The 40849-nt window shown below is 73.2% G+C and carries 33 protein-coding genes and 3 pseudogenes; 19 read left to right on the forward strand and 17 right to left on the reverse strand.

The features are described 5' to 3' along the window. Positions 1-978, forward strand: a 978-nt coding sequence (locus EAO76_RS06660) for a beta-galactosidase (protein ID WP_187438479.1), incomplete at its 5' end; no start/stop codon positions are given. Positions 979-1167: 189 nt separating this feature from the next. On the opposite strand, the gene EAO76_RS06665 is transcribed toward EAO76_RS06660, so the two are convergent. Next, on the reverse strand, positions 1168-1944 hold the full coding sequence (locus EAO76_RS06665; RefSeq protein WP_148834268.1) for a trypsin-like serine protease: 777 nt from the start codon (positions 1942-1944) through the stop codon (positions 1168-1170). Positions 1945-2249: 305 nt separating this feature from the next. Here EAO76_RS06665 and EAO76_RS06670 point away from each other — a divergent pair, with 305 nt between their 5' ends. Further along, a complete protein-coding gene (locus EAO76_RS06670) occupies positions 2250-3167 on the forward strand; it encodes a hypothetical protein (protein ID WP_148834270.1) in 918 nt (305 codons plus the stop codon). 29 nt (positions 3168-3196) lie between these two features. Beyond that, on the forward strand, positions 3197-4444 hold the full coding sequence (locus tag EAO76_RS06675; RefSeq protein ID WP_148834272.1) for a hypothetical protein: 1248 nt from the start codon (positions 3197-3199) through the stop codon (positions 4442-4444). A gap of 23 nt (positions 4445-4467) precedes the next feature. On the opposite strand, the gene EAO76_RS06680 is transcribed toward EAO76_RS06675, so the two are convergent. Beyond that, on the reverse strand, positions 4468-5727 hold the full coding sequence (locus EAO76_RS06680) for an NADH:flavin oxidoreductase (RefSeq protein WP_148835605.1): 1260 nt from the start codon (positions 5725-5727) through the stop codon (positions 4468-4470). Between the two features lie 400 nt (positions 5728-6127). Beyond that, on the reverse strand, positions 6128-7099 hold the full coding sequence (locus EAO76_RS06685; protein ID WP_148834274.1) for an SDR family oxidoreductase: 972 nt from the start codon (positions 7097-7099) through the stop codon (positions 6128-6130). Between the two features lie 86 nt (positions 7100-7185). Here EAO76_RS06685 and EAO76_RS06690 point away from each other — a divergent pair, with 86 nt between their 5' ends. From EAO76_RS06690 to EAO76_RS06705, 4 genes are read left to right on the forward strand one after another with little or no spacing between them, the layout of a single operon-like run. Beyond that, positions 7186-7935 carry an enoyl-CoA hydratase family protein gene (locus EAO76_RS06690; RefSeq protein ID WP_148834276.1) on the forward strand — a complete coding sequence of 250 codons (750 nt, stop codon included), beginning with the start codon at positions 7186-7188 and terminating at the stop codon, positions 7933-7935. Further along, the gene (locus EAO76_RS06695) at positions 7932-8849 is read left to right on the forward strand and encodes a CoA transferase subunit A (RefSeq protein WP_148834278.1); all 918 of its coding nucleotides are present in this window, start codon (positions 7932-7934) and stop codon (positions 8847-8849) included. Before EAO76_RS06690 ends, EAO76_RS06695 begins: the two co-directional genes overlap by 4 nt. After that, positions 8846-9628 carry a CoA-transferase gene (locus EAO76_RS06700; protein ID WP_262375294.1) on the forward strand — a complete coding sequence of 261 codons (783 nt, stop codon included), beginning with the start codon at positions 8846-8848 and terminating at the stop codon, positions 9626-9628. The genes EAO76_RS06695 and EAO76_RS06700 overlap by 4 nt, the downstream gene beginning before the upstream one ends. Further along, positions 9628-10689 (forward strand): nitronate monooxygenase family protein, encoded by a 1062-nt coding sequence (locus tag EAO76_RS06705; protein ID WP_148834280.1) that lies wholly within the window; start codon positions 9628-9630, stop codon positions 10687-10689. Before EAO76_RS06700 ends, EAO76_RS06705 begins: the two co-directional genes overlap by 1 nt. A 45-nt stretch (positions 10690-10734) precedes the next feature. On the opposite strand, the gene EAO76_RS06710 is transcribed toward EAO76_RS06705, so the two are convergent. The 5 genes from EAO76_RS06710 to EAO76_RS06730 form a co-directional block, all read right to left on the reverse strand. Next, positions 10735-12411: a DEAD/DEAH box helicase gene (locus EAO76_RS06710; protein WP_148834282.1), complete on the reverse strand. Its 1677-nt coding sequence runs from the start codon at positions 12409-12411 to the stop codon at positions 10735-10737. 163 nt (positions 12412-12574) lie between these two features. Continuing rightward, entirely contained in the window at positions 12575-12778 is a 204-nt protein-coding gene (locus EAO76_RS06715; protein WP_148834284.1) for a cold-shock protein, read from the reverse strand. Positions 12779-13125: 347 nt separating this feature from the next. Next, a complete protein-coding gene (locus EAO76_RS06720; protein ID WP_148834286.1) occupies positions 13126-14283 on the reverse strand; it encodes an acetyl-CoA C-acetyltransferase in 1158 nt (385 codons plus the stop codon). A 33-nt stretch (positions 14284-14316) separates the two neighbouring features. Next, positions 14317-14928 carry a TetR/AcrR family transcriptional regulator gene (locus EAO76_RS06725; protein WP_148834288.1) on the reverse strand — a complete coding sequence of 204 codons (612 nt, stop codon included), beginning with the start codon at positions 14926-14928 and terminating at the stop codon, positions 14317-14319. A 73-nt stretch (positions 14929-15001) separates the two neighbouring features. Further along, positions 15002-15784, reverse strand: coding sequence for an SDR family oxidoreductase (locus tag EAO76_RS06730; protein WP_148834290.1), 783 nt, complete (start codon positions 15782-15784; stop codon positions 15002-15004). Positions 15785-15877: 93 nt separating this feature from the next. On the opposite strand from EAO76_RS06730, the gene EAO76_RS06735 reads away from it, so the two are divergent. From EAO76_RS06735 to EAO76_RS06745, 3 genes and pseudogenes are all read left to right on the forward strand, one after another. After that, positions 15878-16750, forward strand: a complete 873-nt coding sequence (locus EAO76_RS06735; RefSeq protein WP_148834292.1) for an enoyl-CoA hydratase — start codon at positions 15878-15880, stop codon at positions 16748-16750. Beyond that, a complete protein-coding gene (locus EAO76_RS06740; RefSeq protein ID WP_148834294.1) occupies positions 16750-17895 on the forward strand; it encodes an acyl-CoA dehydrogenase family protein in 1146 nt (381 codons plus the stop codon). The genes EAO76_RS06735 and EAO76_RS06740 overlap by 1 nt, the downstream gene beginning before the upstream one ends. Next, positions 17895-18200 (forward strand): annotated as a pseudogene (locus tag EAO76_RS06745) (acyl-CoA dehydrogenase family protein); the annotation flags it as partial. The gene EAO76_RS06740 and the pseudogene EAO76_RS06745, both read left to right, overlap by 1 nt. A 40-nt stretch (positions 18201-18240) precedes the next feature. Here EAO76_RS06745 and EAO76_RS06750 read toward each other — a convergent pair. After that, positions 18241-18750 carry a pyridoxamine 5'-phosphate oxidase family protein gene (locus EAO76_RS06750; protein WP_187438480.1) on the reverse strand — a complete coding sequence of 170 codons (510 nt, stop codon included), beginning with the start codon at positions 18748-18750 and terminating at the stop codon, positions 18241-18243. 88 nt (positions 18751-18838) lie between these two features. Further along, positions 18839-19582, reverse strand: coding sequence for a VWA domain-containing protein (locus tag EAO76_RS06755; protein ID WP_148834299.1), 744 nt, complete (start codon positions 19580-19582; stop codon positions 18839-18841). A gap of 140 nt (positions 19583-19722) precedes the next feature. Here EAO76_RS06755 and EAO76_RS06760 point away from each other — a divergent pair, with 140 nt between their 5' ends. Further along, complete coding sequence (locus EAO76_RS06760; RefSeq protein WP_148834301.1) at positions 19723-20646, forward strand: rhomboid family intramembrane serine protease; 924 nt, start codon at positions 19723-19725, stop codon at positions 20644-20646. 133 nt (positions 20647-20779) lie between these two features. Here the strand turns inward: EAO76_RS06760 and EAO76_RS06765 are convergent, their stop codons facing one another. From EAO76_RS06765 to EAO76_RS06775, 3 genes are all read right to left on the reverse strand, one after another. Further along, positions 20780-22240 carry a glutamate synthase subunit beta gene (locus tag EAO76_RS06765; protein ID WP_148834303.1) on the reverse strand — a complete coding sequence of 487 codons (1461 nt, stop codon included), beginning with the start codon at positions 22238-22240 and terminating at the stop codon, positions 20780-20782. Continuing rightward, positions 22233-26816, reverse strand: coding sequence for a glutamate synthase large subunit (gltB, locus tag EAO76_RS06770; RefSeq protein ID WP_148834305.1), 4584 nt, complete (start codon positions 26814-26816; stop codon positions 22233-22235). Before gltB ends, EAO76_RS06765 begins: the two co-directional genes overlap by 8 nt. A gap of 478 nt (positions 26817-27294) precedes the next feature. Next, positions 27295-28029 carry a VIT1/CCC1 transporter family protein gene (locus EAO76_RS06775; protein ID WP_148834307.1) on the reverse strand — a complete coding sequence of 245 codons (735 nt, stop codon included), beginning with the start codon at positions 28027-28029 and terminating at the stop codon, positions 27295-27297. Between the two features lie 277 nt (positions 28030-28306). Here EAO76_RS06775 and EAO76_RS45915 point away from each other — a divergent pair. From EAO76_RS45915 to EAO76_RS06805, 7 genes and pseudogenes are all read left to right on the forward strand, one after another. Beyond that, positions 28307-29498: pseudogene (locus tag EAO76_RS45915) on the forward strand (ADP-ribosylglycohydrolase family protein); the annotation flags it as partial. Continuing rightward, positions 29492-30889, forward strand: coding sequence for an ADP-ribosylglycohydrolase family protein (locus EAO76_RS45920; RefSeq protein WP_262375351.1), 1398 nt, complete (start codon positions 29492-29494; stop codon positions 30887-30889). The pseudogene EAO76_RS45915 and the gene EAO76_RS45920, both read left to right, overlap by 7 nt. Then, positions 30831-32018, forward strand: a complete 1188-nt coding sequence (locus tag EAO76_RS06785; protein WP_187438481.1) for an ADP-ribosylglycohydrolase family protein — start codon at positions 30831-30833, stop codon at positions 32016-32018. Before EAO76_RS45920 ends, EAO76_RS06785 begins: the two co-directional genes overlap by 59 nt. Then, positions 32015-33388: an ADP-ribosylglycohydrolase family protein gene (locus EAO76_RS06790; RefSeq protein WP_148834309.1), complete on the forward strand. Its 1374-nt coding sequence runs from the start codon at positions 32015-32017 to the stop codon at positions 33386-33388. Before EAO76_RS06785 ends, EAO76_RS06790 begins: the two co-directional genes overlap by 4 nt. Next, positions 33385-34269: a ribokinase gene (gene rbsK, locus EAO76_RS06795; protein WP_148834311.1), complete on the forward strand. Its 885-nt coding sequence runs from the start codon at positions 33385-33387 to the stop codon at positions 34267-34269. Before EAO76_RS06790 ends, rbsK begins: the two co-directional genes overlap by 4 nt. Continuing rightward, on the forward strand, positions 34266-35501 hold the full coding sequence (locus EAO76_RS06800; protein WP_148834313.1) for a CaiB/BaiF CoA-transferase family protein: 1236 nt from the start codon (positions 34266-34268) through the stop codon (positions 35499-35501). Before rbsK ends, EAO76_RS06800 begins: the two co-directional genes overlap by 4 nt. Further along, positions 35498-36310: a CoA ester lyase gene (locus EAO76_RS06805; RefSeq protein ID WP_148834315.1), complete on the forward strand. Its 813-nt coding sequence runs from the start codon at positions 35498-35500 to the stop codon at positions 36308-36310. Before EAO76_RS06800 ends, EAO76_RS06805 begins: the two co-directional genes overlap by 4 nt. Positions 36311-36399: 89 nt before the next feature. Here EAO76_RS06805 and lgt read toward each other — a convergent pair whose 3' ends face one another. The 4 genes from lgt to trpB all read right to left on the reverse strand — a co-directional run bounded on the left by lgt (position 36400) and on the right by trpB (position 40534). Further along, on the reverse strand, positions 36400-37431 hold the full coding sequence (lgt, locus tag EAO76_RS06810; RefSeq protein WP_148834316.1) for a prolipoprotein diacylglyceryl transferase: 1032 nt from the start codon (positions 37429-37431) through the stop codon (positions 36400-36402). Between the two features lie 111 nt (positions 37432-37542). After that, complete coding sequence (locus EAO76_RS06815) at positions 37543-38370, reverse strand: thioredoxin domain-containing protein (RefSeq protein ID WP_148834318.1); 828 nt, start codon at positions 38368-38370, stop codon at positions 37543-37545. A 74-nt stretch (positions 38371-38444) separates the two neighbouring features. After that, positions 38445-39257 carry a tryptophan synthase subunit alpha gene (trpA, locus tag EAO76_RS06820; protein ID WP_148834320.1) on the reverse strand — a complete coding sequence of 271 codons (813 nt, stop codon included), beginning with the start codon at positions 39255-39257 and terminating at the stop codon, positions 38445-38447. Next, positions 39254-40534 carry a tryptophan synthase subunit beta gene (gene trpB / locus EAO76_RS06825; protein WP_148834322.1) on the reverse strand — a complete coding sequence of 427 codons (1281 nt, stop codon included), beginning with the start codon at positions 40532-40534 and terminating at the stop codon, positions 39254-39256. The genes trpA and trpB overlap by 4 nt, the downstream gene beginning before the upstream one ends. A 41-nt stretch (positions 40535-40575) precedes the next feature. On the opposite strand from trpB, the pseudogene EAO76_RS47485 reads away from it, so the two are divergent. Further along, a pseudogene (locus tag EAO76_RS47485) lies at positions 40576-40849 on the forward strand (hypothetical protein); the annotation flags it as partial.

Consider the following 40849-nt stretch of genomic DNA (forward strand, 5'->3'; position numbering starts at 1 on the left):
AATTTCGCCGGGTGGGCGGGGGCCAACCGGTCGGGTCCGTATCAGGACCGGGATTTCGAGCCGACGGTGACGTCGTACGACTACGACGCGCCGATCGACGAGTACGGGCGTCCCACGGAGAAGTTCTGGCGGTTTCGCGAGGTGCTCGCCGAGTACGCGCAGGGTCCGGTTCCGGAGCTTCCGCCGGTGCCGGTCGGGCCGGCTTCGCCGGTGCGGGCGGAGCTGACGGGGCGGGCGTCGCTGGACGCGGTGCTGGAGGTGCTGGGCGACGAGGAGTCGGCGCCCTCGGGTGTTCCGCCGACCTTCGAGGAGCTGGGGGTCGACCGGGGTCTGGTGCGTTACCGGGTGGGTGTGCCGGGGCCGCGCAGGCCGTACGCCCTCGGTGTGTCGGGACTCCGGGACCGGGCCGTGGTGTACGTGGACGGGGTCCGGGCGGGTGTGCTGAGCGAGGGGAACGAGACGCTGGACGAGCCGGTGGCCGGTCCCGCGGAGGTCGAGCTGTGGGTGGAGTCGCTGGGCCGGGTCAATTACGGGCCGCGGCTGGGTGAGTCCAAGGGGATCACCGGCGGGGTGCTGCACGAGCGGCAGTATCTGCACGGGGTGCGGGCCCGTGCGCTGCGGCTGGCGGCGTTCGAGGAGCCGGACGCGGTGGCCGGGGTCCCCTTCGGGGACGTCGGGGAGGCCGGGGCGACCGGGTTGTTCCGGGGGACGTTCGAGTTCACCGGGGTGTCCGGAGTGGGGCACGCGGGGCTCGAACTGCCGGGCTGGACACGTGGGTTCGTGTGGGTGAACGGCTTCGGTCTGGGGCGCTACTGGTCGGTGGGCCCGCAGCGGACGCTGTACGTGCCGGGGCCGGTGCTGCGGGAGGGCGTCAACGAGGTGTGGGTGCTGGAGCTGGAGGGCTCGGGCGCGCCGTGCGTGGAGCTGGGGTCGGGGGTGCCCGTCCGGACGGACACCCCCGGGGGTGTTCAGGTGTGACGTGTGCACCGGTGCTGCGGCTGCCGGGGCCGGTGGGACTCGGGTACCGGCCCCGGGGTGGCCGGGTCCGGGCCGGAGCACGGCCGCTCGGGTCCTGGCATGGCCGTGGTCCGGGTGCCGGACACCGGCCGGCAGCCGCCCGGCCCCGGTCGGCTCACGGCCGCCGGTGCCGGGGTCGGGCCGCCGGGGTCAGAGCGTGGCCGCGGCGGACGCGATCTGGGAGGCGAACGTCGAGACCTCGGTGTACACACCGGGGTAGCCGGGCCTGGCGCAGCCCTGGCCCCAGCTGACGATGCCCACCTGGATCCAGGCTCCGGCGCTGTCCCTGCGGAACATGGGGCCGCCGGAGTCGCCCTGGCAGGTGTCCACGCCGCCGGTGTCGATCAGTCCGGCGCAGATCTCCTCGCCGGGGACGAGGTCGCCGCCGTACGCGTCCTGGCAGTCGGCGTCGGAGACGAACGGCACGGTGGCCTTGAGGAGGTAGCGCTGCTGGGCGCCGCCCTCGGTGGCCGCGCCCCAGCCGGCGACGGTGAAGGTGCCGTTGTTGTACGCGGTGCTGGTGGCGATCTTCAGGGTCGGCTGGTTGATGGGCTGGGCGAGCTTGATCAGTGCCCAGTCCTTGCCCTGGCCGTTGTAGCCGGGGGCCTGGAGGACCTTGGTGGAGCGGACCTTGACGGCGCTGGAGGACTGGAGGTCCACCACGCCCCCGGTGGCGGTGATGGAGGTGTCGTTGCCCGAGCCGTCCACGCAGTGCGCGGCGGTGAGGACGATGTCCTTGGCGTAGAGGGCGCCGCCGCAGCCCATCGACAGCCGGACCATGAACGGGAACTCGCCCTGTGCCGCGCGGGTTCCGCCGACGACCGGGTTGGGGGCCGCGGAGGCGCCGGCGGGCTGGAGGCTGACCGCCGCGAGGACCACGGCGGCTATGACGGAACATCTCTTCACGGCACGCAGAAGCTGCTTCAAGGGATTTCCTTCTTTCGTGGGGGGTGCTCGTGGGGGGTGCGTGTGGGGGTGCTGTGCCCGGCCGGGGACGCGACCGCGGGCGGCGCGGCACCACGACACGCCGTTGGTCATGCCCTCGACAAAGGCTGGTTCGGATTATCCGGAAATGATCACCTGGCCCACAAGGATCACTTTCCGGCCAATTCCCGGCCGGGGCTGTCCGCATGATCGCCCGCGGGGCGGCGGCGACGCCCCGCGGAGCGGACTTTCGGCGCTCCCGGGTCGTTACAGTGAGGGCCGGGGGCCGCGCGGACGGGGGTGGGGACGTGACGGACGGAGACGGGAACGGCGGCCGGGGCGGCGGCCCGGTGGTCCACGGCTTCCCGCACCTCGAAACCGTCCGGTCCGCGATCACCGCGCTGTACCGGCGGCTCTCGTACGACGGCGTCCACGCCTACGCCACCAGCCTCGTCCCGGCCGACGCGGCCTTCGACGACCGGGACGACCTGCATCTCGGCGCCCAGCGGGTGGCGCGGGCCGTGGTCCAGCACCTGCGGCTGCCGGACGCCCGCATGATCGTGGCCTTCCGGACGATGGAGCACGCCGCGGCCGTCGAACTCACGGCGGGGCCCGAGTACTTCGTCGAGCTGAACGACCGCTTCCGCACCCACCGCAGGGACATCGGCGCCGCGCTCGCGCACGAGGCCACGCACGTGCTGCTGCACCGCCTGGGCCTGGAGTTCCCCGGCACGCGCGACAACGAGATCCTCACCGACACCGTGACGACGTACCTGGGCGCGGGCTGGCTGCTGCTCGACGCCTTCCGCGAGGACGGGGTCTCCAGCCAGAAGCTCGGCTACCTCACGCCGGAGGAGTTCGGGTACGTCCTCGCCAAGCGGGCGCTCGCCCTCGACGAGGACCCGTCCCCGTGGTTCACCAGCCCGCAGGCCTACACCGCCTACGGGAAGGGGTACGCGCGGGCGCTCCAGGACCTCCGGCAACCGCCCCTCGCGGCGGCCGGGTGGGCGGCCCGCCGCCGCTACGCCAAGGACCGGCGGCACGCCCGCGGCCACCCGGACACGGCCCCGGCCCCCGATGTCCCGTACGCCTTCGGCAGTGGTCCGCAGGGGCTCCGGGTCTCCTTCGCCTGCCCCGTCTGCCACCAGCGCATCCGGGTGCCGGTGCGCGGCCGGGTGCGGGTCCGCTGCGGCCTGTGCCATACAGTCCTGGACTGCGACACCTGAACCGAACGAGAGGCCCGGGGGGGCGCGGCATGCAGATGTCGGATGCCGGACGGTCGTGGCTGCTGGATCGCGTGGTCGGCGTGGTCCTCGCGTGGGACGAGTCCCCCGCCCGGGCCGCCCGCCGGCTGGACGCCCTGCTGCGCGGGGCGACGCCGCACGAGGTGATGCGGCTGGAATCCGACTACCGGGGCCGGCGCCACAGCCTCGGAGTCCTCTGCCCCGACGTCCTGGACGACGACGGCATCACGGATGACGACGGCGTCACGGATGCCCCCGGGAAAGCGGACGCCCCCGCGGAAGCGGCCGACGGGGAGGAAGCGGGCGGCGGCACCGTGCCCGGCCGGTACGGTCCGGCCGTGGCGGCCCTGATGTCGTTCGACCGGTCCGGGCACATCCGGGAGACCGGCGTCGCCCGGCTCGCCGGGACCGGGGACCCCTTCGCGCTCCCCTTCCTCCTGCTGCGGCTGAACGACCCGGTCGAGCAGGTGCGGGACCTCGCCCGGGACGCGGTCACCACCCGCCTGGACCCCGGCCACGTGGACCTCCTGGTCCAGCTCCTGCCGCTCCTCGACGGGCTGCGCGGCCGGCGCCGGGCGGGGCGCCTGCTGACCTCGGTGGAGGACCTGCTCCACCGGCACGGCACGGTGGCGCTGTGGCGCGGGGCGCGATCGGACGATCCCCCGGTGCGTGCGAGCTGCCTGCGCCGACTGGCCCGGACCGAACCGGTCGCGGCCGTCGGGACGGCCTTCTCGTCCCGGGAGCCCTCGTTGTGGCAGTGGGGCGCCCGCGTCGCCACCTCCGCGCGCCTGGCACCGGCCGAACAGGACGCGCTGCTCCCGCATCTGGAGGCCAGCAGCAACCCCCGCATCCGGCTGCGGGCGCTGCGGGCCCGGGCCCGGCAGCCGCACGGCGAGGTCCATCTGCGCCGGGCCATGCTCGACCCGGACGCCAGGGTCCGCTACCACGCCCGCGCCACTCTGTACGCCCGCGGGCACACGGATCTCGCGCCCCGGGTGTACCGCGACGCCCTGGCACCGGCCCACGTGCCGGACGCGATCGCCGTGGGCGCGCTCGGCGGCCTGTCCGACCTGGGCGGCGCGTGCGACGTGCCGCGGATACTCGACTTCACGGCCCATCCCGGGGCCCGCGTACGCGCCGAGGCCTGGCGCGCCCTGAACATCCTGGCCCCGTCGGAAGTGGCCGCCAGGATCGACCGGTTGGCCGCCGACCCCAGTGGAAAGGTGCGGCGCCACCTCCCGCGGCGGCCCCCCGAGTAGGCCCTCCGCCGCGGAGGCGCGGGTCAGTCCGGGAAGGTGCGGGAGGGATCGTCGGCCGCAGTCCGCGAAGGACGCGAAGAACGCGAAGGGCGGGGCGGCGGGGGTCCGGCGATGGGGCAGTGGGTACCGCTGTAGATCGTCGGCATGCACTTGTTGCAGTGGATGCACAGGGAGCGCGTCCGCGGCCGCTCCCGCATCCGGTTCACCAGGTCCGGTTCGCGCAGGAGCGCGCGGGCCATGGCCACGTACTCGAAGCCCTCCGCCATGGCCTGTTCGACGGTCTCCCGGCGGGTGATGCCGCCGAGCAGGATCAGCGGGAGGCTCAGCTCGGCCCTGAACTGGCGGGCCGAGGGCAGCAGGAACGCCTCCTCGTACGGGTAGGAGCGCAGGAATCTGCCACCGGCCAGGCGGATGCCCAGCCGTGCGGGCCGGGGGAAGACCGCGGCGAACTCGGTGAGCGGGGCGTCGCCGCGGAACAGGTACATCGGGTTGAACAGGGAGCTCCCGGCGGTCAGTTCGAGGGCGTCGACCGTGCCGTCCTCCTGGAGCCGGCGGGCGACCCGGAGGCTTTCGTCGAGCCAGAAGCCTCCGGGCACCCCGTCGTCCATGTTGAGCTTGGCGATGATCGCGACGGTGTCGCCGACCTCGTCGCGCACGGCGCGGGCGATGCCGAGGGCGACCTTGGCGCGGTTGTCGAGGCTGCCCCCGTAGGCGTCGTCGCGGTGGTTGAGGCGGCGGCTGAGGAACGAGCTGGCCAGGTAGTTGTGGCCGAAGTGCAGTTCGACCGCGTCGAATCCGGACTCGACGGCCAGCCGGGCGGCCGTGGCGTGGGCGCGGACGACCCGGGCGATGTCCTCGGCGGTCGCCGCCCGTGTCATCCGCATGCCGAGCGGGCTGAGGAACCGTCCGGGGGCGAGCGCCGGGAGCCGGTTGGACCGCGCGTCGGCGACCGGGCCCGCGTGGCCGAGCTGGGCGCTGATCGCGGCGCCCTCGCGGTGCACGGCGTCGGTGAGCCGGCGCAGCCCCGGCACCGCTTCGGGGCGCATCCAGATCTGCCGGCGCTCGGTGCGGCCCTCGGGGGCGACGGCGCAGTACGCGACGGTGGTCATGCCCACTCCGCCGGCGGCGGGGCGGCGGTGGTACGCGATCAGTTCGTCGGTGACCAGGCCGTCGGGCGTCACGCCCTCGAAGGTGGCGGACCTGATGAAGCGGTTGCGCAGGGTGAGGGGGCCCAACCGGCTCCCGGCGCTCGCCCCCGGACGGTTCCTCAGCCCGCTCGGCATGCGGATGACACGGGCGGCGACCGCCGAGGACATCGCCCGGGTCGTCCGCGTACGGGGGCGGATGGCTGAGGGGGCATGCCGGTCTCCGATGCGTGTGGGTGACGACGATGAATGTGAACAGCGGTGCGAGACGGGGCCGACGGGCCGGACAGGGGGAACCGGCGGCCGGAGGCACGACGGCGCGTACCGCACGTACGACGGACGGACCGCCCCGCGCACGACCGCGCGCACGGCGGACGGAACTTCCGACGCACGACCGTGCGTAGGGCGAACGGAACTCCTGACGCACGACCGCGCGTACGACGGACAGAACTCCTGGCGCACGACCGCGCGTACGACGGACGGAACTGCCGACGCACGACCGCGCGCGACGCGGGAAGGGCCGCCCGGGGCCCGTCCCTCAGCCGCCGCCCCGCCCCGCCCCGTACACCGGCCGGGGCGGTTCCGCCTCGGCGAGGAGTTTGCGCACCGCCTCCCCCGCGTCCGCCGGGGCCCAGCGCGCGCCCCGGTCCGCGGTGGGGCCGGGGCGCCAGCCCTCCATGACCGTGAGCCGGCCGGCCTCCGCCTCGAAGACCCGCCCGGTGACCCCGTCGCTCGCGGCCGAGCCGAGCCACACCACCAGCGGGGACACGTTCTCCGGGGCCATCGCGTCGAAGCCGCCGTCCTCGGGGGCCGCCATCGTCCCGGCGAACGTCCGCTCGGTCATCCGGGTGCGGGCCGCCGGGGCGATGGCGTTGACCTGGATCCCGTACCGGCCCAGTTCCTCGGCGGCGACCAGGGTGAGGCCCACGACGCCCGCCTTCGCGGCGGAGTAGTTGCCCTGTCCGACGCTGCCGAGCAGTCCCGCGCCCGAGCTGGTGTTGACCACCCGGGCGACCGGCGCGCGGCCCGCCTTCGTCTCGGCCCGCCAGTGCTCTGCCGCGTACCGCAGCGGCAGGAAGTGGCCCTTGAGGTGGACCCGCATCACGGCGTCCCAGTCGTCCTCGGACAGGTTCACCAGCATCCGGTCGCGCAGGAATCCCGCGTTGTTGACCAGAGTGTCCAGCCGTCCGAAGTTCTCCAGCGCGGCCCGGACCAGGGACTCGGCCCCCTCGGCCGTGGTGATGTCGCCCCCGTGGGCCACCGCCTCGCCGCCCGCCGCCACGATCTCGTCGGCCACCTCCCGGGCCGGGCCGGCCGAGCCCCCGTCGCCGCCGGGGCCGACGCCCAGGTCGTTGACCACCACCCGGGCCCCCTCGGCGGCGAAGGCCAGCGCGTGGGCGCGACCGAGCCCCCGTCCGGCGCCGGTCACGATCACGACGCGCCCCTCGCACAGTCCCCCGGCGCCTTTCCGGTTCCCCGTACCGTCCCGTCCCTCACTGCTCGCGGTCATCACACATCTCCTTGTTGGCGATGCGGTGGCAGGCTGCTACCTTCCACACCTAACAAATGTTTGGTGGAAAGGTAGCTGATTCGCTCATGGGTGTCTCCACCACGAGCCCCGACAGGGGCGTCCGTCTCGTCACGGTCGACCACCCGCCCGTCAACGCCCTTCCCGTGCGGGGCTGGTACGAGCTCGCCGACGCGCTCCGGGCGGCGGGCCGCGATCCCGGGGTCCGCTGCGTCGTGCTGGCCGCCGCCGGGCGCGGGTTCAACGCGGGCGTCGACATCAAGGAGATCCAGCGCGACACCGGGCACGGGGCCCTGCTCGGTGCCAACCGGGGCTGCTACGAGGCGTTCGCCGCCGTGTACGAGTGCGAGGTCCCGGTCGTCGCCGCGGTGCACGGCTTCTGCCTCGGCGGCGGCATCGGCCTGGTCGGCAACGCGGACGCGATCGTGGCGAGCGACGACGCGACGTTCGGCCTGCCCGAGCTGGACCGGGGGGCGCTCGGCGCGGCGACCCATCTCGCCCGGCTCGTGCCCCAGCACCTGATGCGCGCGCTCTACTACACCTCGCGCACCGCCACCGCCGCCGAGCTGCACGCCCACGGCTCGGTCTGGAAGGTCGTGCCGCGCGACGGACTCATGGCCGCCGCGCTGGAGCTGGCGGGCGAGATCGCCCGCAAGGACGGCACCTTGATCCGGCTGGCCAAGGCCGCCATCAACGGCATCGATCCGGTGGACGTGCGCCACAGCTACCGCTTCGAGCAGGGCTTTACCTTCGAGGCCAATCTCGGCGGCGTCGCGGACCGGGTCCGCGACGCCTTCGGCAGGGAGGAAGGACCATGACCGAAACCGATACCGGGACGGGCACCGGCACGAGGGCCGGTGCGAGGACCGACAAGACCATGACCGTGCAGGACGTCGTCTCCCGGCTCGACAGCGGGATGACGATCGGCATCGGCGGCTGGGGCTCGCGCCGCAAGCCGATGGCCCTGGTGCGGGCGCTGCTCCGCTCCCCCGTCACCGATCTCACCGTGATCTCCTACGGCGGCCCCGACGTGGGGCTGCTCGCCGCCGCCGGCAGGATCCGGAAGCTGGTCGCGGCCTTCACCACCCTCGACTCGATCCCGCTCGAACCCCATTTCAGGGCGGCCCGTCAGCGCGGCGCGTTCGAGCTGATGGAGATCGACGAGGCCATGTTCATGTGGGGGCTGCACGCCGCCGCGAACCGGCTGCCGTTCCTCCCCGTGCGCGCCGGTCTCGGCTCGGACGTGATGCGGGTCAATCCGGACCTGCGCACGGTCGTCTCGCCGTACGCGGACGGCGAGGAGTTCGTCGCGATGCCCGCCCTGCGGATGGACGCCGCGCTGGTCCATCTGAACCGCGCCGACCGCTTCGGCAACGGCCAGTACCTCGGCCCCGACCCGTACTTCGACGACCTGTTCTGCGAGGCGGCCGACGCCGCGTACGTCTCCTGCGAACGCCTCGTGGACACCGCCGAGCTCACCGAGAAGGCCGCCCCGCAGACCCTCCTGCTCAAGCGGCACTCCGTCACCGGTGTCGTCGAGACCCCCGGCGGCGCGCACTTCACCTCCTGCGTGCCCGACCACCCGCGCGACGAGGCGTTCCAGAAGGAGTACGCGACCGCCGCCGCCGACCCCGCCGCCTGGGCCGCCTTCACCGAGCGCTTCCTGCCCGCGGACGGCGACGAGAACAGTTACCGGTCGGCCGTCCGGGCCTGGCACGAGGAGCGGGAATGACCACCACGAACGGCACGTCCGCCGACATGTCCGCCGGCCTCTCCGCCGGTCCCGTCACCCGGGCCGAGTACTGCGTGATCGCCTGCGCCGACGCCTGGCGCGGCGACGGCGAGGTGCTCGCCAGCCCGATGGGGGTCATCCCGTCCGTCGGGGCCCGGCTGGCCCGGCTCACCTTCTCGCCCGATCTGCTGCTCACCGACGGCGAGGCGCTGATCGTCGGCCCGGACGGCACCACGGAGGGCTGGCTGCCGTACCGGCTGCACCTGGCCATGGTCACCGGCGGCCGGCGGCACGTGATGATGGGGGCGAGCCAGATCGACCGGTTCGGCAACCAGAACATCTCCTGCATCGGCGACTGGGAGCGGCCCGCCCGGCAGCTGCTCGGGGTGCGCGGCGCCCCGGTCAACACCCTGAACAACCCGGTCAGTTACTGGGTGCCGAGGCACTCCCCACGGGTCTTCGTCGAACGCGTCGACATGGTCTGCGGGGTGGGTTACGACAACGCCGCGGCGGCCGGTCCGTCCGCGACCCGCCACCATCGCATCCCCCGGGTCGTCACCGATCTCTGCGTCCTCGACTTCGCGACCCCGGACCACTCGATGCGGTTGGCCTCGCTGCACCCCGGCGTCACCGTCGAGCAGGTCCGCGCGGCCACCGGTTTCCCGCTCGCGGTGCCGGACGAGGTCCCGTGCACCCGGGAGCCGACGGCGGAGGAGCTGCGCCTGATCCGCGAGGTCGTCGATCCGCGGGGCGCCCGGAACCGGGAGGTCGGGTCCTGATGCGCACCGCGTTCACGGAGCTCGTCGGCGTCCGCCACCCCATCGTGCAGACCGGCATGGGCTGGGTCGCGGGCCCCCGCCTGGTCTCCGCGACGGCCCGGGCGGGCGCCCTGGGCATCCTGGCCTCCGCGACGATGACCCCCGAGCGGCTGCGGGCGGCGGTGCGGGAGGTCAAGTCCCGTACGGACGAGCCGTTCGGGGTCAATCTGCGCGCCGACGCCGGTGACGCGCGCGAGCGGGTGCGGATCATCATCGACGAGGGCGTGGCGGTGGCGTCCTTCGCGCTGGCCCCGTCGAGGGAGCTCATCGCGGAGCTGAAGGACGCGGGCGTGGTCGTGATCCCGTCGATCGGTGCCCGGCGGCATGCCGAGAAGGTCGCGGCGTGGGGTGCGGACGCGGTGATCGTGCAGGGCGGCGAGGGCGGTGGGCACACCGGCGAGGTGGCCACCACCGTGCTGCTGCCGCAGGTCGTCGACGCGGTGGACATCCCGGTGGTCGCGGCGGGCGGTTTCCACGACGGGCGGGGCCTGGTCGCGGCGCTGGCGTACGGGGCGGCGGGCATCGCGATGGGCACGCGCTTCCTGCTGACGTCGGACTCGACCGTGCCGGACGCGGTGAAGGCGCGCTATCTGGCGGCGGGCGTCAAGGACGTCACGGTCACCACGGCGGTGGACGGGCTGCCGCACCGGATGCTGCGCACGGAGATGGTCGCCGCGCTGGAACGCGCGGGCCGGGCACGGGCGTTGGCGCAGGCGATGCGCCGGGCGGCCGGTTTCCGGCGGATCTCCGGCACCGGCTGGTCCCGGATGGTGCGCGACGGTCTCGCGATGAGGCACGGCAAGGACCTGTCCTGGAGCCAGGTCCTGCTGGCCGCCAACACACCGATGCTCCTGAAGGCGTCCATGGTCGACGGCCGGACGGATCTGGGCGTGATGGCGTCGGGCCAGGTGGCGGGCCTGATCGAGGACCTGCCCAGCTGTGCGGAGCTGGTGGAACGGGTGATGGCGCAGGCCCACGCGGCGCTGGGCGCGCTGCCGCCCGCCGGGACCCCGGCGGGCTGAGGCGGAGGGAGGGGCGCGGTGACCGCCGGCGCCCCTCCCGTACGGTCACGCGACCCTGCGGCCGCGCCCCGTCGTCGTGCCGCCGCGCCCGGCGCCGGAGCCGCCGCGTCCCGCGCCGGACCGTCCGGTCCCGGTGCGGGCCTCGCCGCCGCGGGCCGCGCCCGAACCGGCGGACCGGGCCGTGCCGCCCGTGCCCGCCGTACCGCGCGACGAACCGGCGGTGCCCCGTGCCTCGCCGCCGCCCTGTCCGGCGCCGCGCCGGCCCCGGCTCCGGCCGCCCGAGCGGGCACCGCCGCCCGAGGAGCCGCTGCCCGAGCGGGTGCGCTGCTTCGGCGGGGTCGGCTGCGGGACCTCGATGACGACCGCGACACCGGACGGTTCGCGGGCGCCGGTGATCCGGACGAGCTCCTCGTCGCCGGAGGAGACCCGGGTGGTCCGGGGGGCGATGCCCGCGTCGGCCATCAGCCGGGTCATGTCCCGCTTCTCCTCGGGCAGCACCAGGGTGACGACGCTGCCGGACTCCCCGGCACGCGCCGTGCGCCCGCCGCGGTGGAGGTAATCCTTGTGGTCGGTCGGCGGGTCCACGTTCACGACCAGGTCGAGGTCGTCGACATGGATGCCGCGGGCCGCCACGTTCGTCGCGACGAGCGCGGTGACCTGGCCGTTCTTGAACTGGTCCAGGGTCCGGTTGCGCTGCGGCTGGGAGCGTCCGCCGTGCAGGGCGGCGGCCCGCACGCCGCTGGCGAGCAGCCGCTTGGCGAAGCGGTCGGCGGCGCGCTTGGTGTCCACGAACATGATCACGCGGCCGTCCCGGGCGGCGATCCTGGTGGCGACGGCCTTCTTGTCGGTCGCGTCGGCCACGTGCAGCACGTGGTGCTCCATCGTGGTGACCGCGCCCGCGGACGGGTCGACGGAGTGCACGACGGGGTCGGTGAGGAACATCTTGACCAGCCGGTCGATGTTCTTGTCGAGCGTGGCGGAGAACAGCATCCGCTGGCCGTCCGGCTCGACCTGCTTGAGCAGGGCGACGACCTGCGGCATGAAGCCCATGTCGGCCATCTGGTCGGCCTCGTCGAGGACGGTGATGGCGACCCGGCCGAGGTCGCAGTCGCCGCGCTCGATGAGGTCCTTCAGCCGTCCGGGCGTGGCGACGAGCACCTCGGCGCCGCGGCGCAGCGCGCCGGACTGCTTGGTGATCGACATGCCGCCGACGACGGTGGCCAGGCGCAGCTGCACGGAGGTCGCGTACGGCGTCAGCGCGTCGGTGACCTGCTGGGCGAGCTCGCGGGTGGGGACGAGGACGAGCGCGAGCGGGGTGCGCGGCTCGGCGCGCCGTCCGGCGGTGCGGGCGAGCAGGGCGAGGCCGAAGGCGAGGGTCTTGCCGGAGCCGGTGCGTCCGCGGCCGAGGATGTCGCGGCCGGCGAGCGAGTTCGGCAGGGTGGCGCCCTGGATCGGGAACGGGTCGGTGACGCCCTGCGCGGCAAGGGTCTTCAGCAGGGCCGCGGGCATGTCCAGCTCGGCGAACGTCTCGGCGGCGGGCAGTGCGGGGGTCGTGGTTTCGGGCAGGGCGAATTCACCCTGCGGCGGCGTGGCCCTGCGGCGGGGCGACGCCTTGCCGGATCCCTTGCCGGAACCCTTGGCGGTTGCCTTTGCCGGGGCCGTGCCGCGCCCCCTGGACGGGCGGTTGCGGGCGGGTCGGTCCTGGCGTTCGGAGCGGGTCATACGGAATTGCCCTCCTGGGGGATTCCTCGGGAGTTCCTGGAATTCGTGTTCCATTGGGGGGAAGTGCTGCGGGGGCGGCCGGTGTGCGGCGCCCCGGGACAGCACAAGCCGGGACCCGCACCTTCACGGTGCGGGCCCCGGCTGCGAGGTACGCGTCCGGCGATCAGGCCGGGACGATGTTCTCCGCCTGCGGGCCCTTCTGGCCCTGCGTGACGTCGAAGGTGACCTTCTGGCCCTCCTGGAGCTCACGGAAGCCCGCGGCCTGGATGTTGGAGTAGTGGGCGAAGACGTCGGCGCCGCCGCCGTCCTGCTCGATGAAGCCGAAGCCCTTTTCCGAGTTGAACCACTTCACGGTTCCAGTAGCCATGTCGTTCTCCTAAACAGAGGTGCAGTGCCGGAAATCCGCACTTTACGAATTCCAAGTCGCCGCATTGAGCCCCATCCGGAGAAGCCGGAAAACAATAATGCGCCTGAGGAAGCATTCCCGTCAGGCGCACATAAAGTTCATGGGTACCAAAACTGCAACCCGGCAACCGTAGCACGTTCCGTCGACCTTCGACGGGAACACACCGCGTCGAAGGTCGGCGGTTTCCCTTCCGGTTCCCGTCCGGGCCCTTGCGGTTTCCGGTCCGGGGAGCGTGCGGAACTCCGCCGGATTCGCTCTCGGGGCCGGTCCGCGGGGGCCCGGCGGCGGCATCGGGGCGGGGTCGGCGCTCAGAGCCGTTCGATGACGGTGACGTTCGCCTGGCCGCCGCCCTCGCACATGGTCTGGAGCCCGTAGCGGCCGCCGGTGCGTTCCAGTTCGTGCAGCAGGGTGGTCATCAATCTGGCACCGGTTGCGCCGAGCGGGTGACCCAGGGCGATCGCGCCGCCGTTGACGTTGACCCGGTCGGGGTCGGCGCCGGTCTCCTTCAGCCAGGCCAGGGCGACCGGGGCGAACGCCTCGTTGATCTCGAACAGGTCGATGTCGTCGATGGTCATTCCGGTCTTCTTCAGGGCGTGCGCGGTGGCGGGGATCGGCGCCGACAGCATGCGGATCGGGTCCTCGGCGCGCACCGAGAGGTGGTGGACGCGGGCGCGGGGGGTGAGGCCGTGCTCGGCGACGGCACGCTCGGAGGCGATGAGCAGGGCGGCGGCACCGTCGGAGACCTGCGAGGAGCAGGCGGCGGTGATCGTGCCGCCCTCCATCACCGGTTTCAGCACGGCCATCTTCTCCGGGGTGGTGTCGCGGCGCGGTCCCTCGTCGACGGTGACGTCGCCGAGGGCGACGGTCTCGCGCGCGAAGCGGCCCTCGTCGACGGCGCGGATCGCGCGGTGGTGGGAGCGGAGCGCGAACTCCTCCATGTCCCGGCGGCCGATGCCCCACTTCTCGGCGATCAGCTGGGCGCCGTGGAACTGGTTGACCGGGGCGTCGCCGTACCGGGCGCGCCAGCCCTCGCTGCCCGCGTACGGGCCGTCCGTCAGGCCGAGGGGTTCGGCGGCCTGACGGGAGGCGAAGGCAATGGGTATCTGGGTCATGTTCTGGGTGCCGCCCGCGACGACCAGGTCCTGGGTGCCGGACATGACGCCCTGGGCGGCGAAGTGCAGGGCCTGCTGGGAGGAGCCGCACTGGCGGTCGATGGTGACGCCGGGGACCTCCTCGGGCAGTCCGGCGGCCAGCCAGCAGGTGCGGGCGATGTCGCCGGCCTGGGGGCCGACGGTGTCGAGGCAGCCGAAGACGACGTCCTCGACGGCCGCCGGGTCGATGCCGGTCCGTTCGACGAGTGCCTTCAGGACGTGGGCGCCGAGGTCGGCGGGGTGGACCCGGCCGAGTCCGCCCCCGCGTCGGCCGACCGGGGTGCGTACCGCTTCGACGATGTATGCCTCGGCCATGGCTGCTGCTCCTCCTGGGGCGTGACGGGTCGGTTACGTGCGCAGGGCGATGCCGTCCAGGACCATCGAGAGGTACTGGCGGGCGATCTCCTCGGGGCTGTGCAGTCCGCCCGGCCGGTACCAGGACGCGGCGACCCAGACGGTGTCGCGGACGAAGCGGTAGGTGAGGCGGATGTCCAGGTCGGCGCGGAAGGTCCGGTCGGCGACGCCGCGCTCCAGCGTGCCGAGCCAGGCCTTCTCGAACTTCTGCTGGGAGTCGACGAGGTACTGGAAGCGCGGCTGGGCGGCCAGGTGCCTGGACTCCTTCTGGTAGATGGCGACGGCGGCGCGGTGCCGGTCGATCTCCCGGAAGGACTCGGTGACGAGGGCCTCGATGGTCTCCCGGGGGCCGAGTCCGGCGGCGAGCACCGCGTCGTACCCCTCCCAGAGTTCGTCGAGGAAGGTCGAGAGGATCTCGTCGATCATCGATTCCTTGGAATCGAAGTGGTAGTAGAGGCTGCCCGCGAGCATCCCGGCCGCGTCCGCGATCTTGCGGACGGTGGTGGCGTTGTATCCCTGGGCGGCGAAGACCTCGGCGGCGGTGGCGAGCAGTTCGCGGCGCCGCTCGGGCGAGGGGGTTCCCTGGGGCTTCTTCTTGGTAGGCACCTGCCCATTCTCCGCCCGGTGGCCGTCGGCCCCCGGTCCGGCGGGCGGCGGTGGCGTCGCGGGCACCGCACGGTCAGGCACGCTGGCTGCTGACGGAGACGACCTCGCCGGTCAGGTACGAGGAGTAGCCGCTGGCGAGGAAGACGATGACGTTGGCGACCTCCCACGGTTCGGCGCTGCGGCCGAAGGCCTCCTTCGCGGTGAGTTCGTCGAGGAGTTCCGCCGAGGTGACCTTCACCAGGTGGGGGTGCATGGCGAGGCTGGGGGCGACGGCGTTGACGCGCACCCCGTACGCGGCGGCCTCGATCGCGGCGCAGCGGGTGAGCGCCATGACGCCCGCCTTGGCGGCGGCGTAGTGGGCCTGGCCGCTCTGGGCGCGCCAGCCGACGACGGAGGCGTTGTTGACGACGACGCCGCCGCGGCCGGCCGCGCGCAGCGAGCGCAGGGCGGCGCGGGTGCAGCGGAAGGTGCCGTTCAGGGTGGTGTCGAGGACCCTGGTCCATTGTTCGTCGGTCATCTCGGTGAGTTCGGCGGTGCCGCCGAGTCCGGCGTTGTTGACGACGACGTCGAGGCCGCCGTGGGCCCGTTCGGCGAGCGCGAACAGGGCTCGGACCTGGGTCTCGTCGGTGACGTCGCAGGGCAGTGCGGCGACGCGGTCCGCGCCGAACTCCTCGGCGAGGGCCTCCTCGGTCTCCTTCAGCCGGCGGGCGTGCAGGTCGCCGATGACGACGCGGGCGCCCTCCTCCAGGAACCTGCGGGCGGTGGCCCCGCCGATGCCGGCGCCCGCGGCGGCGGTGACGACGGCCGTGCGGCCGGCCAGCAGTCCGTGTCCGGGTACGTACTGCGGTGCGCTCACGCCCGTGCCTCCTCGGTCCCGTTCCTCGGATCCTCGACGGTGCTCGTGCCCGTACGTTAACCTACCAAACACTTGTTAGGGAAGGATGAGCCGATGCCCGCTGCCCACGACACATCCGCCGACGACCGCCGGGACGGCCCGGTGCTGTACGAGCGCCGGGGCCCGGTCGCGTACGTCACGATGAACCGCCCGCGCTACCGCAACGCCCAGAACTCGGCCATGACCTACGCCCTGGACGCCGCGTTCTACCGGGCCGCCGAGGACTCCGAGGTCAAGGTGGTCGTGCTGACGGGCGCCGGGGAGCACTTCTCGGCGGGCCACGACATCGGCACGCCCGGGCGCGACGCGCACCTGCCCTTCGAGCGCCGGGCCGGACTGTGGTGGGACCACAGCGACAAGGCGGGGGCGGAGAGCCGTTTCGCCCGCGAGTCGGAGGTCTACCTCGGCATGTGCAGGCGCTGGCGCGAACTGCCGAAGCCGGTCGTCGCCTCGGTCCGGGGGGCGTGCGTGGCCGGCGGGCTGATGCTCGCCTGGATCTGCGACCTGATCGTGGCGGGCGAGGACGCCTTCTTCGCCGATCCGGTGGTGCGGATGGGCATCCCCGGCGTCGAGTACTTCGCGCACCCCTGGGTGATGCCGCCCCGGATCGCGAAGGAGTTCCTGTTCACCGGCGACCGGATGAGCGCCCGCCGGGCGTACGAGATCGGCATGGTGAACCAGGTGGTGGCGCCGGACGAACTCGACGACCGCACCCGGGAGCTGGCGGAGCGGATCGCCACGATGCCGCGCCTCGGGCTGGCCCTCACCAAGCGCGCGGTCAACCAGGCCGAGGACCTCCAGGGGCTGCACACCGGCCTGGACTCGGTCTTCGGCCTGCACCACCTCGCCCACGCGCACAACGCGGAGACGTCCGCGGACCCGCTCGGCGGGATGGACGTCGCCGCGATGAAGAAGGCGGGCGGCTGATGGACCTGTCGCGCACACCGCAGGAGGAGGAGTTCCGGGCCGGGGCGCGCCGCTGGCTGCGGGCCAACGTGCCCGCCGAACCGCTGCCGTCGCTGGAGACCGCCGAGGGCTTCGCCGCGCACCGGGAGTGGGAGGCCCGGCTGTACGCGGACCGCTGGTCGGTGGTCTCCTGGCCGGCCGCCCACGGCGGCCGGGACGCCGACGTCTTCGGGTGGCTGGCCTTCGAGGAGGAGTACTACGCGGCGGGCGGCCCCGGCCGGGTCTCGCAGAACGGCATCAACCTCCTCGCCCCGACCCTCTTCGACCACGGCACCGAGGAGCAGCGGGCCCGGATCCTGCCGCCGATGGCGAGCGGCGAGGTGATCTGGGCGCAGGCGTGGTCCGAGCCGGAGGCCGGTTCGGACCTGGCGTCACTGCGTTCGCGGGCGGTGCGCACGGACGGCGGCTGGCTGCTGTCGGGGCAGAAGACCTGGTCCTCGCGGGCCGCGTTCGCGGACCGGGCGTTCGGCATCTTCCGTACGGACCCCGGGGCCGCGAAGCCGCACCACGGGCTGACGTATCTGATGTTCGACCTGTCGGCGCCCGGCGTCTCGGTCCGGCCGATCGGGCGGCTGGACGGCAAGCCCGCCTTCGCCGAACTGTTCCTGGACGAGGTGTTCGTGCCGGACGGGGACGTCATCGGGGAACCCGGGCAGGGCTGGCGCATCGCCATGTCGGCGACGGGCGCCGAGCGCGGGCTGATGCTCCGCTCCCCCGGCCGTTTCCTGGCCTCCGCCGACCGGCTCGACGCGCTGTGGCGCGCCCACGGCGACCCGTCGGACACGGCGCTGCGCGACCGGGTGGCGGACGCGGTGATCGGGGCCCGCGCCTATCAGCTCTTCACCTGCGCCGCCGCCTCGCGGTTCGCGGCGGGGACGGCCGTCGGCGCGGAGTCCAGCCTGAACAAGGTGTTCTGGTCCGAGTACGACATCGCGCTGCACGAGACGGCGCTCGACCTGCTGGGCCCGGACGGGGAACTCGCCGGTTCCGCGTGGGGCGAGGGGTACGTCTTCGCCCTCGCGGGCCCCATCTACGCCGGTACGAACGAGATCCAGCGCGACATCGTCGCCGAGCGGCTGCTCGGCCTGCCGAAGGGACGGCGCTGATGCGGTTCCTCCTCGACGACGAGCAGCGGGAGTTCGCCCGCTCGCTGGACGGGATGCTGGCGGCCTCGGACACCCCGTCGGCGGTACGGGCCTGGGCCGCCGGGGACCACGGACCGGGCGGGGCCCTTTGGGACCGGCTGGCGGAGGCGGGGGTGTTCGCGCTGACGGTTCCCGGGGAGTACGGGGGCGTGGGTCCGCTGCCGGTCGAAGTCGCGGTGGCCTTCACCGAGTTGGGGCGGCACGTGGTGCCGGGCCCGGTGGTGGAGGCGGTCGCGGCCGGACAAGGGCCACTGAGCGGGGCCGGTCGGCGCCGCCCCGGGGGCCGCCGAAAGGCTCCCGGGGCGGTCAGCTCCCCCCGGTGGCCTCGGTCTCCCCGCGCAGGCTGATCGTGCGCACCGGCTTCCCCGGCCGCCACGTCCGGACCGCCAGCTCCTCCCCTTCCACGGAGACGCGGACCACCTCCTGGATCCGGGTGCGGAAGAGGTGGAACGGCTGGGGCGGGTTCACCTCCTCGACGAAGCGGGCCAGGACGTCGGGGTCGGTGACCTCCACGGCGCGGCCGGAGACCCGGACGTCGCCGTCCGTCATCTCGGCGTCCGGGCCGGGGTTGGCGTGCACCGCGAACCTGGGGTCGCGGCGCAGGTCCAGCGCCTTGCGCGAGTTCGGCATCATGCCGAGCCACAGTTCGCCGAAGCGGAAGTCCACCTCCAGCCCGGTCACGCGCGGCGATCCGTCCTTGCGCAGGGTCGCCAGGACGTGGTGCTTGTAGAGCTGGAAGCGGGCGCGGACGGTTTCGGCGAAGTCCGGCTCCGCCGTGTGGAACTCTTCCCAGGAACTCGATGTCATGGCAGCCATGGAACCCGGTAATCCCGACATCTCCTGTCCGGATTCCCCGTCCGGTCGCCCGGTCGGCGGCGCGGTCGCCCGATCGGCCGCAGGGACCTCAGTCGGCGATGCCCAGGGCCCTGGCCGCGGCCAGCCACTGCGGGAACTCGGCGACGAGCCGGTCGTAGAGTTCGGCGTCCGGGACCCGGCGCGGGTCGGATCCGGCGTGGAAGAAGCCGGCGTTGTCGACGGGCCGCTTGGCGGGCACGGGGAGTTCGTCGAGCTTGCGCAGGAAGTCGAACTGGTTGCTCCGCTTGTTGCCGAAGCCGATGAACTGCCAGAACATCGGCAGTTTCGCCGCCTTGCAGAGATAGCGCTCGGCCGCGTGCCTGCTGGTCGGGCCGCCGTCCGTCTGGAAGACGACGAGTGCGGGGGCGGTGGCGCCGCTTTCGAGGTGGTGGTCGATGACGGCGTCCATGGCCAGGTGGTAGTTGGTCAGTCCCATGTGGCCGAGGTCCGCCGCGATCGCGTCGATCCGGCCGCGGTGGTTGTCCAGGGCCACGTCGGCGACGGCGTCGATGTCCGTGGAGAAGAAGAAGACGGGGACGCGGCCGTCGTCGTCCAGGTGGGCCGCCAGTCCCAGCACCCGGTCGGCCAGGGCCTGGACGCTGCCGTCCTTGTAGTACCCCCGCATGGAGCCGGAGCGGTCGAGCACCAGGTAGACCGCGGCGCGTTCGCCGCCCAGGCGGTGCTTCGCCAGCGAGATCGAGGCGCTCTTGTAGAGGCTGACCAGCGCGGGCGCGGTCTCCTCGACCTTGCGGAGGCTGATCGCCGGGCCCCGCGCGGCGGACGGGTCGGTCATGGGGTCCCTCCGGTCCTCGACGTGTGCCGGTCCCCCGAGCGTAGGGCACCCGGATGTCCCCGGACCCTGGCGGTTCGCTATCTTGATCGCCGCCGTCCCCACCGGCCGCTCGTGCCAGTCCACCCGTGAAGGAGCCTGCCGTGGAGGCCGCGATCACCACCTGCTACCGGCATCCGTCGTACGAGACGTATGTGAGCTGCGTCCGCTGCGAACGGTTCATCTGTCCCGACTGCATGCGCGAGGCCGCCGTGGGCCACCACTGCGTGGAGTGCGTGAAGGAGGGGCAGCGTTCGGTCCGGCAGGCGCGCACCGTGTTCGGCGGCGCGGTGGCGAGGTCCGCGGTGCCGCTGGTCACCTACGTGCTGATCGGTCTCAACGTCCTCGTCTACCTGGGCGAGCTGATCCGTCCCGGGATCGTCGACCGGTTCGCGATGCTGGGCGCGGGACTGAACGGCCCGGACGGGAACAAGTACCTGTACGAGGGCGGGAGCTTTCCCGGCTTCGACGTGGTCGGGGTGGTGGACGGCGAGTGGTACCGGCTGCTGACCGGTGCCTTCCTGCACCTGCCGCCGGACGCCTCGTCCTTCGGCTCGCTGCCGTTCGGGGTGCTGCACATCCTGTTCAACATGTACGCGCTGTGGAACCTGGGCCGGGTCGTCGAGGAACAGTTGGGCCGGGTCCGCTATCTCGCGCTGTACCTGCTGTCCGCGCTGGGCGGTTCGGTGCTGGTGTACCTGATCGCGCCGTCGGACGGCACGGTGGGCGCCTCGGGTGCGGTCTTCGGTCTCGGGGCGGCGTTCTACGTCATCAACCGGCGGCTGGGCCGCGACATGCGGGCGGTGAACCGCTTCATGGCCGGCTTCCTGATCTGGATGCTGATCTCGGCCGGGTTCACCTCGTGGCAGGGCCATCTGGGCGGGCTGCTGACGGGCGGCCTGGTCACGGTGGCGTATGCCTACGCGCCGGCGGGGCGCCGCACGACGGTCCAGGCCGCCGCGTGCGTGGTGCTGGGCGCGGCGCTGGTGCTGCTGGTGGTGCTCAAGACGTCCGCGCTGACCGGCTGAGCGGGTCCGGGGCCGGGCCGGAAAGGTCCGGCCCCGGACGCGCCACGGCGCCTGCCGGGATCGTCCGGTCGGGGACGGGCAGGCGCCGTGTCGGTTCCGCACGCCGTTGTGCGGGACGTCCGGGGTGTCGCGATCAGACCATGAGGGCACGGTCCGTCGGGCGGATCGGGGCCGGCAGGGCGCTGGCCCCGGTGAGGAAGCGGTCCACCCCGCGCGCCGCGGAGCGGCCCTCGGCGATGGCCCACACGATGAGGGACTGGCCGCGGCCCGCGTCACCGGCGACGAACACGCCGTCGACGTTGGTGGCGAAGTCCGCGTCGCGCGCGACGTTGCCGCGCTCGTCGAGCTCCAGGCCGAACTGCTGGACCAGGCCGTTGGACCGGTCGGTGCCGGTGAAGCCCATGGCGAGGGTGACCAGCTGGGCGGGGATGCGCCGCTCGGTGCCGGGCTTCTGTTCCAGCCCGCCGTCCTTGAACTCCACCTCGACCAGGTGCAGTGCCTGGACGTTGCCGTCCTCGTCGCCCTCGAAGTGGGTGGTGGACACGGAGTACACGCGCTCGCCGCCCTCCTCGTGCGCGGAGGTGACCTTGTAGAGCATGGGGAACGTCGGCCAGGGCTGGTTGGCGTTCCGCTCGTCGCCCGGCCGCGGCATGATCTCCAGCTGGGTGACGGACAGGGCACCCTGGCGGTGGGCGGTGCCGACGCAGTCGGCGCCGGTGTCGCCGCCGCCGATGACGACGACGTGCTTGCCCTCGGCGGTGATCGGGGAGACCGTCAGGTCGCCCTCCTGCACCTTGTTGGCCAGCGGCAGGTACTCCATGGCGAAGTGCACGCCGTTCAGTTCGCGGCCCGGGACGGGCAGGTCGCGGGAGACGGTGGCGCCCGCGGCGATGACCACCGCGTCGTAGCGGCGGCGGAGCCTGGCCGCGTCGATGTCCCGGCCGATCTCGGTCTCGGTGCGGAACTTGGTGCCCTCCGCGCGCATCTGCTCGATGCGGCGGTTGATGTGCGACTTCTCCATCTTGAACTCGGGGATGCCGTACCGCAGGAGGCCCCCGATGCGGTCCGCGCGCTCGTAGACGGCGACCGTGTGACCGGCCCGGGTCAGCTGCTGGGCGGCGGCCAGGCCGGCCGGTCCCGAGCCGATGACCGCGACGGTCTTGCCGGAGAGCCGCTCGGGCGGCTGCGGGGTGACGTCGCCGTTGCCCCACGCCTTGTCGATGATGGAGACCTCGACGTTCTTGATGGTGACGGCCGGCTGGTTGATGCCGAGCACGCACGCCGACTCGCACGGGGCCGGGCAGAGCCGCCCGGTGAACTCCGGGAAGTTGTTCGTGGCGTGCAGCCGCTCGGACGCGGCCGCCCAGTCCTCGCGGTAGGCGTAGTCGTTCCACTCGGGAATGAGGTTTCCGAGCGGGCAGCCGTTGTGACAGAACGGGATGCCGCAGTCCATGCAGCGCCCGGCCTGCTTGCTGATGATCGGGAGCAGCGAGCCGGGGACGTGGACCTCGTTCCAGTCCTTGACGCGCTCGGTCACGGGGCGGGTCTCGGCGACCTCGCGCCCGGTGGTCAAAAAGCCCTTGGGGTCAGCCATTGGTCGCCGCCTCCATCATCTTCTCGGTGGTCTCCCGCTCGGAGAGACCGGCGAGCTCAGCGGCTTCCTTGGCGGCGAGCACTGCCTTGTACGTGGACGGGATGATCTTGCTGAAGCGGGCGACCGCCGTGTCCCAGTCGGCCAGCAGCTTCTCGGCGACCGTGGAGCCGGTCTCCTCGCGGTGGCGGCGCACCACGTCGTGCAGCCACCGCTCGTCGGTGTCGGAGAGGGCTTCGATCGCGCCGTGGTTGCCGGCGTTCACGTTGTCCCGGTCCAGGTCGATGACGTAGGCGACGCCGCCCGACATGCCGGCCGCGAAGTTGCGTCCGGTCTCGCCGAGCACGACGGCGTGTCCGCCGGTCATGTACTCGCAGCCGTGGTCGCCCACGCCTTCCGAGACGACCGTGGCGCCGGAGTTGCGGACGCAGAACCGCTCGCCGGTGCGGCCGCGCAGGAACAGTTCGCCGCCGGTGGCGCCGTAGGCGATGGTGTTGCCCGCGATGGTGGAGTACTCGGCGAGGTGGTCGGCGCCGCGGTCCGGGCGGACGACGATCCGGCCGCCGGACAGGCCCTTGCCGACGTAGTCGTTGGCGTCGCCCTCCAGGCGCAGCGTCACGCCGCTGGGCACGAAGGCGCCGAAGGACTGGCCGGCGGAGCCGGTGAAGGTGATGTCGATGGTGTCCTGCGGCAGTCCCGCGCCGCCGAACTTCTTCGTCACCTCGTGGCCGAGCATGGTGCCGACGGTCCGGTTGATGTTGCGGATCGCGACCTGGGCCCGGACCGGCTGGGCGGCCTCGGCGCCGTCCGCGCCCAGGGCGTCGGCGGCGAGCCTGATCAGCTCGTTGTCGAGGGCCTTGGCCAGACCGTGGTCCTGCTCGACCAGCTGGTGCCGGACGGCGCCCTCAGGCAGCTCGGGGACGTGGAACAGCCGCTCCAGGTCGAGGCCCTGCGCCTTCCAGTGCGTGACCGCGCGGTCGGTGTCGAGCAGCTCGGCGTGGCCGACGGCCTCCTCGATCGAGCGGAAGCCCAGCTCGGCGAGGAGCTCGCGGACCTCCTGGGCGATGAACTCGAAGAAGTTGACGACGTACTCGGCCTTGCCGGAGAACCGGGCGCGCAGGACGGGGTTCTGGGTGGCGATGCCGACCGGGCAGGTGTCCAGGTGGCAGACGCGCATCATGACGCAGCCGGAGACGACGAGCGGCGCGGTCGCGAAACCGAACTCCTCGGCGCCCAGCAGGGCGGCGATGACGACGTCGCGGCCGGTCTTCAGCTGGCCGTCGGTCTGTACGACGATGCGGTCGCGCAGGCCGTTGAGCAGCAGGGTCTGCTGGGTCTCGGCCAGGCCGAGCTCCCAGGGGCCGCCCGCGTGCTTCAGCGAGGTCAGCGGGGAGGCGCCGGTGCCGCCGTCGTGGCCGGAGATCAGCACGACGTCGGCGTGCGCCTTGGACACACCGGCGGCGACCGTGCCGACGCCGACCTCGGAGACCAGCTTCACGTGGATGCGGGCCGCCGGGTTGGCGTTCTTGAGGTCGTGGATCAGCTGGGCCAGATCCTCGATGGAGTAGATGTCGTGGTGCGGCGGCGGGGAGATCAGGCCGACGCCCGGGGTGGAGTGCCGGGTCTTCGCGACCCAGGGGTAGACCTTGTGGCCGGGCAGCTGGCCGCCCTCGCCGGGCTTGGCGCCCTGCGCCATCTTGATCTGGATGTCGTCCGCGTTGACCAGGTATTCGCTGGTCACGCCGAAGCGGCCGGAGGCCACCTGCTTGATGGACGAGCGGCGCGCCGGGTCGTGGAGCCGGTCGGCGTCCTCGCCGCCCTCGCCGGTGTTGGACTTGCCGCCCAGCTGGTTCATGGCGATGGCGAGGGTCTCGTGCGCCTCGCGGGAGATGGAGCCGTACGACATGGCGCCGGTGGAGAAGCGCTTGACGATCTCGGAGACGGGCTCGACCTCGTCGACGGGGATCGGGGCGCGGTCCGGGTTGAAGGCGAACAGGCCGCGGAGCGTCATGAGGCGCTCGGACTGCTGGTTCACCCGGTCGGTGTACTTCTTGAAGATGTCGTAGCGCTTGTTGCGCGTGGAGTGCTGGAGGCGGAAGACCGTCTCCGGGTCGAACAGGTGCGGCTCGCCCTCGCGGCGCCACTGGTACTCGCCGCCGATCTCCAGCGCGCGGTGCGAGGCGGAGATGCCGGAGGCGGGGTACGCCTTGGCGTGGCGGGCGGCGACCTCCCGGGCGACGACGTCGAGGCCGGCGCCGCCGATCTTGGTGGCGGTGCCGTTGAAGTACTTCGCGACGAATTCCTCGTCCAGGCCGACGGCCTCGAAGACCTGGGCGCCCCGGTAGGAGGCGACCGTCGAGATGCCCATCTTGGACATGACCTTCAGGACGCCCTTGCCGAGCGCGTGGATCAGGTTCCGGATGGCCTTCTCGGGCTCGATGCCCTCGATGAACGTACCGGCGCGGACCAGGTCCTCGACGGACTCCATCGCCAGGTACGGGTTGACCGCGGCGGCGCCGTAGCCGATCAGCAGCGCGACGTGGTGGACCTCGCGGACGTCACCGGCCTCGACCAGCAGGCCCACCTGGGTGCGCTGCTTGGTGCGGATGAGGTGGTGGTGGACGGCCGAGGTGAGCAGCAGCGAGGGGATCGGCGCGTGCTCGGCGTCGGAGTGCCGGTCGGACAGGACGATCAGGCGGGCGCCGTCCTCGATGGCGGTGTCGACCTCGGTGCGGATCTGCTCGATCCGGGCGGCGAGGGCCTCCCCGCCGCCGCCGACCCGGTAGAGGCCGGAGAGCGTGGCGGCCTTCATGCCGGGCATGTCGCCGTCGGCGTTGATGTGTATCAGCTTGGCCAGCTCGTCGTTGTCGATCACCGGGAACGGCAGGGTGACGCTGCGGCACGAGGCGGCGGTCGGCTCCAGCAGGTTGCCCTGCGGACCCAGCGAGGAGCGCAGCGAAGTGACGAGCTCCTCGCGGATGGCGTCCAGCGGCGGGTTCGTGACCTGCGCGAAGAGCTGGGTGAAGTAGTCGAAGAGCAGGCGGGGGCGCTCGGACAGCGCGGCGATCGGCGAGTCCGTGCCCATGGAGCCGAGCGGCTCGCCGGCGGTGCGGGCCATCGGCGCGAGGATGACGCGGAGCTCTTCCTCGGTGTAGCCGAAGGTCTGCTGGCGGCGGGTGACGGAGGCGTGCGTGTGCACGATGTGCTCGCGCTCGGGCAGGTCCTCCAGCTCGATCTCGCCGGTCCGCAGCCACTCCTCGTAGGGCTGCTCGGCGGCGAGGGCGGCCTTGATCTCGTCGTCCTCGATGATGCGGTGCTCGGCGGTGTCGACGAGGAACATCCGGCCGGGCTGGAGGCGGCCCTTGCGGACGACCTTCGCGGGGTCGATGTCCAGGACGCCGACCTCGGAGGAGAGCACGACGAGGCCGTCGTCGGTGACCCAGTAGCGGCCGGGGCGCAGACCGTTGCGGTCCAGGACCGCGCCGACCTGGACGCCGTCGGTGAAGGTGACGCAGGCCGGGCCGTCCCAGGGCTCCATCATCGTGGAGTGGTACTGGTAGAAGGCGCGCCGGGCCGGGTCCATGGAGGCGTGGTTCTCCCATGCCTCGGGGACCATCATCAGCACCGAGTGCGGCAGCGAGCGGCCGCCGAGGTGGAGCAGCTCCAGGACCTCGTCGAAGGAGGCGGAGTCGGAGGCGTCCGGGGTGCAGACGGGGAAGATCCGGTCGAGGCCGGACTCGCCGCCGCGCCCGTCGGCGGCGGGGTCGAACAGCTCGGAGGCGAGCTGGGACTCGCGGGCCTTCATCCAGTTGCGGTTGCCCTTGACCGTGTTGATCTCGCCGTTGTGCGCGACGAAGCGGTACGGGTGGGCGAGCGGCCAGCTCGGGAAGGTGTTGGTGGAGAACCGGGAGTGGACCAGGGCGACGGCGGTGGCGAAGCGGCGGTCGGAGAGGTCCGGGAAGAACGGCTCCAGCTGCCCGGTGGTGAGCATGCCCTTGTAGACGACGGTGCGGGCGGAGAGCGAGGGGAAGTACACCCCGGCCTCCCGCTCGGCGCGCTTGCGCAGCACGAAGGCCTTGCGGTCGAGCGCGATGCCGGTGCTCGTGCCGTCCGCGACGAAGAGCTGGCGGAACTCGGGCATGGTGGTGCGGGCGCCGTTGCCGAGGATGTCAGGGGTGACGGGGACCTGGCGCCAGCCGAGGACCTTGATGCCCTCCTCCGCGGCGATCTTCTCCAGCTCGCGGACGGCCTCGGTGGCGTCGTCCGCGGGCAGGAAGGCGGTTCCGACGGCGTAGGCACCGGCCTCGGGGAGGTCGAAGGGGACCTCCTCGCGCAGGAAGGCGTCCGGCACCTGGAGGAGGATGCCCGCGCCGTCGCCGGAGTCGGGCTCGGATCCGGTGGCACCGCGGTGTTCGAGATTGCGCAGCACGGTCAGCGCCTGCTCGACCAGCTCATGGCTGGCCACACCGGTCAGAGTGGCCACGAACCCGACACCGCAGGCGTCGTGCTCGTTACGGGGGTCGTACATCCCCTGCTGGGCGGGGCGACCGTCCATGGGCGACCAGGCGTCGATGCGCATTGGCTCTCCCGTCGTCGTCGTGGCATGTGCAGTGCCGAGGGACGACGTTGGCCCTCTGCGAAATTTCGTGCAGGTTACATGATGGGTCGCTGCTCAAGAAGCGGATAGTTCGTTCCAACATGCGGACACCATCGATGACGGTGGAGTGGGTCGCAGTCGGATGATCGGCGCCCTGGGAGCCGCGGAGAGCAGGCGTCGTTGCCCGCGGTGTCCACCACTCATGCCCGGCGGCGAAGGAACTGAAACCGCCAGGAAACGACTACTTATGTGTAGTCCTGCATAGCGACTCATTTTACGCCGGTGGGGCCGGTTCCGCCCAGTGGCGGCCACCAAGACGTAGATCACACGGGCGGCGGGTGGACATCCGGCGGACGGCGGACGCGGCGCGGGCCCGGGTGCTCCCGGGGCGCGCCGGAGCCCGGACACGTCACGGGCGGGCACACCCGCCATGGGTGCGCCCGCCCGGCTCCGCGGCGGTTCAGCCTCCGACGGCGACCCCGAACAGCGTGCCCAGCCCGTAGGTGACGGCCGCGGCGGCCCCGCCCAGCGTCAGCTGGCGCAGCCCGCTGTACAACCAGCCGCGCGCCGTCACCCGGGCCACCACCGCGCCGCAGGCGAACAGCCCGGCCAGCGCCAGCAGCACGGCCGGCCACAGCGCGGTCGCGCCGAGCAGGTACGGCAGCACGGGCAGCAGGGCGCCCAGCGCGAACGCGCCGAACGACGACACCGCGGCGACGAGCGGCGAGGGCAGGTCGGCCGGGTCGATGCCGAGTTCCTCGCGGGCGTGTATCTCCAGGGCCTGTTCAGGGTCGCGCGACAGCTGCCGCGCGACCTCTCGGGCGAGCTCGGCGTCGACGCCGCGGGACTCGTACAGCTCGGCGAGCTCCCGTTCCTCGTCCATCGGATGCTTGCGCAACTCGCGCCGCTCGACGTCGAGTTCGGCCTCGACGAGCTCGCGCTGCGAGGCGACGGAGGTGTACTCGCCGGCCGCCATGGAGAACGCCCCGGCGGCCAGGCCCGCCAGACCGGTGATCACGATCGTCTGCTGGGAGACGGCACCGCCCGCGACACCGGTCATCAGTGCCAGGTTGGAGACCAGCCCGTCCATCGCCCCGAACACCGCCGGACGCAGCCAGCCGCCGTTGACGTCGCGGTGGGTGTGGTTGTCGCGGTGCGCCTCGTGCAGTACGGCGTCGGTCTCGATGATGGCCACGGCTGTTCCCCTTCTCCGGCAGCGGGATTCACCCGTTCCGCCCCCGCTCGACACCATCGAAAGTACGCGCGAAAAACGGCTCCCGCCAGCAAGGCAGGCCATGCTTACCACCCCTCTGACCAGGTAAGTAAGGCTTCCCTTGCCATTTCTGACGCACCATCCGGACCATCATCCGACTGGCCCTTTTGTTGTGATGAACGGCCTCTGTCGACGCTTCGCGTGGCACAGATCGGAGGAGGTAGGAGAACTGACTCGGTGTGTGCGAAGGGTCGACGCCATGGAGTTGATCGCAGGAAGTCCGGCGGAGCCGCGGACGGACGGCACGGGAGCGACGGTCCACGACGGGGCGGACGCGGCGGGTCGACGCGGTGCGGACGCGGCACGTCGGCATGATGCGGACGCGGCGGATCGGCACGGTGCGGACGCGGCGGCCCCGGAAGACTCGGGGCGGGGCGGCGCGGGGCGGGCGGACCCGGGCGACCGGGCGCGCGGCTCCCTGCTCGGTCTCGCGGTCGGCGACGCGCTCGGCGCACCGGCGGAGAACATGCGGCCGTCCGAGATCCGTCGCCGCTGGGGCCGGATCGAGGGCTTCGTGAGCGACGACCCCGCGGGCACGGACGACACTGAGTACGCGATCTTCTCCGGGCTGCTGCTCGCCCGGCACGGTTCCGCGCTGACCGTCACGCACGTGGAGCGGGCCTGGCACCTGTGGATCGCCGACCTGGACGAGGGCCCGTTCCGCGGGGCCGGGTTCAGCGAGCGGGGGACCCTGGAGAACCTGCGCCGGGGGCTCGCCGCCCCGATCTCCGCCCAGCACCGGCACGCCTGGAGCGACGGCCTGGCGATGCGGGCGGCCCCGTTCGGCGTCTTCGCGGCGGGCAGGCCGGACGAGGCGGCGCGGCTGGTCGCGGTGGACGGCCGGGTCAGCCACGACGGGGAGGGCATCTACGGCGGGCAGGCGGTGGCGGCCGGGGTGGCCGCGGCGATGACGGGGGCCGGGGTCGCCTCGGTGATCGCCGCCGCGCTGTCCGTCGTCCCGATGGACTCCTGGACGGCGCGTTCGCTGCGGCGCGCGGTGGCGGCGGCGCAGCGCACCTACCCCGACCGGCTGACCATGGAGCGCGCGGTGCGCTCCGCCGTGGTCGTCGGCGGCTACCCCTGGACGGACCTGGCTCCCGAGGCGGTCGGGCTGGCCTTCGGCGCGTTCGCCGCGGCGCGCGGGGACTTCCGTACGGCGGTGCTGACCGCGGTCAACATGGGCCGCGACGCGGACACCACGGCCGCGGTGGCCGGGGCCCTGGCCGGCGCCCTGCACGGGATGTCCGCGATCCCGCGGCACTGGGGGGAGGCGATCGGCCCGGTCCGGGGCAGCTGCCTGCCGACGATGCGGGGCCATCACGTCCTGGAGATCGCGGAGTTGCTCACCCCGGACGACACGGAGGACACGGAGGACCCGGACGGCATGGGTGGTGCGGATGGTGCGGACGGTGCGAGCGGTGCGGCCCGGCCGCGTACCGGCACACGCCCGGCCCCGCCCCCGGCCGCCCCTGCTCCTGCTCCTGCTCCTGCTCCTGCTCCTGCTCCTGCTCCTGCTCCTGCTCCTGCCATCGCACACGACGCCCCGCCCTCCTCCCCCTCCCCCCGGCTCCGCGTCCGGACCGGTCCCGGGCGGCGGGCCAGGATCGAGGGGCTGCTGCTCGGGCTCGCCTCCGGGGACGCCGCCGGGTGGCCCGCCGCGCGGCACCGGGCGGCCCGGATGCCCGAGTGGACCCGGCGCCTGACCCGGGAGCTCGACACCTTCGCCGAGCAGAACGCCACGACCACGCTGCCCGTCCCCATCGCGCTCAACCAGCCGCCCGAGCCCCTGCGGCTGGGCCCGTCCGACGACGCCGAATGGGCGGCGTTCGCCGCCGGTACCGTGCTCACCTCCGCGGCCGGCCCGCTGCACGGACTGTCCCCCGGGCGCCGGATGCGGGCCGCCGTCGACGTCGCCTGGAACGCGCTGGCCGCCGAGGTCGCCGCGGCCGCCGCCCGCGCCCCCGAGGTCGAGTCCGCGGTGCTCCCCCTGCGCGCCCGGATCTCGGTGCGGGCCGGCCTCGGCAACCTCGCCGCCGGGCTGCGTCCGCCCGCCACCGGCCACGACAACCCGCACTACTTCGACGACGCGGCCTGCGTACGGGCCGCCGTGCTCGCCGTCGCCCACCCCGCCGACCCCGCCGCCGCGGCCGAACTCGCCGAGTTCGACGCCCGCTACACCCAGGACGGCGACGGGGTGCACGGCGCCCGCGCCATGGCCGCCGCGATCGCCGAGGCGCTGGGCGGCGCGGACGTGGACACCGCGGTGAACGCCGCGCTCGCCCAGCTCCCCGACGGCACGGAGATCGCCCGCAACGCCGCCCACGCGGTCCGGATCGCCCGCGACTTCGTCGGCGAGGAGGCGGGCGCGTTCGCCCTCGTACCGGTGCTGGAGCACCAGATCGTCGACCACGTCTACAGCTACGGGATCGCCGCGGCCGAGACCGTCCCGGTCGCCCTCGCCCTGGCCACCGCCGCCCGCGGCCGGATCGCCCAGGCCGTTCCGGCGGCGGCGTGCCTGTCCCGGGTGGCCGACTCCGCACCGGCCCTGGCGGGCGCGCTGACCGGCGCGCTCGGCGGCATCGGCACCGTCCCGGACGGCTGGCGCGAGTCCTGCCGCACCCTGGCCGGGTGCGCGCTGCCCCGTCTCGCGGGCACCGATCTCATCGAACTCGCCGGGCTGCTGGCAGACACGGAACCGAAGCCCCTGGGTGGACAATTCGGACATGACATCCATGACGGCCAGTCGGTCCGCGACGGGACCCACGGCACTCACACTCGATGAACGGATCACGGGCGCGCTCGTCGGCGCCGCGGTCGGTGACGCGCTCGGCGGCCCGGTCGAGGGCCGGTCGCCCGAGCAGATCGTGGCCCGCCACGGCGGCCGGATCGACGGGATCGTCGGCCCGTGGGACGGCGACCGGTGGCGCACGGCGCGCCCCGTCGCCCCGTACCACAAGGGCGACGGGCACGTCACCGACGACACCCTGATGACCCATGCGCTGGTCCGGGTGTACGAGGTCGTGCGCGACCACCTCGACGCGTACGCGGTCGCCGACCACCTCGTGCCGGAGCTGATCACCAACCTCCGCTGGATTCCCGAGCTGGAGGCCGAGGCGCTGCCGCTCCAGCGGATCTTCCTCGCCGAGAAGTGGATCGTCGCCCGGCTGCACTACGGCCATGTCGATCCGCGCGAGGCGGGCAGCGGAAACATCGTCAACTGCGGTGCGGCGATGTACATGGCCCCGGTCGGGCTGGTCAACGCCGCCCACCCGGAGGCCGCCTACGCCGAGGCGCTGGACGTCGCCGGTGCCCACCAGTCCAGTTACGGCAGGGAGGCGGCCGGGGTCTTCGCGGCGGCCGTCGCCGCCGCCTGCGCCCCGGGCGCGACGCCCGCCGGCGTCGTCGACACCTGTCTGTCGCTCGCCAAGGACGGCACCCGGTCGGCGATCGAGGCGGTGTGCGAAACCGCCGCCCGGTACGACGACTTCGAGTCGGCGCTGGAGCCGCTGCGCGCCGCGGTCGCCCCCTTCGACACCGTCGGCCCCGACTACCGCGCCCCGTCCCTCGCCGCCCGCCGGCCGTCCCGGCTGCACGCCATCGAGGAGCTCCCGATCGCGCTCGGCATGCTGCTCGTCGCGGGCGGCGACTACCGGCACGCGGTGCTCGGCTCGGTCAACTACGGCCGGGACTGCGACTCGATCGCCACGATGAGCGGCGCCGTCGCGGGCGCGCTCGGCGGCGAGCGGGCCGTCCCCGCCGACTGGGCGCGGGCCGTCGCCGGGGCCAGCCGGCTCGATCTGCACGCCCCCGCGCGGACCCTGGCGCAGGTCGCCCGCGAGGTGTTCGCACGGGACGCGCTCCGGCGCCGCGCGCACGAGTCGGCGTTCGCCGCGCTGGTGGGCACGGCATGACGGTACGGGTGACCTGGGTGCAGCCCGAGGACCTCGTCGGCCACGAACTGCGCCAGGCGGCCGAGGACGGCCGGGACGCGCGGGCCGTCGCACGCCGGTGGTACGAGGCGGGCGGCGCCCCCGCCCCGGAGCGCGCGGGCGCGTCCGCCTCGCCGGCCCCGGAACTGCGCGCGCTCGCCGAGCGGCTGCTCGACGAACTCGCCCTGCTGGAGTCGCCGTTGCGGGACGACGAGCCGACCGGGTGGGCCGAGGTCCGGGCCGCCTGCCCCGACTGGCCGGCCCCGCGCACCGACCCGCCACCGGCGGACCGGGACCGGCTGCACGCCGCCTGGCTGGGCCGGGCGGCCGGCTGCCTGCTGGGCAAGCCCGTCGAGAAGCTGCCGCTGGAAGGCATCCGCGCGCTCGCCCGCGCCACCGGCAACTGGCCGCTGACCACCTGGTTCACCGCCCGGGGGCTGCCCGCCGCGCTGGCCGCCACCTACCCCTGGAACCGCCGCTCCGCGTCCTGCTCGCTGGCCGAGAACATCGACGGCATGCCCGAGGACGACGACCTCAACCACCCCTTGCTGACCCTGCTGCTGCTCCGGCGCCACGGCCCGTCCTTCACCACCGGCGACCTCGCCCGGCTCTGGCTCGACGAGCTCCCGGCGGGCCGGACGTTCACCGCCGAGCGGATCGCGTACCGCAATCTGCTGGACGGGATCGAGCCCCCGCACACGGCCGGGTACCGCAACCCGTTCCGGGAGTGGATCGGCGCGCAGATCCGGGCCGACGTGCACGGCTGGACGCACCCGGGCGATCCGTCGGCCGCGGCGGAACAGGCCCACCGGGACGCCGTCCTCAGCCACACCGCCAACGGGGTGTACGGGGCGATGTTCACCGCCGCCGCGCTCGCCGAGGCGGCCGGGGGCGGGAGCGACGTGCACGAGTGCCTGGCCACCGGGCTGCGGGTCGTGCCGCCGCGCTCACGGTTCGCGCACGCGGTGCGCTTCGGGATCGGGGCGGCCCGCGGGGGCGGCGACTTCGACACGGTGGCCGACCGGCTGCACGCCGAGTACGGCGGGTACCACTGGGTCCACGTGCTGCCCAACGCCGCCCTGCTCGCCGCCGCCCTCACCCATGCCGACGGCGACTTCTCCGGCTCCATCTGCCGTGCGGTGTCGGGTGGTTGGGACACCGACTCCAACGGCGCGACCGCCGGTTCGCTGGCCGGTCTGCTGGCCGGCGGACCGGACCGGCTGCCCGGCCGCTGGACCGCCCCGCTGAGGAACCGGCTCGCCACGTCCGTCCCCGGCTTCGACTCCGTCGGCTTCGACGAACTCGCCGGACAGACCCATCGGCTCACCCAGAAGGAGGCACTGTGCCCATGACCGGCATCGCGGTGCTCGGCAGCACCAACATGGACCTCGTCGCCCGCGTCACCCGGGCCCCGGAGCCCGGGGAGACCGTCACCGGACGGGAGCTGCTCACCGTCCCCGGCGGCAAGGGCGCCAACCAGGCCGTCGCCGCCGCCCGCGCGGGCGGCGACGTGATCATGATCGGCGCGGTCGGGGACGACGAGTACGGCGTCCGGCTGCGGTCGAACCTGGAGCACGCGGGCATCGACACCGACCTGCTGCACACCGCCGAGGGCCCCAGCGGCACCACGCACATCGTCGTCGACGACACGGGTGCCAACTCCATCGTGGTCATCCCCGGCGCCAACGGCACCCTCACCGCGCTCGGCCCCGGCGAGATGGCCGCCATCGCGGGCGCCGAACTGCTGCTGCTCCAACTGGAACTGCCGATGTCCGCCGTGATCGAGGGCGCGCGGGTGGCCCACGCCCAGGGCGTGCGGACCCTGCTCACCCCGTCCCCCGTGCAGCCGCTGCCGTCCGAACTCCTCGACTGCGTCGACCTGTTGATCCCCAACGAGCACGAGGCGGCGGCGCTCACCGGCTTCACCGACCCCCACGCGGCGGCCCGGCACCTGCTCGGGCAGGTCCCCGCGGTCGTCGTCACGCTCGGTGCGAAGGGCTGCCTGTACGCGGCCCGGGGCGGCGAGCCCGTCCTCTTCCCCGCCCCCGAGGTCACCGCCGTCGACACCACCGGGGCGGGCGACACCTTCGTCGGCACGCTCGCCGTGGCGCTCGGCGAGCGGCGGCCCGTGCCCGAGGCCCTGGCCTGGGCCTCCTCGGCCGCCGCGCTCTGCGTACAGCGTCCGGGCGCCTCCACCTCCATGCCGTACCGCGGGGAGATCGACGCCGCATGAACAGGACCGCACAGGCACCTTCGACCGCGCAGGAACCTCCGACCGCACGGGCGCCCCTGACCGGGCTGCGGGTCATCGACCTCGCCACGCTCTTCGCCGGCCCGCTCTGCGCCACCATGCTCGGCGACTTCGGCGCCGAGGTCATCAAGGTCGAGCACCCGAGCCGGCCCGACCCCTCCCGCGGGCACGGTCCCACGAAGGACGGCGTCGGCCTGTGGTGGAAGCTGCTGGGCCGCAACAAGCGCAACCTGACCCTCGACCTGTCCACCCCGGGTGGCCGGGACGTCCTGCTCCGGCTGGCCGCCGGGGCCGATGTGATCGTCGAGAACTTCCGGCCCGGGACGCTGGAGCGCTGGGGGCTCGGCTGGGCGGAGCTGCACGCCGCCAACCCCCGGCTGGTGCTGGCCAGGGTCACCGGCTTCGGCCAGTTCGGCCCGTACGCGCACCGTCCCGGCTTCGGCACCCTGGCCGAGGCGATGAGCGGGTTCGCCGCGATCACCGGGGAGCCGGACGGGCCGCCGACGCTGCCGCCGTTCGGGCTCGCCGACTCGATCGCGGCCCTGGCCACCGCGTACGCCGTGATGACCGCTCTCGCCGGGCGCGACCGCACCGGGCGGGGGCAGGTCGTCGACATGGCGATCATCGAGCCGATGCTGACCGTGCTCGGCCCGCAGCCCATCTGGTACGACCAGCTCGGCTACGTGCAGCCCCGCACCGGCAACCGCTCCCGGAACAACGCGCCGCGCAACACCTACCGCACCTCGGACGGGCACTGGGTCGCGGTCTCCACCTCCGCGCAGTCGATCGCCGAGCGGGTGATGCGGCTGGTCGGCCGGGCAGAGCTGATCGACGAGCCCTGGTTCGCGTCCGGCACCACCCGCGCCGAGCACGCCGACGAGCTCGACGAGGCGGTCGGCAACTGGATCGCCCGGCACACCCGCGAGGAGGCGGTCTCCGCCTTCGAGAAGGCGGAGGCGGCCATCGCGCCGATCCACGACGTCCGGGACGTGATGGAGGACCCGCAGTACCGGGCCCTGGACTCGGTCACCGAGATCGACGACCCGGAGCTGGGCCCGCTGCGGATGCAGAACGTCCTGTTCCGGCTCTCCGCGACACCGGGCTCGATCCGCTGGGCGGGCCGGCCGCACGGCGCGGACACCGAGGAGATCCTGACCGGGCTGGGCCTGTCGGGGGCGGAGATCGCCGCGCTGCGGGCGGAGCGTGTCCTGTGACCGCGACGGTGCCGCTCACCTGGCTGTACGTCCCCGGGGACCGGCCGGAGGTGGTGCGCAAGGCGCGCGACTCGGGCGCGGACGTGGTGATCGTGGACCTGGAGGACGCGGTCGCCCCGGACCGCAAGGAGTACGCGCGCTCGGCCACCGCCGAGCTGCTGTCCGAGACCGCCGGGGACAAGGCCGTGCCGCTCCACGTCCGGGTCCACACCGAGGCGGACGTGCGCGCCCTCGCCGGGCTGCCGGGGCTGGCCGAGCTCCGGCTGCCCAAGATCACCCACGCGGCGTCCGTCCACCACATCGCGGCGGTGGCCCCGGGGGTGGCGCTCTGCCCGCTGCTGGAGTCGGCGCTCGGCATCGAGCACGCGTACACGGTCGCCGCCTCCCACCCCCAGGTGCGTTCCATCGCCCTCGGCGAGGCGGACCTGCGGGCCGATCTGGGCGTACGGGACGACGCCGGTCTCGACTGGTCGCGCAGCCGGGTCGTGGTCGCCGCCCGCGCGGCCGGGCTGGCGCCGCCCACCCAGTCGGTGTTCCCGGACGTCCGGGACCTGGAGGGGCTGTGGTCGTCCTGCGCCCACGGCCGGGCGCTGGGCTTCCTGGGCCGGGCGGCGATCCATCCCCGCCAGCTCCCGGTCATCGAGCGGGCGTTCCGTCCGACGGCGCGGGAGGTCGAGGCGGCGCAGGAGATCGTGGCGGCGGCCGTGACGGACGAGGGGGCGCTGGCCCTGCCGGACGGCCGGTTCGTCGACGCGGCGGTGGTCGCGTCGGCGCGCAGGACCCTGGCGCTGGCCGCGCGGGCGGGGTGAGGAAGGGGCCCTCGTCCCGGGACACGCACCGGGCCCCGGACCTTTTCGGTCCGGGGCCCGGTGCTCCGGTGTGTGCGGCCGAAGCGCGCTCAGCCGTTCTTCGCGGCCTTCGCGGTGTCGTCCTTCTCCGCCGCCCGCTCGTCGGCGTCGGTGCTCTCCGCGGCCTCGTCCGCCCCGGGGGCCGGATCGGCCTTCTTCCCGGCGTCGGCCGTGTCGTCGCCGTCCTTCGTGAGCTCGACGGAGGCGTCCTTCGCGGTCTCGGCGGCGGCGTTCTTCGCGCCGTCCCCGGCCTTCTCCGCGTCCTCGGCGGCGCCCGGCTCCACGATCTCCTCGCGGCCCGGCCGCAGCTTCGCCGAGATGACGATGTACGCCACGGCCAGCACGAACACGATCAGCGCGGTCCACACGTTCAGGCGCAGGCCCAGGATGTGGTGGGCCTCGTCGACCCGCATGTACTCGATCCAGCCCCGGCCCGCGCAGTACGCGGCGACGTACAGGGCGAAGGCCCGGCCGTGTCCGAGCTTGAAGCGGCGGTCCGCCCAGATCACCAGCAGGGCGACACCGATGCACCACAGCGACTCGTACAGGAACGTCGGGTGGTACGTGCCGGCGACCCGGTTGGGGCCCTCGCTGATCTCCAGCGCCCACGGCAGGTCGGTCTCCTTGCCGTACAGCTCCTGGTTGAACCAGTTGCCCCAGCGGCCGCAGGCCTGGGCCAGGGCGATGCCGGGGGCGAGCGCGTCGGCCCAGGCGGGCAGCGGGATGCCGCGGCGGCGGCAGCCGATCCAGGCGCCGACGGCACCGAGCGCGATCGCGCCCCAGATGCCGAGGCCGCCCTCCCAGATCTTGAAGGCGTCGACCCAGTTCTCACCCTCGCTGAAGTACAGCTGGTAGTCGGTGATCACGTGGTAGAGCCGGCCGCCGACGAGGCCGAAGGGCACGGCCCAGACGGCGATGTCGGCAACGGTGCCGGATCTGCCTCCCCGGGCGACCCAGCGCTTGTTGCCGAACCAGACGGCGACGAAGACACCGATGATGATGCAGAACGCGTAGCCGCGGAGCGGGATCGGGCCGAGATTGATCACGCCGGTCGACGGGCTGGGAATGAAGGCAAGGTCCATGGCAGGGTCGACGCTACCCTGCCGGGTGGGGCGTACGGCAACCCACCCGACAACTTCTGGGTAACGGGCGGGCCCCCGGACGCCCCGCTCCGCCCCGCCGTCGCGGCCCGGTCAGGAGCCCGACGGGGCCGGGGTGACCGTGCCCGGCTTCTTGCCCTTGTTGGCCTCGGCCACCCACTTCTTCAGGTTGGCCACGGTGATCGGTTCGTCGCCCTTCTTCGGGAAGATCGACTCCCCGTTGAGCAGCGCGGTCGGTGTGCCCTGGAATCCGCCGTTCTGGAACGCGGTGTTGGACTTCCGGACCCAGCTGTCGTGCTTGCCGTCGTTCACACAGCTGCGGAAGGCGGGGGTGTCGAGCCCGGGCACCTTGCCCGCGAGCTCGATCAGCTTGTCGTTGTCGCCGAAGGCGTCGTCGGCCTCCTGCGGCTGGTTGCGGTAGAGCACGTCGTGGTACGCGGAGAACTTGCCGACGTCCTGCGCGCAGGCCGCCGCGTTGGCCGCGCGCAACGAGCCGCTGCCGCCGAGGTTGCCGTCGATGATCGTGGCGAGGTGGTACTCGGCCTTGATCTGCCCGGCGCTCTCCAGCTGGTGGATGGTGTCACGGAACGCGTTCTCGAACTGGGCGCAGACCGGGCAGCGGAAGTCCTCCCAGATGGTGAGCGTGGACGGGGCGTCGTCCGCGCCGACCTGGATGGCCAGGCCGTCCTTGCCCGTCGCGCCGGAGGGCACGACCGCGGGGCCCGCCGTGTCGCTCTTGCCGCTCTTGTCGTTCGTGTTCGCCGCGATCACGCCGACGACGGCGGCCAGGCCCAGCACGCCGACCACGGCGGCGGTGACGATCAGCGTGCGCCTGCGGCGCTCGCCGGCCCGCTCGCGCTCGCGCTGCTGGACGAGCCGGTCTCGCGCGGCCCTTTTTCCCTGTTCGTTCTTCTCGCTCACACCCGCAGCAACGAACCGGGGAGGYACGCGCGTACCTCCCCGGTCCAGGTCCACCCGTTCGGGTTACACCGGATTCAGCGCTTTCGAACGCCTTCGGCGAGTTCGCCCGCCAGGGAGCGGACGGCGGCCCGGCCGGCCTCCTCGTCGGGGGCGTCCAGCATCGCCTTGACGAAGGCCGAGCCGACGATCACCCCGTCGGCGAAGCCCGCGACCTCGGCGGCCTGCGCGGCGTTGGAGACGCCCAGGCCGACGCAGACCGGCAGCTCCGTCGTGGCGCGGGTGCGCCGGACCAGGTCCTGGGCCTGCTCGCCGACCGAGTTCCGGGTGCCGGTGACGCCCATCAGCGAGGCGGCGTAGACGAAGCCGGAACCGGCCTCCGTGATGGTGGCGAGGCGCTCGTCCCTGCTGCTCGGCGCGACGACGAAGACGGTCGCGAGACCGTGCTTGTCGGCGTGCTCGCGCCACGGGCCGGACTCCTGGACGGGCAGGTCGGGCAGGATGCACCCGGCGCCGCCCGCTTCCGCGAGCTCGGCCGTGAAGCGCTCGACGCCGTAGCGGTCGATCGGGTTCCAGTACGTCATGACGAGGATCGGGACACCGGTCGCCTCGTGCGCCTCGCGGACCGTGCGCATCACGTCGGCGATCTTCACGCCGCCGCGCAGCGCGATGTCGTCCGCGGTCTGGATGACCGGGCCGTCGAGCACCGGGTCGCTGTGCGGCAGCCCCACCTCGACGATGTCCGCGCCGCCCGCCACGACCGCCTTGACGGCCTCGATCCCGCCGTCGACGGTCGGGAAGCCGGCCGGGAGGTAGGCGATGAGCGCGGCCCGGTCCTCCGACTTCGCCCGCGCGAGGGAGGCGCTCAACAGCTCCACGTTGCCGCTCACTTGGTGACCTCCTGTTCCCCGTCGGCCGTGTCGGCCTCGACGACCCCGTCGGTTGCTTCGTACAGCCCGAAGTAGCGGGCCGCCGTGTCCATGTCCTTGTCGCCGCGGCCGGACAGGTTGACCACGAGCAGCCCGTCCTTGCCGAGCTCCCTGCCGACCTCCAGGGCACCGGCCAGCGCGTGGGCGCTCTCGATGGCCGGGATGATCCCCTCGGTGCGGGACAGGAGGCGCAGCGCCTGCATGGCCGCGTCGTCGGTGACCGCGCGGTACTCGCCGCGGCCGATGTCCTTGAGGTACGAGTGCTCCGGGCCGATGCCCGGGTAGTCGAGCCCCGCGGAGATGGAGTACGGCTCGGTGATCTGGCCCTCGTCGTCCTGGAGGACGTAGCTGCGCGAGCCGTGCAGGATGCCGGGCTCGCCCGCGGTCAGGGTGGCCGCGTGCTCGCCGGTCTCCACGCCGTGCCCGGCGGGTTCGCAGCCGATCAGCCGGACGTGCGCGTCCGGGATGAAGGCGTGGAACAGTCCGATGGCGTTGGAGCCGCCGCCGACGCAGGCGATGGCGGCGTCCGGCAGCCGGCCGGCCCGCTCCAGGATCTGGCGGCGGGCCTCGACGCCGATGACCCGGTGGAAGTCGCGGACCATGGCCGGGAAGGGGTGCGGTCCCGCGACGGTGCCGAAGAGGTAGTGCGTGCGGTCCACGTTGGCGACCCAGTCGCGGAACGCCTCGTTGATGGCGTCCTTCAGGGTCCTGGAACCGGACTTCACCGCGATGACCTCGGCGCCGAGCATCCGCATCCGCGCCACGTTCAGCGCCTGCCGCTCGGTGTCGATCTCGCCCATGTAGATGGTGCATTCGAGGCCGAAGAGCGCGCAGGCGGTCGCGGTGGCGACGCCGTGCTGGCCGGCTCCGGTCTCGGCGATGACCCTGGTCTTGCCCATGCGCCTGGTGAGCAGCGCCTGGCCCAGCACGTTGTTGATCTTGTGCGAGCCGGTGTGGTTGAGGTCCTCGCGCTTGAGGAAGACGCGGGCCCCGCCCGCGTGCTCGGCGAAGCGCGGCACCTCGGTCAGCGCGCTGGGCCGACCGGTGTAGTTGATCATGAGCTCGTTGAGCTCGGCGGCGAAGGCCGGGTCGGCCTTCGCCTTGTCGTACTCGACGGCGACCTCGTCCACGGCGGCGACGAGCGCCTCCGGGATGAACTTGCCGCCGAACGCACCGAAATACCCCTCGGCGCTGGGGATCAGACCCTCCGGGTCCGGGATGAAGAAGTCAGATGACATCCGACGTGCTCCCTCGACATCGCAATGGGTGGGCTCACCGTATGCGCCGTGGGCGGAGCGCCCACCACGACCTGGGACGGTCGGGCGGGTGGGGCGTACGTACGCCGGAAAGCTGCGGGTACGTCGGCCGGGGCTCGCTACGGCGCGGTCCCCGTGCGCCATCGCATGCCGTTGACCTGGCCGGGCTCGTCGCCGCCGTGGACGAGGTCGCCGTCGAGTACGACAAGGCGAAGGCCGACCCGGCCTTCGCCGCCGAGCTCAACGAGCTCATGATCAACTACACCGGTCGGCCCAGCGCGCTGACCGAGGTGCCGC

Origin of the sequence: Streptomyces sp. sk2.1, from assembly GCF_008120935.1 — a bacterium.
In the GTDB taxonomy this organism is placed as follows: Bacteria; Actinomycetota; Actinomycetes; order Streptomycetales; family Streptomycetaceae; genus Streptomyces.

What these genes read in the sequence shown, in the direction of transcription:
- EAO76_RS06790 (WP_148834309.1), top strand. Translation starts at nt 32,015, where the DNA reads ATGACGGTACGGGTGACCTGGGTGCAGCCCGAGGACCTCGTCGGCCAC.
- EAO76_RS06765 (WP_148834303.1), bottom strand. Translation starts at nt 22,240, where the DNA reads ATGGCTGACCCCAAGGGCTTTTTGACCACCGGGCGCGAGGTCGCCGAG.
- EAO76_RS06695 (WP_148834278.1), top strand. Translation starts at nt 7,932, where the DNA reads ATGACCGAAACCGATACCGGGACGGGCACCGGCACGAGGGCCGGTGCG.
- EAO76_RS06715 (WP_148834284.1), bottom strand. Translation starts at nt 12,778, where the DNA reads ATGGCTACTGGAACCGTGAAGTGGTTCAACTCGGAAAAGGGCTTCGGC.
- rbsK (WP_148834311.1), top strand. Translation starts at nt 33,385, where the DNA reads ATGACCGGCATCGCGGTGCTCGGCAGCACCAACATGGACCTCGTCGCC.
- EAO76_RS45920 (WP_262375351.1), top strand. Translation starts at nt 29,492, where the DNA reads ATGGGTGGTGCGGATGGTGCGGACGGTGCGAGCGGTGCGGCCCGGCCG.
- EAO76_RS06755 (WP_148834299.1), bottom strand. Translation starts at nt 19,582, where the DNA reads ATGACCGACCCGTCCGCCGCGCGGGGCCCGGCGATCAGCCTCCGCAAG.
- EAO76_RS06690 (WP_148834276.1), top strand. Translation starts at nt 7,186, where the DNA reads ATGGGTGTCTCCACCACGAGCCCCGACAGGGGCGTCCGTCTCGTCACG.
- EAO76_RS06675 (WP_148834272.1), top strand. Translation starts at nt 3,197, where the DNA reads ATGCAGATGTCGGATGCCGGACGGTCGTGGCTGCTGGATCGCGTGGTC.
- trpB (WP_148834322.1), bottom strand. Translation starts at nt 40,534, where the DNA reads ATGTCATCTGACTTCTTCATCCCGGACCCGGAGGGTCTGATCCCCAGC.
- EAO76_RS06735 (WP_148834292.1), top strand. Translation starts at nt 15,878, where the DNA reads ATGCCCGCTGCCCACGACACATCCGCCGACGACCGCCGGGACGGCCCG.
- EAO76_RS06705 (WP_148834280.1), top strand. Translation starts at nt 9,628, where the DNA reads ATGCGCACCGCGTTCACGGAGCTCGTCGGCGTCCGCCACCCCATCGTG.
- EAO76_RS06685 (WP_148834274.1), bottom strand. Translation starts at nt 7,099, where the DNA reads ATGACCGCGAGCAGTGAGGGACGGGACGGTACGGGGAACCGGAAAGGC.
- EAO76_RS06785 (WP_187438481.1), top strand. Translation starts at nt 30,831, where the DNA reads ATGACATCCATGACGGCCAGTCGGTCCGCGACGGGACCCACGGCACTC.
- EAO76_RS06720 (WP_148834286.1), bottom strand. Translation starts at nt 14,283, where the DNA reads ATGGCCGAGGCATACATCGTCGAAGCGGTACGCACCCCGGTCGGCCGA.
- EAO76_RS06750 (WP_187438480.1), bottom strand. Translation starts at nt 18,750, where the DNA reads ATGGCTGCCATGACATCGAGTTCCTGGGAAGAGTTCCACACGGCGGAG.
- EAO76_RS06740 (WP_148834294.1), top strand. Translation starts at nt 16,750, where the DNA reads ATGGACCTGTCGCGCACACCGCAGGAGGAGGAGTTCCGGGCCGGGGCG.
- EAO76_RS06680 (WP_148835605.1), bottom strand. Translation starts at nt 5,727, where the DNA reads ATGCCGAGCGGGCTGAGGAACCGTCCGGGGGCGAGCGCCGGGAGCCGG.
- lgt (WP_148834316.1), bottom strand. Translation starts at nt 37,431, where the DNA reads ATGGACCTTGCCTTCATTCCCAGCCCGTCGACCGGCGTGATCAATCTC.
- EAO76_RS06800 (WP_148834313.1), top strand. Translation starts at nt 34,266, where the DNA reads ATGAACAGGACCGCACAGGCACCTTCGACCGCGCAGGAACCTCCGACC.
- EAO76_RS06700 (WP_262375294.1), top strand. Translation starts at nt 8,846, where the DNA reads ATGACCACCACGAACGGCACGTCCGCCGACATGTCCGCCGGCCTCTCC.
- gltB (WP_148834305.1), bottom strand. Translation starts at nt 26,816, where the DNA reads ATGCGCATCGACGCCTGGTCGCCCATGGACGGTCGCCCCGCCCAGCAG.
- EAO76_RS06710 (WP_148834282.1), bottom strand. Translation starts at nt 12,411, where the DNA reads ATGACCCGCTCCGAACGCCAGGACCGACCCGCCCGCAACCGCCCGTCC.